This window comes from Paraburkholderia sp. J10-1 (assembly GCF_905220165.1).
Taxonomy (GTDB): Bacteria; Pseudomonadota; Gammaproteobacteria; order Burkholderiales; family Burkholderiaceae; genus Paraburkholderia.
The window spans coordinates 1-57,671 of the sequence record NZ_CAJMYW010000003.1 but is presented as its reverse complement, the minus strand read 5'-3'; the positions used below and the strand labels follow the sequence as shown (position 1 = coordinate 57,671).

Sequence of the window (57,671 nt, the reverse complement as noted above, 5' to 3'; positions counted from 1 at the left end):
GCCGATGCCGTCTTTTGCATGATGTCGCTCCGCGAAGTTGGGTAACGATGTTGAGGTGAGGGACGTGCAGGGCGCGCAATTTGCATACCGCCGCACGCCCCGCGTGGTTGGGTTCAGGGTTTGGCCGGCGGCGTTTCGCCCGCGTACCAGGCGGCGGCCGCGTCGATTTCCTCGGGCGTCATGTTGCGCGCGATGTTGCGCATCTGCTCGGAAATGTCGTTATGGCGCGTGCCGTTCGCGAACGCGAGCAGTTGCGCCTTCGTGTACGCCGCGGGCAGGCCGTCGAGCCACGGGCTGCCGACCTTGCTGTCCACGCCGCCATGGCAGGACGCGCAGGCGGGAATATTGCGCAGCGGCGCGCCGTGCGCCACGATGCCGGGCGCGCCGCCATGCAGGTGCGCGATCGGCTGCAGCGAGGCGTAATAGGCCGCGAGGTCGCGCATGTCCTCGTCGGACAGGTCGCGCGCCATGGGCGACATCACCGCGTTCTGACGCGCGCCCGTCTGGAAGTCGTGCAGTTCCTTGAAGACCACGATGGCGAACTGGCCCGCCAGATTCGGCGAATTGGCCATGCTGATGCCGCGCGGGCCATGGCACATCGTGCAGCGCAAGGCGAGCGTCGCGCCGCGGCCAATCGAGAGGGAAGTCGCGCCGTCTAGCATGTGCGGCGTGAGTTCGACCTGGCTCAGCTGGTAGCCCGGAGCGACCGCCGATTCGACCGGATGCCACGAGCGCGGCACGCCGGCCGCGCTGCAGATCGCCGTCCAGATGCCCTGAAAATACGGGTCGCTCTTGGCGGAAGGCAGCCAGATGAAGCCGATCAGCACGGAGACGACGAACACGACGATCGTCGCGCCCACACCCGTGCGAAACCACACATTGCGAAACGAGAACAGGCGTTCGTCGCTCATCGCTGCGCTCCAATCGGGATCGCGGGCACGGCCGTTTCGGGCGTCGCCAGCAGCTGCGCGATCGGGTAGCCGTAGTTGGTGATCGTCAGGGCGATCATCAGCACGATCCACAGCCCGAAGCTATTGAGCGCCACCGGCAGCGTGGCCGACTCGTGCACCGGCTTGGCGAAGCGATATTCCTCGGGCGCGGCCGCCTCGCTGCGGTGACCCTGGAGCAGCACGACGAAGAACAGCACCGCCGAAATCACGAGGATCAGACCGCCAATTGCAGAAAGCACCACGAGCGCGCCCTGGCCCGCGAGCGCCGGGTCGCTGTAATCGTAGTAGGCCATGCGCCGCGGCATGCCCATGAGGCCGACCAGGTGCCACGGGAAGGTCGTGACGATCATGCCGATGAACCACAGCCAGAGCTGCCAGCGCATGAGGCGCCAGTTGTTGAGGGCGCGACCGGTGATCTGCGGCCACAGGTCGTAGGCGATGGCGAAGTACATGATGACGATCGCGCCGCCATAGATCAGGTGAAAGTGGCCCGTGATCCACTGCGTGTTGTGCACCGCCTGGTCGAGCTGGTAGCTCATGTTGATGAGGCCGCCCGCGCCGCCGAAGCCGAGCATGACGAACGAGAACGCCACGGCCAGCATTTGCGGGTTCTCCCACGGCAGCTTCGCGATCCAGCCGAACGGCCCCGTGCCGCCGCGCAGCCGCCCGGCGATTTCAACGGAAGCGCAGATCGTGAACACGGTGAGGAGCGTGGGCACCGAAACGAGCGCCGTGAACACCGACTGCACGAACTTGAAGCCCGAGCCCACCTGCGGATCGGTGAACAGGTGGTGCAGGCCGATCGGCATGGCCACCACGAGGAACAGGATGAACGAGATGCGCGCCATCACGTCGCTGTAGAGCCGGCCGCCAATCGCGCGCGGAATGATCGTGTAGTACGCGATATAGGCGGGCATGAGCCAGAAGTAGACGATGGCGTGCAGCGTCCAGGAGAAGAACACGCGCGCGAGGCCCGCGTCGATCGTATTGCGCCATCCGAAGGCCACGGGCAGGATCTGGAACAGCACTTCGATCGCCGCGCCCACCGCGGTCCAGCCCCAGAGGTAGGCGCCCGCCGTGGTCGCGAACATGGCGAGCGGCAGGGGTTTGCCGCGATTCTCGCGCTTCCATTTCGCGGTGTTCACGCCCATCAGCGCGACCCAGACCCACGAGCCCACTACGACGAGCACGACACCGAGGTAATAGAACACGTTGCCGATCATCGGCGGATAGAACGTGTAGAGCACTGAGGCGAGGCCGAGCGCGACGGGCACCGAGGCGGTGACGGAGCCGAGCGCGAGCAGGATGAAGCCGAGCCAGGCCCACTTCACGCCCACGAGCGGGCGCTTGAGCGCGAGTTCGCTGACCGCGTAGCCAAAGCCCATGGCGATGAGCGTGGGAAACACGTAGCCCATCACGGTGCCGTGCTCCGTGACCGAGCGGTAGTAAAGCTCGGGGTCGTTCAGCCACGGGTGCATGGGGCTGCGCACAAACATCTGCCACGCGCCGAGCAGCAGCGCCACGCCGAACACAATGAACGCGAGCCAGAAGTGGGCGAGTACGAGTCGCTTGTTATTTAACACAGCTAAGTCTCCGCGCTGAATTGCCTGCCTGGTTCGCCATCTGCATGAAGGCATCCTTGTCGATGACCTTCACGTGGGCCCACATGCCCTGGTGGCCCGTGCCGCAATATTCGTGGCACGGCATGAGGTGGTCGGCGGGTTTGTCGAAGGTCGTGCGGAACGTGGAGATGTAGCCCGGCTCGACCATCGAGTTCAGGTTGGTGTCCGTGACGAGAAAGCCGTGCACGACATCGGCGCTCGTTGCGCGGAACGTAATGGGCGTGTTGGCCGGCACGACGATGCATTGCGGCGTGAACGAGTACTGCTGCGCAAGAATGCGCACGGTCACGGAGCCGTCGGTTTCGACTGCGCTGCCGAGATTCGATTCGACGAATTCGCCGGACACGTGCAGCGTTTCCGGATTGACGAGTTCCACGCGCGAGGGCGGCATCATGGCCCAGTGCAGGCCCGTGAAGACCACCACGGCCACGAGCAGGGAGACGAACGCCACCATGAGCGTCGCCCAGCGGCGCTCCACGCGCGCGGCGACTTCGGCACTGGCATGGTTATCGAGCGGATTCGACATGAGGCCGGCCTTTTCTTGTCTGTCTGGTCTATTGGATGACGCCGCGCGGCAGGAACACGACGAAGTAGAAGACGAACCAGATCGCAGCCACGATCGCCGTGGCGATGCCCGCTACCGCGAGCGCGCCGCCCGGGCCGCTGGCCACGATCTCGTCGACCTGTTCGTGTTGCGGGCGCTCGCCCGGTTGTTCGGGTACGGGAGTTTCGATCATCGCAGCCTCAGAAAAGCGGCGCGGAACGCAGCGCGTTCACTTCATGTTCGGAAACCGGCGTGCCGTGGTTGCCCCACGCCGTGCGGATATACGTGACCACGGCCGCCACTTCTTCGTCGGAGAGCGACTGTGCGAAGGGCGGCATGCCATAGGGCATGGGGTTCTTTTGCGTGCCCGGCGCATAGCCGCCGTTGAGCACCATGCGGATGGGGTTCACGGCCGAGTTCATCTGAATGGACTGGTTGTCGGCGAGCGGCGGGAAATGCGGCGGCTTGCCCTGGCCTTGCGCCGCGTGGCACACCGCGCACTGCGACTCGTAAATCTTCTTGCCGAGCGGCACGAGGCGCGCGGCTTCCTCCGTCACGAAGGTGCTCTTGGGCGACTTGTCGACCTCGTTGTTGTGGCCCGGCAGCGACTTCAGATACACGGCCACGGCGCGCACGTCTTCTTCCGTGAGGTACTGGAAGCTGTCGTAGACCACTTCGGCCATCGGTCCGTACACGGCGCCGCGTTTCGACACGCCCGCGTGCAGCAGATCGACGATGTCCTCGATGCTCCAGTCGCCGAGGCCCGCTTCCTTGTTCGACGTGAGCGAAGGCGCATACCAGTTCTGCACGGGAATCAGGCCGCCCTGGAACTCCTTCGAGGCCGAGTTGCCGCCGAGCGCGTTGATGGCCGTATGACACATCGTGCAGTGGCCGAGGCCTTGCACGAGATACGCGCCGCGATTCCATTCTGCGGACTGCGTCGGGTCGGGCTTGAACTCGCCCTGGCGGAAGAACAGCGTGCGCCAGCCGAGCAGCAGCGCGCGCTTGTTATACGGGAAGCGCAGATCGTGCGGGCGGTTCTCGACGTGCACGGGCGGCGTGGAGAGCAGGTACGCGAAAATGGCGTCCGAGTCCGCGCGCGTGACCTTCGTGTACGACGCGAACGGCATGGCCGGATAGAGCAGCGTGCCGTCGCGCGATTTGCCCTCGTGCAGCATGCGGTAGAACTCGTCGGCGGTCCAGGCGCCGATGCCGAACGTCTTGTCCGACGAGATGTTTGGCGTATAAAGCGTGCCGAACGGCGTTTCCATTGGACGGCCGCCGCCGAACATCTGCTGGGAAGGCACCGTGTGACACGCAATGCAGTCGCCGGCGCGCGCGAGATATTCGCCGCGTGCGATCTGCTCGGCGTTGCTCGCGATCGGCTTCGCATTGGCCGCGGCGGCTGCCGCTGCGGCGCTTGCCGCGTTGGCTGCGTTCGCGCTGGGCGCGGCCGTTTGCGCGTGCGCGAGCCCGGCGCCCATGCAGAGCGTGAGCGCCGCGCACGACAGGCGAAGCGAAGTGGGGAGAAGGGATCGAAGTCTGCGCACGTCGAGGCCCCGGCTAGTTATGGACGCTGCCGCACGCGAGCGGCAGCGGCGAGGCCGCCGCTGGCGTCGTATCGGCAGGCGCGGGTTGCGACGAGAGCCACGCCGCGATCGCGGTGATGTCGCGGTCGGCGAGACGGCTGGCGATGTCGTGCATGCAGTCCGGCGCGGCGGCTCGGCGCGTGCCGTAGCGGAACGCGCCGAGCTGCGCGCTGATGTAGTTTGGATGCAGGCCCACGAGCCCCGGAATGGCCGGCTGCATGCCGGTGAGCGAGGCGCCGTGGCAGAGCGCGCAGGCGGGCACGTTGCGCTTGCTGTCGCCGTTCATGACGAGCGACTTGCCGAGCGCGAGCGTGGCCGCATCGACCGTGGGTTTGGCTGGCGGCGGATAGGGCGGGTGCTCCTGCGCGAAGAACTCCGCGATCTGCTTGAGGTAGGCGTCGGGCAGATACGCCAGCAGATAGTTCATGGGCGGATAGCTGCGGCCGCCGTCGCGGAAGGCGACGAGCTGGTTGAACAGGTAGCCGGCCGGCTTGCCCGCGAGACGCGGGAAGTAGTCGTTGTCGGTGCCTTCGCCGTGCGCGCCGTGGCAGGCCGCGCAACCCATCACGCGGGCCTGCATCGTGTCAGGCGCGGGCTCGGCGGGCGGCGCCGCGAAGAGCGGCGCCCAAGGCAGCGCGAGCGCAAGGATGAGGAAGACGATGCGGTTTCTCAATGATTCCCTCGGTACGGAATGTGACTACACAAACGCGTTGCGATTCGATATCAGTTGAGGCGTCGTCCGTGGGGATTCTGGTTTTCTTTGACGGCCGGGCGCGCACCTTGTTGTGGAGATTATCGGAGAACGCCGACTTGTGCAGCCAGGATGCGCAAATAAATTCGCTCCGATCGCAGCGTAACGATATGTTTGCTAACACAACGACATGCGCGTCTCATTGCGAAAAGACGAGGCGTGAATTGCATCGGAATGCGAAATAAAATGAGGATCATTTCGTGGGCGAACCTGTGTGGTGTTCAGGCCGTCTCGCGCGCAGTCCATCGCGCAGTCATAGGATGTCCTCAGTCGCTTGTGCACAGGCTTTTCCTGTGGTTGTCCGACAACGTATAATGCAGCGATATACGCATATCGAGCCAAGGAGAGCCACATGGCGGAGTCGCTTGCCACGCCCATCGCCGCGCGTAGCCGCAATCTCGCCGAGCAGGTCGTCAACTTCATCAACGAACAGATCGCCACGCGCGCGCTGAAGCCCGGCGACAAGCTGCCCACCGAAAGCAACCTCATGACGCAACTGGGCGTGAGCCGCACGGTGGTGCGCGAGGCCATTTCGCGTTTGCAGGCCATGTCGGTGATCGAAACGCGTCACGGCATCGGCAGCTTCGTGCTGGAGCCGCGTCGCGAGCCGCTCGATCTCGACGTCGTGCCGGCCAGCACGCTGGACGATGTGCTGTCCGTGCTCGAGCTGCGCATCAGCCTCGAAACGGAGGCCGCGGGTCTTGCCGCGCAGCGTGCGAGCGAGCGCGACCTGGCCGGCATGCGCGCCGCGCTCGACGCACTCGACGTCGTGATCCGCTCGGGCGGCGACAGCTCGGGCGCCGACCTCGAATTTCACGTCTCGGTGGCGCGCGCCACGGGCAACCGCTATTTCGTCGATATCCTCACGCAAATGGGCGCGGCATTGATCCCGCGCCGTCGCGTCGATTCGGCGGGCATTGCGCATCGCGATCCGCAGGCTTACGCCGAACTCGTGAACCGCGAGCACGAAAGCATTTTCGACGCGATTGCCCGCCACGATCCCGAAGGCGCGCGTGCGGCCATGCGCATGCATCTGTCGAGCAGCCGCGAGCGGCTGCGCCGTGCGGCGGCGGAGTCGGGGGGAAAGGCGTAGGGCGCTTGAACTTCGAGCGCGCATGAAAAAACAGCGGCCAAGGCCGCTGTTTTCATTGACATCAACGAAAGAAGGCGATTAGCCGCGCACGAGTTCGCCGTTCTTGCGGCGCCAGAGGTCGAGCGGATTGGCGTCCGCGAGCGCCTGCGGCAGCAGCTCGGCGGGGAAGTCCTGATAACAGACCGGACGCAGGAAGCGCTCCATCGCGCTCGTGCCCACCGACGTCGCGCGGCTGTCGGACGTGGCCGGGAACGGGCCGCCGTGCACCATTGCGTGCGTGACCTCCACGCCGGTCGGAAAGCCGTTCACGAGCAGGCGGCCGGCCTTGCGCTCGAGAATCGGCACGAGGCGCATGGCGGCGGGCACGTCGCTGCGATCCATCTGGATCGTCGCGGTGAGCTGGCCCGCGAAGTGCTCGGCCACCGCGAGCAGTTCGGCTTCGTCCTTGCAGCGCACGAGCGTCGAGGCCGGGCCGAACACTTCGTCTTCGAGCGCGGGCTGCGCGAGGAAGGTTTGCGCATCGGTCACGAACAGGGCGGCGAACGCCTGGTTCGGGCCGCTCGCGGGCTGGCCTTGCGCGAGCGCGCTCACACCCTGGGTTTCGGCGAGACGCCGCGCGCCTTCTTCATACGCGGCATGGATACCCGACGTGAGCATGGTCTGCGCGGGCTTCACGCCCAGCGCCTGCGCGGCGGCCTGCGCGAACTGGTCGAGCGCCGGACCTTCGATGCCGATCGCCAGACCCGGATTCGTGCAGAACTGGCCCGCGCCGAGCACGAGCGAATCGACGAAGCCCTGCGCGATGGCCGCGCCGCGAGCCGCGAGCGCTTCGGGCAGCAGGAACACGGGATTGATGCTGCTCATTTCCGCATAGACGGGAATCGGCTCGGGGCGGTTCGCGGCGATGCGCATGAGCGCCGTGCCGCCCGCGCGCGAGCCGGTAAAGCCCACGGCCTTGATGGCCGGGTGCGCCACGAGCGCTTCGCCCACGGTGCGGCCCGCGCCGACGATGAGCGAGAACACGCCTTCTGGCAGCCCCATCTCCTGCACGGCTTGCTGGATCACGCGGCCGACCATCTCCGAAGTGCCGAGGTGCGCGCCGTGCGCTTTGACGACCACCGGGCAGCCCGCCGCGAGCGCCGCCGCCGTGTCGCCGCCCGCCACCGAGAACGCGAGCGGGAAGTTGCTCGCACCGAACACCGCGACCGGGCCGAGCGCGATTTTCTGCAGACGCAGGTCGGCGCGCGGCAGCGGCTTGCGCTCGGGCAGGGCGGCGTCGAGCGTGGGTGTGAGCCACAGGCCCTGGCGCACTTCCTGTGCGAACAGCTTCAGCTGACCAACGGTGCGGCCGCGCTCGCCTTCGAGGCGCGCCTTGGGCAGGCCGGTTTCCGCGTGGGCGCGTTCGGTGAGTGCGTCGCCCAGCGCGGCAATGCCGTCGGCGATGCGTTCGAGGAACGCCGCGCGCACGGCGAGGGGCAGCGTGCGGTAGGCGTCGAACGCTTCGGCGGCGAGCCGGCAGGCGGCGTCGACGTCGGCTGCCGTGCCGCTGCCGAAGGCCGGCGCGGGGATCGCTTCGCCCGTGGCGGGATTGAAAGCCGCGAGCGGCTTTTCCGAGCCGCGCACAGCGCGGCCTCCAATGAGCATGTCGCCAGTGATTTGCATGTCGTCTCCGAGTTTCGTTGCAGTGATGGTTACCATGAGTTAAGTCATCGTACAACTATCATACGCCAGATCACGGTCGCCGAACATCTGCGGCAGGCACTTTTGGGACGTGATGGGCGTAGAAAGTGCGTCAATATAAGCCTTATCGGTTATGATTCCCGTTCCATGGCAGGGTAAACACGACGTTGGTTCCCGGTGCAGGCACGCTTAGAATGTCATCAGACAACGTACCACGAAACATCCAATCCGCGCGCCACCGGCACGCCTGAAGGAGACAACCCGATGTCCGCCCCTGCCAACCGTTATGAGGACCTGCTGGAGTCGGCTAGCGCCAAGGTCCTGCGGCACGTGCTCCCGCTGTTCCTCATCATGTTCATCGCCAACTATATCGACCGTGTGAACGTCGGCTTCGCCGGCGCGCACATGAAGGCCGATATCGGTCTTTCGGCGGCGGCGTACGGGTTCGGCGCGGGGCTGTTCTTCGTGGGTTACGCGATCTTCGAGGTGCCGTCCAACATCCTCATGCAAAAGTATGGCGCACGCGCCTGGCTCACGCGCATCATGGGCACGTGGGGCGTCGTGGCGGCCGCCATGGCGTTCGTGCACAACGACACCTCGTTCTACGTGCTGCGTTTCCTGCTGGGCGTTGCCGAAGCAGGCTTCTTTCCCGGCGTGATCTATTACTTCGCGCAGTGGCTGCCGCAGAAAGAGCGCGGCAAGGCGGCGGCCGTGTTTCTCGCGGGCTCGGCGTTCGCCTCGGTGCTCTCGGGCCCGATCACGGGCGCGTTGCTTTCGGTGCGCGGCCTGGGTCTGGCGGGCTGGCAGTGGATGTTCCTGATCGAAGGCGGCTTTTCCATCGTGCTGTGCGGCGTGAGCTGGGTGTTTCTCAAGTCGCGCATTCGCGACGCGCACTGGCTCACGAGCGACGAGCAGGGCGCGCTTGAAACGTATCTGGCGCGCGAGCAGGCCGAGCGGGAAGCCGCAACGGGCGCACACGTGCCGGTGCTGCGTCTCTTGAAGGACCCGCAGATCGTGCTGTTCTGCTTCCTCTATTTCGCCATTCAGCTCACCATTTACGCGGCCACGTTCTGGCTGCCCACGATCATCCGCAAGATGGGCGGCTTGAGCGACTTCCAGGTGGGCCTCTACAACGCCATTCCGTGGATGATCGCTATCGTCGCGATGTACGGTTTCGCGCTGCTCTCGGCGAAGTACCGCTTCCAGCAGGCGTGGCTCGCCATCGCGCTCGTGATCGCGGCCTGCGGCCTGTTCGCTTCGACTTCGGCGGACCCGGTGTTCTCGTTCGTGGCGATCTGCTTCTCGGCTATCGGCTTCAAGGCGGCTTCGTCGCTGTTCTGGCCCATGCCGCAAGGCTATCTCGACACCCGCGTGGCCGCCGGCGTGATCGCGCTGATCAATTCGCTCGGCAACCTGGGCGGCTTCTTCGCGCCGGCCACCTTCGGCTATCTTCAGCAGCATACGGGCTCGATTACGGGCGGTCTCTACGGCCTGGGCGTGACGTCGCTCATTGCCGCCGCCGCCGCGTTCCTTGCCCGCAACAAGCCGTCGCGCCGCACGTTTGCGGACGATTCCGTGCACAGCGGCGCGCACTGAACCCGAGCGCAACCATTAATCGAGAAGGACACACACACCATGAACCAGCCGAACCCCGACCGCTTCTTCGTCTACGTCGCGAATTCGAAAGACGGCGACATTGGCGTGTTTCATCTCGACGCGCGTAATGGCGCGCTCACGCCGCAAGCGCGCGTGGCCGCGCAGGACAACGTGATGCCGATGGCGCTTTCGCCCGATCGCCGCCGCCTCTATGCGGCCACGCGCGGCGCGGACAAGCGCATCAACGACTATGCCATCGACGCGCAGACCGGCAGCATCACACCGCGTGTGCAGACGCCGATCGAATCGAGCCTCGCGTATCTGTGCGCCGAGCCGCAAGGGCGTTTCCTGCTCGGCGCTTCGTACGGCGAGCATCGCGTGAGCCTGTATGGCGCGAACGCGCTCGAGAACGGGCAGGGCGCGCCGCTCCAGGTGATCGGCGACATCGAGCACGCGCACGCGGTGATCGTTTCCGCCGATGGGCGCTTCGCGTACGCGTCGTCGCTCGGCAGCGACCGCGTGTTCGCCTTCGCGCTGGAAGACGAAGGGCGACTCGTCGAAATCGGCGCGGTCGATCTCGGTGCGGGCTTTGGTCCGCGGCACCTGCGCTTTTCGCCAGGCGGCGACGTGCTGTATGTGCTGAGCGAATTCCGCGCGACGGTGGCGGTATTCGCGCGCGACGCCGCTAGCGGCAAGCTCACGGCGCTGCACGTTTCGCCGCGCGCCGCCGCCCTCGCGCATCTGAACGACGGCTTCGCGCGCCCGAGCCCCACCGACCCCGTGCAGCCCGACCCGGCGGTGCTCGCGAAAAACGTCTGGGCCGCCGATATTCACGTCTCGCCCGACGGTCGTTTCGTGTACGTGTCCGAGCGCACGACGAGCCAGATTCTCACGCTGCGCGTGGCTCATGATGGCGCGCTCGAATACGTGGGCGCGACTGCGACCGAAACGCAGCCGCGCGGTTTTCGCATCGACCCCACGGGCCGCTTTCTCGTGGCGTGCGGAGAAAAATCGCAGCACGTCTCGGTCTATGCAGTCGATGCAGCCACCGGCGCACTCACACCCCTCTCGCGCGGCGAGGGCGGCAACGGTGCGAACTGGGTGGAGATCGTCGCCGCCAGCGCTTAACCGGTTCAACCCAAAGTTTCGATTGTCAGGGCGCAGCGCGCCGCACTTTTACAGGTAATCCGTTCATGTCTACACAAACCGTTCAACCGAACGCCACGCCCGTTGTGACCGAGCTGCGCGTCGTGCCCGTGGCGGGCCGCGACAGCATGCTGCTGAACCTCTCCGGCGCGCACGGTCCGTTCTTCACGCGCAACGTCGTGCTGCTGCGCGACAGCGCGGGCCATACCGGCATCGGCGAAGTGCCGGGCGGCGAGGCGATCCGCAAGACGCTCGAAGACGCGCGCGCGTTCGTGGTCGGCCAGTCCATCGGCAATATGCAATCGGTGCTCAACACCGTGCGCAAGCAGTTCGCCGACCGCGACTCGGGCGGCCGCGGCCTGCAGACCTTCGACCTGCGCACCACGATTCACGCCGTCACCGCGCTCGAAGCCGCGCTGCTCGACCTGCTCGGCCAGCATCTGAACGTGCCCGTTGCCGCGCTGCTCGGCGAAGGGCAGCAGCGCTCCGAAGTGGAGATGCTCGGCTACCTGTTCTTCATTGGCGATCGCAAAAAGACCGATCTCGAGTACGCAAGCGGCGCCGATGGCCGCGACGACTGGGACCGCCTGCGCACCGAAGAAGCGATGACGCCGGAAGCGGTCGTGCGCCTGGCAGAAGCCGCGAAGGCGCGTTACGGCTTCAACGACTTCAAGCTCAAGGGCGGCGTGCTGGCGGGCGACGCGGAAATGGAAGCGGTCACGGCGCTGGCCGAGCGCTTTCCCGAAGCGCGCGTGACGCTCGACCCGAACGGCGCGTGGTCGCTCGCGGAAGCGATCCGCCTGTGCCGCGACAAGCACGACGTGCTCGCCTACGCCGAAGACCCCTGCGGCGCGGAAAACGGCTATTCGGGCCGCGAAGTGATGGCCGAGTTCCGCCGCGCCACGGGCCTGCCCACGGCCACCAACATGATCGCGACCGACTGGCGCCAGATGGGCCACGCCATTCAACTGCAATCGGTGGACATTCCGCTTGCTGACCCGCACTTCTGGACCATGCAGGGCTCGGTGCGCGTAGCGCAGATGTGCAACGACTGGGGCCTCACGTGGGGCTCGCACTCGAACAACCACTTCGACATTTCGCTCGCCATGTTCACGCACGCGGCGGCTGCCGCGCCTGGCAAGATCACCGCGATCGACACGCACTGGATCTGGCAGGACGGCCAGCGCCTCACGCGCGAGCCGCTGCAGATCGTGGGCGGCAAGGTGCAGGTGCCGCAAAAGCCGGGCCTTGGCATCGAGATCGACATGGACGAGCTGGAAAAGGCGCACGCGCTCTACCAGGAGCACGGCCTCGGCGCGCGCGACGACGCGATCGCCATGCAATACCTCGTTCCCAACTGGAAATTCGACAACAAGCGCCCGTGTCTCGTGCGCTGAACGCCATCTTCGACTGAACACCTTTACTGACTTCGCAACAGGATCAACACCATGACCACGCCGCAAGAACTCAAGCAAATCGTCTCCGAAGGCCTGCTTTCGTTCCCCGTGACCGACTTCGACGCGCAAGGCAACTTCCGCGCGAACACCTACGCCGAGCGCCTCGAATGGCTGGCCCCCTATGGCGCGAGCGCGCTGTTCGCGGCGGGCGGCACGGGCGAATTCTTCTCGCTCACGAAGAGCGAATACTCGCAGGTCATCAAGACGGCCACCGAAACCTGCAAGGGCAAGGTGCCGATTCTCGCGGGCGCGGGCGGCGCGACGCGCGTGGCGATCGAATATGCGCAGGAAGCCGAGCGCAATGGCGCGCAGGGCATTCTACTGATGCCGCACTACCTCACGGAAGCCTCGCAGGAAGGTATCGCCGCGCACGCCGAGCAGGTCTGCAAGGCCGTGCCGAACATGGGCGTCATCATTTACAACCGCGCCAATTCGAAGCTGAACGCGGACATGCTCGAGCAACTCGCCGATCGCTGCCCGAACCTGATCGGCTTCAAGGACGGCGTGGGCGAAATCGAGGCGATGGTGACGATCCGCCGGCGTCTGGGCGACCGCTTCTCGTACCTGGGCGGCCTGCCCACGGCCGAGGTCTATGCAGCGGCGTACAAGGCGCTGGGCGTGCCCGTATATTCGTCGGCAGTGTTCAACTTCATTCCGAAGACGGCCATGCAGTTCTATCGCGCGATTGCCGCCGACGACCACGCGACGGTCGGCAAGCTCATCGACGAATTCTTCCTGCCGTACCTCGCGATCCGCAATCGCCGCGCGGGCTACGCGGTGAGCATCGTGAAGGCGGGCGCGAAGCTCGTGGGCCACGACGCCGGCCCCGTGCGCGCGCCGCTCACCGACCTCACGCAAGAGGAAGTGGCGCAGCTCGACGTGCTGATCAAGAAGCTCGGCGCGCAGTAACGCGCCCGGTGTTCACGCCATGCTCGCGCCAGCCGGCGCGTGGCATGGCTGGCTGCACGACACGCGACAGGGCCCTTGCGGCCCTGTTTGCGTATGAAGCGCGAATGCGGTTGGTCAGGCGTTGTCGGCCGTGTCGCCGAACAGGTCCAGATTGGCGCGCTCGCGCTTTTTGCCTTCATTGCCTTCGGTCTTGCGCGCGCGGCGCACGGCTTTTTCGCGGCGCGGCTTGCCGAACACCTCGTCGGGCGTGAAGCCGAATTCGGCGATTGCCGCGCGCACGGTAGCCAGCGCCTCGTGGGCCGCTTCGGCGCGCGCCGCTTCGATGCGCTCGTCAAGCTCGCGCTTCTGGGCGAGCAATTCGCGGTAGGTAGCCATCAATCATTCTTGTCGAGTGAAAACGAGCCGCTGATTTTACGCGCTGTGCGGGCTTCGCGTGGGTTTGACACATCAATATGCGGCATCACACATAGGCGGCGAGGAGGGCGGTCACGACGCCCGATAAGCCCATCAGCAAGGCCGCGAGCCAGAGCGATCCGCGCGCGGGCGCACGTACCGAAGCGGGCAGGCGCTTTTTACCGCTTACCATCGGGCCGATCAGATTGTGGCCTTTCACGAGCGCATAGACGGCAATCGCGCACACGTGCAGCACGACGGCCGCCGCGAGCAGATCCCAGCCCCACGCGTGCAGGTTGGCGATGGCGTTGGCGATTTTTGCCGGCACGATTTCGCTGAGCGGGCCTTCGTCGGCGATATCGTTGTTGTCGTAGAGTCCGGTGAGCGTTTCGATTAGCAGCAGTGCGAGCAGCAGCAGAACCATCCAGCCGCCCGCCGCGTTGTGGCCCACCTGCACGTCGGGCTCGCGCCGCAACACGTGGCGCAGATGTTCGATCGCCCTGCGCGGCGAGGCGACGAAGCGCGAGAAGCGCGCCGTCTCGCTGCCGAAGCACCCCCACAGAATGCGAAACAGCACGAGCGCGAGCAGCGTCTCGCCAAGGCGCACGTGCATCTGCATCCAGTTCATGCGCTGCGTGACGTAAGCGGCGGCCACGAGCACGACGCTCAGCCAGTGGAAGAGCCGCGTGGGCAGGTCCCAGACGCGCACGCGGCGGTCCGGGCGTTCAGCGTGCTCGGGGTGCTTGGGGTGCTCGGGGCGGTTGCGCGATGCGGAGGTCGGGGCGTTCATGATCCGTGGCTGGCGTTCTGGCGGGCGTGGCGCTCAAGGGCATCATAGGTCAGGAACGCTTGTGCGCCATGTGCAGCGCACGATACGCAACCGTGTTGCCCCCGCGACTACGTGGCGTCGCGCCGCGACTTCGGCCATACTTGCCGCTTGCCTTACATCCCTTGCAGGCCGATCCCGCAGATGGAAAAAAATCGACTCGAAGCATTCAGCGATGGCGTGCTCGCCATCATCATCACGATCATGGTGCTGGAACTCAAGGTGCCGCACGGCGACACGCTCGCCGCGCTCGCGCCGCTCTGGCCGGTTTATCTGAGCTATGTGCTGAGCTTCATCTACGTGGGCATCTACTGGAACAACCATCACCATATGCTGCAGGTGGCGCGCCGCGTGAACGGCTCCGTGCTCTGGGCCAACCTGCATCTGCTGTTCTGGCTTTCGCTGCTGCCGTTCACCACGGGCTGGATGGGCGAGAACGAATTCGGACGCTGGCCGACCGCGCTTTACGGCGTGAACCTGCTGCTCTGCGCGGTTGCCTATGTCGTGCTGCAATTCACGCTCGTGCGCTATCACGGCACGCAAAGCCCGCTTGCCATTGCATTGGGCAGTGACGTGAAGGGCAAGATTTCGCCAGTGATTTATCTGGCCGGGTTTGCGCTTGCAGCGCTCGACTATCCCCGCGTTGGCGCGATTTTCTATTTCATTGCGGCGTTGCTCTGGCTCGTGCCCGATCAACGCATGGAGCGGCTGGCTCTCGCCGCGAGCGAAAAGAAGGAAGAGTAAATGCCAAAGGGGCCGGCGCGCGAGCGGCCGGCCCCTTTGCGCATCACATCGTCATCAGCCTGCCAGGTGCTTGCGCTTGGCAAGTTCCTGCGCCTTGGCATAGTCGGCCTGGATCACGGGCAGGCCTTCCGTTGCTGCCTTCTTGAGGCCCGCGTCGCGGCCCGAGGCGATCTCCGCCTGGAACGCCGAGAGCGTTTTCTGCTGGCCGGCCAGCGCGACCTGCTCGATATACGTCTTGTCGAAATCCGCGCCGCGCAAATTGTTGATGCTGCTGATCACCGCCGCATCCGGGTCGTTGCGCGGCACGTCAACGCCGCGCGGGCTCGCCGCGCGCATCGAGTCGGAGAGCTTCGAATAGTCGGCCACGAGTTTTTCCGCGAAGGCCTTCACTTCGCGGTCGGTCGAGCGCGAGTCGGCAATGCGCGCGGCGTCGCGCTGCGTGGCGACGGTTTGCGTGCCGTCTGCGATGAAGGCCTTGTCGGCTTCGTGAAGCCGAACGGCCGCGCCCGAGGTGGAGGCAGAAGCCGCGGAAGGCGCGGGGGTCTGCGCATGAGCGCTCAGCGAAACGGCGCAAAGGCTGGCGGCCGAAGCCGCGATGAGCGAGGCAAGCGAGAGGCGAGTCATGTGAACTCCTTTCTGTATAGTTGGTATCGATTACGCGCGCAGTGCCGCGCCATTCCATGCGGCATGTGGTGCGGCTTTGTGCGCGACCGTTCTGGCGTGTCAGCCTTGCTGCTCAACGGTCTGAGGAATTCTATGAACTCGCTTGCCATTCAGGTGAAACGATTGCTTCGCTTGTGTAACGGTTGGTAAGAGAGCATGCGAGAGCCATAACGATCCGCGTATTCACATCGACGTCATGGGTTTATGCAAAACGGCGTTCTCCATTCGCGTCAACCGGCGCACAATGTCCCTCGCGCGTAATGTTGCCCCCACAGCGAAAAGTCCCACGATGTGGGCACGAACGCGGTTTGAGTCCCACGAGCGCGCGCAAAAAGCGCGTGCAAAAAAACGTAGGCCAACGAGGAGGAGACAGGATGGACGACAAACTGGTTGCACCCGCATCCACCAGCACACCGGCAGCCTCAACCACCGCCGCCGCGAACTTTCGCTGGCGCGTGCTGATCTGGCTGCTGTTCGGCGGCATCATCAACTACCTCGATCGCGCGAATCTCGCGATCGCCGCACCCGGCATGATTCACGACCTGGGCCTCACGCGCACGCAAATCGGCCTGCTGGGCACCGTGTTCGCCTGGACCTACGCGGTCATGCAATTGCCTGCGGGCTGGATCATCGACCGCTTCGGCGCGAAGCGCGCCTATGCAGTGGGCATGATCTGGTGGAGCGTGGCGACGTGGGCCACCGGCGTGGTCGGCTCGATCTCTGGCCTCATCGTCATGCGCGCGCTGCTTGCCGTGGGCGAGGCGCCGTGCTGGCCGACCTCCGCGAAGATCACGGCGGCATGGTTTCCCGCCAAGGAGCGCGGCTTTGCCACCGGCATTTGGGATTCGTCGTCGAAGTGGGGGCCTGCGCTCGCACCCGCCGTGCTGGTCGCGCTGATGATCGCCTTCGGCTGGCGCTCGCTTTTTCACGTGACGGGCGCTATCGGCATTGTCTTTGCGGTGCTGTTTCTGTTTCTCTATCGCAACCCCATGCAGAGCAAGCGGCTCACGCGCGAGGAGTTCGCCTACATCGAAGCGGGCGGCGGCGGCCACGAGCGTTCGCTCACGACCGCGCCCATTCGCTGGCGCGCGCTGTTCGCTTCGCGCAGCGTGTGGGGCATGATTTTCGGTTACTTCTGCGCAATCTGGCTGTGGAATATCTTTCTCGTGTTCCTGCCGCTCTATCTGCTCGATCGCTTTCATATTTCGTTCGCACAACTGGGCTTCTACGCGAGTATTCCGTGGTTCGGCGGTGCGGCCGGCGAGATCGTCGCGGGCTGGATTGCGAAGAAGCTCGTGGATCGCCATGTGGCAACGCCCATGGTCGCCAAGCGCTTGCTGATCGTGGTGGGCGCGATTGGCGCGGGCGTGTGCGCGGCGGCGTTGCCGCTCGCGGGCACGATCGGCGCGAGCGTTGCGCTGATGACGCTGGGGCTCGCGTTCATCGCCGCCACCATCGGCAACGCGTGGGCGCTCGCCGCCGACATCGCGCCGTCTTCGATGGTCGCTTCCGTGAGTTCGATCCAGAACTTCGGCGGCTATTTCGGCGGCGCGTTCTCGCCGGTCGTGGCGGGCTTTATCGTCGACCGCACGGGATCGTATTCGCTCGCGTTCATCATGGGCGGTGCGATTGCGGGGTGCGCAGCGCTGTTCTACTGGTTCATGGCGCGCAAAACGGTGGGTCAGCCGGCCGAAGCGGCTTGAGGAGGCCAACGTGAACGCCTACGAAAGCTTTCCCTGGCGCACGCTATACGACACCGGTATCCAGGCGAATCCTCAGCAGGACTATGCGAACGGTCTGGACATGTTCGCGGCGGCGCTCGCTCGCGCGCCGCACGAAAGCGCGCTGCTTTACTTCGACGGCAGGCTCGACTGGCAGGCGCTCGACGCGTGGAGCGACCGCATCGCCTGCGTACTGATTGACGAAGGCGTGCAGCGCGGCGATCGTGTGGCGCTTTACTTGCAGAACGTGCCGCAGTTCGTGATGGCCTTGCTCGGCATCTGGAAAGCGGGCGCCGTGATGGTGCCGGTCAATCCGATGAAACGTGCGCGCGAACTGAAACTGCTGCTCGACGATTCGCAAACGCGCGCGCTGATCTGCGATGCCGCGCTCGAAGGCGATGTCGTTCGCGAAGTGCTAGCGGGCATCGAAGCCGATGGCAACGCCGCGCCGCGTGTACTGAGCACGCGCGCGCGTGCGCTGCAAACACGCGACGATCCACGCGTGTTCGGTGCACACGGCGAAGAGAGCGGGGAGGCACGCGATCTTTTGCAGGCAGCCCAGTCCGTGCAGAAAGGGCGCAAGCCGCCGCCAGTCACGCTTGCGGCGAGCGACCCCGCCATGCTCGTCTATACCTCGGGCACGAGCGGCCGCCCGAAAGGCGCGATCTGCACGCACGGCAATTTCGCGTTCAACGCGCAGACCTACCGCGACTTCTGCGGCCTGCGCGAAGGCGGCCCGATACTGGGCGTCGCGCCGCTCTTTCACATTACCGGCCTGGTTGGCCATATCGGCGCGGCGTGGATTGCGCGCGCACCGCTCATTCTCACGCACCGCTTCGACCCGGCAGCCACGCTCGACGCCGTCGAGGAGCACCGCGCGGAGTTCACCATCGGCGCGATCACGGTGTTCATCGCGCTGCTGCATCACGCCGATGCAACCCGCGAGAACCTGGCCACGCTCACGAAGATCTATTCGGGCGGCGCTCCCATCGCGCCGAGCGTGGTGGAGGCGTTCCGCGCGAAGTTCGGCCACGTGATCCACGGCGCGTATGGGCTCACCGAAACGAACTCGCCCACGCACATGGTGCCGCTCGGAAAGATGGCGCCTGTCGATCCGCGCAGCGGCGCGCTCGCCATGGGCGTGCCGGTGCCGGGCGCCGAAGCGGCGATCGTCGGCGACGACGGACAGGTGCTCGCGGCCGGTGAAACGGGCGAGATCGTCTGCCGTGGACCGATGGTCGTGCCCGGGTACTGGAACAACGCGGCAGAGACGGCCCATGCGTTTCGCGGTGGCTGGTTCCATACCGGCGACGTCGGCTTCATGGACGAAGCGGGCTGGTTCTATCTCGTCGACCGCAAGAAGGACATGATCAACGCGGCCGGCTTCAAGGTCTGGCCACGCGAAGTGGAAGACGTGCTTTACGGCCATCCTGCGGTGCGCGAAGCGGCCGTGGTGGGCGTGCCCGACCCCTATCGCGGCGAAACCGTGAAGGCCGTGGTGAGCCTGCGTGCGGGCGCAGTGGCCGATGCGGCGGAGTTGATTGCGTTCTGCAAGGCGCGCATGGCGGCGTACAAGTATCCGCGCATCGTCGAGTTCCGCGACGAGTTGCCGAAGACGGCTACGGGGAAGATATTGCGGCGGGAACTAAGGTAACGGTTGCGCGAGCAACTTGATCAGGACGCGCCCCGAGACCGGCCCGGGGCGCATTTTGGCAAACTTATTGCACCTGACTGCGCAGCGCCTTGGCGGCAGCAACCATGTTGGTCAGCGCAGGAACGACCTCCGCCCACTGTCGCGTCTTCAACCCGCAGTCCGGATTGACCCACAGACGCCCAGCCGGAATACGCTCGGCGGCCTTCTGCATCAGTTGCACGATGTGCGCTTCGGTCGGGATATTCGGCGAGTGAATGTCGTACACACCCGGTCCGATTTCGTTCGGATACTTGAAGTTGTCGAACGCGTCGAGCAGTTCCCTATCCGAGCGCGACGTCTCGATCGTAATGACGTCCGCATCCATATCGGCGATCGACGCGATGATGTCGTTGAACTCCGAATAGCACATATGCGTGTGGATCTGCGTTTCGTCTTCCACGCCGTTCGCGGTGATGCGGAACGATTCCACGGCCCAGCGCAGATACTCGCCCCACTGTGCGCGTCGCAGCGGCAGGCCTTCGCGCAGCGCGGCTTCGTCGATCTGGATCACGCCCACGCCGGCCTTCTCCAGGTCGAGCACTTCTTCGCGAATGGCGAGCGCGAGCTGGTAGCACGAGACCGAACGCGGCTGGTCGTCACGCACGAAGGACCAGTTGAGAATCGTCACCGGACCCGTGAGCATGCCCTTCATGGGCTTGTTCGTGAGCGATTGCGCGTAGGTGATCCATTCCACGGTCATTGCCTTCGGGCGGCTGATGTCGCCGAACAGAATGGGCGGTTTCACGCAGCGCGAGCCGTACGACTGTACCCAGCCGAACTGGCTGAACGCGTAACCGTCTAGCTGCTCGCCGAAGTATTCGACCATGTCGTTGCGCTCGGCTTCGCCGTGCACGAGCACGTCGAGGCCCAGTTGCTCCTGCTCGCGCACGCTGCGTTCGATTTCGGCGCGCATGGCGGCCTCGTAGCCCACGTTGTCGAGCGCGCCGCTCTTGAACTGGCTGCGCGCCTGGCGGATCTCCGCCGTTTGCGGGAACGAGCCGATCGTCGTGGTCGGGAAGGCGGGCAGCTTCAGGCGTGCGGCCTGTTTCGCGGCGCGCTCGGCGTAAGCGTGCTGGCGATTGCCGAGTTGCGCGTCGATGCGCGCGATCGCGGCCTTCACCGCGGGGTTGTTCACGCGCGGCGACTGGCGGCGCGCTTGAACGGCGGCGGCGTTCGCGGCGAGTTCGGCGGCGACCTTGTCGCGGCCACCATTCAGCGCCGTGGCGAGCACCTTTACTTCGTCGAGCTTTTGCAGCGCGAAGGCGAGCCACGAACGGATTTCAGCATCGAGCTTTTCTTCGCTCGCGAGATCCACCGGCACGTGCAGCAGCGAGCACGAAGGCGCGATCCAGAGGCGCTCGCCCAATTGCTTCGCGAGCGGTTCGAGCCATTCGAGCGCTGCGTTCAGGTCGGTCTTCCAGATGTTGCGGCCGTTGATCGTGCCCACCGAAAGCACGCTCTGCGCAGGCAGCTTTTGCGCGGCCAGCGCGACTTCCGTGCGGGCGTTGATCGCGTCGATATGCAGGCCGTCGACGGGCAGTGAGCACGCGAGGTCTAGATTTTCCTGTAGTTCTCCGAAGTACGTGGCCAGCAACAGCTTGACGCTGCGCAGCTCGAACCCTTCATAGGCTGTCGCAAATGCCGCGCGCCATGCCGGATCGAGTTCGGTCACGAGTATCGGCTCGTCGATCTGCACCCACTCGACGTCCATCACGCGGAAGTAGTCGAGCAGCGCGCGATACACGGGCATGAGGCGTGGCAGCAGTGCAAGCTTGTCGGAGTCGTCCTTGGCCTTGCCGAGCCACAGGTAAGTGAGCGGCCCGATGATCACGGGCTTGGCCTTCACGCCCAGCTCGCGCGCTTCGCGCAGCTGTTCGGAAAGACGCGACGTGTCGAGGTTGAATTGCGTATCGGCCGTGAATTCGGGGACGATGTAGTGATAGTTCGTGTCGAACCACTTCGTCATTTCGCCGGCCGCAACGCCGCCGCAGCAAGCGGCATGGTCCTCGGCGCCATGGGCCGAGCGGCCGCGCGCCACGCGAAAGTAGTTGTCGAGCTTGTCGCCATGGAAGCCCTGCGCGCGCCCGGGCAGGTTGCCGAGCGTGAAGCTCATGTCGAGCACCTGGTCGTAGAACGCAAAGTCGCCGGCGGGCACGAAGTCGAGACCCTTCTGGTTTTCCCAATGCCGTGCGCGCAGTTGCACGCCAAGCGCCTTCAGTTCGTCGCGCGAAGATTCGCCCTTCCAGTAGCGTTCCAGACCGAATTTAAGCTCGCGTTTCGCGCCGATGCGCGGGAAGCCGAGATTGTGCGTGGTGACCATGTGCGTTGCCGTCCGAAATGAAGGTGCTGAAAACGATCCAGAGTGGCAGCGATCATAGAGGTATTCGACGATGAATAAAAATGGCATTATTTCATCCATCCATTAGTTTTATTCATTGGTTTTTTCCATGCTCGAACGTGTTCATCTTGTCATCGTCCGCGAAGTTGCCCGCCAGGGCTCGCTTACCGCAGCCGCGGAGTCGCTTTTTCTCACGCAGTCGGCCCTAAGCCACACGGTCAAGAAAATCGAGCAGCAGCTCGGCACCCCGATCTGGGACCGTGAGGGCCGCAGCCTGCGGCTGACGCAGGCCGGGCAGTACCTGCTGTCATTGGCCGAACGGCTTTTGCCCCAGTTCGAACTCGCGGAAGAACGCATGAAGCAGTACGCGGCGGGCGAGCGCGGCACGCTGCGCATCGGCATGGAATGCGCGCCGTGCTATCAGTGGCTGCTCAAGGTGGTGTCGCCGTATCTGGCACGCTGGCCCGATGTCGACGTGGACGTGAAGCAGCGTTTTCAGTTTGGCGGCATCGGCGCGTTGATCGGCTATGACATTGACGTGCTCGTCACGCCCGATCCGCTCATCCGGCCCGGACTGCGTTTCGATCCGGTATTCGACTACGAACAGGTGTTGGTGGTCGCCGAAGACCATCGGCTCGCGAACGTGCGCTATGTGAAGCCCGAGCAGCTGATCGACGAAACGCTCATCACGTATCCCGTGGATACCGACCGGCTCGATATCTACAACCAGTTTCTGCGGCCCGCGAGCATCACGCCGCGCCGTCACAAGACGATCGAAACGACCGACATCATGCTGCAGATGGTCGCGAGCCATCGCGGCGTGGCCGCGTTGCCGCGCTGGCTCGCGGAAGAGTACGCAGACCGCATGCCGCTTGCGATCGTGAAGCTCGGCAAGCAGGGCATTGCGAAGCAGATCTTTCTCGGCACGCGGGAGGGCGACGCCGTGGTCGATTACCTGAAATCCTTCGTCGAATTCGCGCGCGACCCTGTCTGGCAAACGCCCCGCGTGCAAGGCTGATGCCGCGCGGCGCATGTAAAGCCTTACGTTTTTAAAATGAAAGGAATGCAGCCTAAGTTCGTATATTGATCGTTCAATTAACTTAAAGCTGCTGTTCTGGGGGCTTCGCGGGAATCGCTTGTCGCTTCTGCGCAATTGCTCGTCGCAATTGCTACGTTAGCCGGCTTTTTGCCGGACAACTATGTGTCATGAGACTTCATGACCCAGCGACGCAGTTCGATTCCTCGAGGAGATGACGATGTGCCGATTCCCCCTGCTTAAGACAGGCGCGCTCGCGTGCGCCGCAGTCCTCAGCGCCAGCGCCTTCGCGGCCGATCCCGCCGCGTGCAAGGACGTGCGTTTCGCCGACGTGGGCTGGACCGATATCGCGGCGACCACGGGCGTTGCATCGACGATTCTCGGGGCGCTGGGCTATACGCCGACGAAAACGATCGCCTCCGTGCCGATCACATTCGCCGGGCTCAAGAGCAAGCAGATCGACGTATTCCTCGGCTACTGGTCGCCGACCATGGACCCGATCATCGAGCCCTTTACGAAAGCGGGCTCAATCAAGGTCCTCTCGACGCCGAATCTCACGGGCGCGAAATACACGCTCGCCGTGCCCGATTATGTCTACCAGGGCGGCCTGAAATCGTTCCAGGACATTGCGAAATTCGCGGACAAACTGCAAGGGCGCATTTACGGCATCGAACCCGGCAACGACGGCAACGCGCTGATCCAGAAGATGATCGGCGCAAACCAGTACGGCCTCGGCAAATTCAAGCTCGTCGAGTCGAGCGAGGCGGGCATGCTCGTGCAGGTGAACCGCGCCGTGCGCGAGAAGCAATGGATCGTGTTCCTCGGCTGGGAGCCGCATCCGATGAACGTGCAGATGAAGATCGACTATCTCTCGGGCGGCGACGACGTGTTCGGGCCCAATTACGGCGCGGCGCGCGTGCTGACCGCCGAACCGCCCGACTATGCGGCGCGCTGCCCGAACGTGGCGAAGTTCGTCTCCAATCTGCAGTTCACGACCGCCATCGAGAACCATTTGATGGTGCCGATCGCCAACAAGGAAGACCCCAACAAGGCCGCCGCCGACTGGCTGCGCGGCAACCCGCAGGTGCTCGACAACTGGCTCGCCGGCGTGACCACGCTGGACGGCAAGCCGGGCCTGCCTGCCGTGCGCGCCTCGCTGGGCGTGCATTGACGTGCCCTGGTCCGCGGTGAAAGCCGCGGACCACCCTGCGGTACATCCCTATTTGCGCGGCAATTTTGGTTGATTAGCGTTCAAAAGAGGAGGAGGCAGATGGAGCAAGCGGGAATTGGGACGCACGGCGCCGAGGAGAGCGCCGCACGAGGCGGTCATGGCCATGCGCTGCAGCGCGGCCTTACATGGAAAGATGCGTTCTGGGTGACGAGCGGCGTGCCCGCGGGCGTGCTGTTCACGATTGGCGGCGTATGCGCGACGATCGGCCAGCCAGCCTGGGCCATCTGGATCGCATCGATCACGATGGGCCTCGTGCAAAGCGCCACGTACGCCGAGATTTCAGGGCTCTTTCCGCATAAATCGGGCGGTGCTTCGGTGTACGGAGCAATCGGCTGGGTGCGCTACAGCAAGATGATCGCGCCGGTTTCCGTGTGGTGTAACTGGCTCGCGTGGTCGCCCATGCTCGCGCTGGGCTGCGGACTCGCCGCGAACTACGCGCTCGCCACGCTGTTTGCGCCCGATGCGGCCATCATGCAGTGGCACTGGACGCTCGCCAATCTGGACTTCATCAAGCCGGGTCTTACCCTGCGCATCAACGCCACGTTCCTGATCGCAGCGGCGTTCCTGCTCATCACCTTCCGGCTTCAGCATAGCGGTGCTTCAAAGGCCGCGAAAACGCAGAAGATTCTGGGTATTGCTTCGCTCACGCCACTTTTGATCGTCGGACTCGTGCCGTTCGTCACGGGCGACGTGCCGGCAAAACATCTGTTTCCGCTGCTGCCGCTCGGCCATGATGCGCATGGCAATCTCACGGCATCGGTTTTCGGCGCATGGAACGGGCAGGGCGTGGTCATGGCGCTGGGCGCGATGTTCATGGCGGGATGGGCATCGTACGGCTTCGAGACGGCGGTGTGCTATACGCGCGAGTTTCGCGACCCACGGCGCGATACGGCGAGGGCGATTTTCTGGTCGGGTGCGCTTTGCCTCGTCGTCATGACGCTCGTGCCGCTCGCGTTTCAGGGGTCGCTCGGCACCGCGATGATGCTCGATCCCCGCATCGGCGACGGCACGGGCGTGGGCACGGCAATGGCCGCGATGGTGGGCGGCGGCGCCTGGGTGGGCAACGCCGTGGTGGTCATGCTCATGCTGTCCATTTTGCTGATCGTGATGACGTCGATGATGGGCTCATCGCGCACGCTCTATCAGGCTTCGGTGGATGGCTGGCTGCCGCGCTATCTCTCGCGGGTGAACGAGCACGGCGCGCCGACGGCGGCGATGTGGACCGATCTCGGCTTCAATCTCGTCCTGCTCGCGATGTCGGACTATATGACGGTCCTGTCGATCTCGAACGTCTGCTACATGTTGTTCGTTTTCCTGAATTTGCAGTCGGGATGGATTCACCGCATGGACCGTGGCGCGTGGGCGCGTCCGTTTCGTTGCCCGACGTGGCTGCTCGCGCTCGGTGCGCTGTGCGGGTATGCGAACCTCGTGTTCGTCGGTGCTGGCGCCAATCTGCAAGGAGAGGGGACGCTGCGCGATGGCCTCATTGCGATGCTGCTGATCGTGCCGGTGTTTGCATTCCGGCATTACTGGCAGGATCGCGGGCGGTTTCCGGCGGGCAGTGCGCTCGATATGGAAGTAAGCGTGCCGGCGCGCAGCCGGTGGTTGAATCTCGCGCCTTATGGCGCGCTCGTTGCGGCGGCGCTGACGATTGCGGTTTCGCATTGGCTGGCCGCTTCGGTCTGAGCTGGCTTCAGTAGTTGGCGTCAGTAATTGGCTTCAGTGTTGGCGGCATCATGCGGGCAAGTTGCCCGTGTGGTGCCGCTTTTTTGTTGCCTTGCGCGCACACGGGCTGAAGGCAAAAAAAAAGGCGGCGCGCAGATCCCCGCGCGCCGCCTCTGGCCGATAAGCGGTTCTTAAAGCGTCACTGCGCGTACTTTCTCCGTACGCGCCGCGCCATTCCCGGCGGAAGCACCCGCACCCCGAGCCGGCGCCCCGTTCGCCACGAAATACGGCGCATGCGAACGCGCCAGCGCATCACGCCCGCGAATCCGGTCCGCAATCTTCTCCGCGATCATGATCGTCGGTGCGTTGAGGTTGCCGGTGGTAATGCGCGGCATGATCGAAGCATCCACGACGCGCAGCCCGTCAACGCCATGCACGCGGCCTTCGCCGTCCACCACAGCCATATCGTCGTAACCCATCGCACACGAACACGACGGGTGATAGGCGGTTTCCGCGCGGTTGCGCACGAAAGCATCGATCTCTGCATCGGTCTTGAGCGCCGCGCCGGGGTTCAGCTCACGCCCGCGAAAACGGTCGAGCGCAGGCTGCGCAATGATTTCGCGGGTGATGCGGATCGCGTCGCGGAATTCGCGCCAGTCGAGCGCTTCGGCCATGTAGTTGAAGAGAATCGACGGATGCTGGCGCGGATCGCGCGAGCGCAGCTTCACGCGCCCGCGGCTCGGCGAGCGCATCGAGCCCACGTGCGCCTGGAAGCCGTGCATCTTGATCGCATTGCTGCCGTTGTAGTTGATCGCAACCGGCAGAAAATGATACTGAAGGTTCGGCCACGGATCGTCGTCGCGTGTGCGGATAAAGCCGCCCGCCTCGAAATGATTGCTCGCGCCAATACCGGTGCCGCGCAGCATCCATTCAATGCCGATGGCCGGTTGATTGCGCATGAGCAGCGCAGGATAGAGCGAGACTGGCTCCTTGCACTCGTACTGCATGTACATTTCCAGGTGGTCCTGAAGATTCTGACCCACGCCCGGCAGATCGAGCACAACGGGGATGTCGAGTTCGCGCAGCCATGCGCCAGGACCGACGCCCGAACGCTGCAGAATTTGCGGCGAGGCGATCGCGCCCGCGCACAGCAGCACTTCGCGGCGCGCATAGCGCGTCACGCGCGCGGGCCCATCGAGAAAGACAACGCCGCTCGCCCGCTTGCCGCTGAACAGAATGCGGTCCGTCACGGCATGCGTGACGATGTCGATGTTCGGCCGATGCTTTGCCTGATCCAGATAGCCGCGCGCGGTGCTCGCGCGCCGGCCTTTGGCGGTCACGGTGCGATCCATCGGCCCGAAGCCTTCCTGGCGGTAGCCGTTGAGGTCGTCGGTGCGGGCGTAGCCTGCCTGCACGCCGGCTTCGATCATCGCTTCGAAGAGCGGATTCACGCCCGGCTTGCTCGTCGTCACGTGAACGGGACCTTCGCCGCCGTGATAATCGTTCGCGCCGACGTCGCGCGTTTCGGCCTTGCGGAAATAGGGCAGGCAGTCCAGATAGCTCCAGTTTTCCAGGCCTTTGCGCTCGGCCCAGCCGTCGTAGTCGAGCGCATTGCCGCGTATGTAGCACATGCCGTTGATGAGCGACGAGCCGCCCAGCCCCTTGCCGCGCCCGCATTCCATGCGCCGGTTGTTCATGTGCGGCTCGGGGTCGGTTTCGTAGGCCCAGTTGTAGCGGCGCCCTTGCAACGGGTACGCGAGCGCCGCGGGCATCTGCGTGCGGAAATCGAAGCGGTAATCGGGGCCGCCCGCTTCCAGCAGCAGCACCGTCGCGTCGCGGTCTTCGGTGAGGCGCGCGGCGAGCACATTGCCCGCCGACCCTGCGCCAATGATGATGTAGTCGTACTCTTGCGCTGCCATGCAGGACTCCCTCAGAAAACGGGCTGATACGGTCCCAGTTCCACCTGGACGGATTTGATGCGCGTGTAGTGTTCGAGCGTCGTGATGCCGTTTTCGCGGCCCACGCCCGATTGCTTGTAGCCACCCACGGGCATTTCGGCGGGCGACTCGCCCCACGTGTTGATCCAGCAAATGCCGGCTTCGAGCCGATGAATCACGCGGTGCGCGCGCGAAAGGCTTTCCGTCACGACGCCGGCGGCCAGGCCGTACAGCGATTCGTTGGCGCGCGCGATGACTTCGGCTTCGTTGGCGAAGGCGAGAATGCTCATCACCGGGCCGAAAATTTCTTCCTGCACGATGCGCATGTCGTCGCGGCAGCCGGAGAACACGGTGGGCTGCACGTATTGACCGCGCGCGAACTCGCCCTGGGTGAGGCGCGCACCGCCCGCGATCAGCCGCGCGCCTTCGCGCTTGCCGCTCTCGATATAGCCGAGCACCTTGTCGAGTTGCGCGGCGCTCGCGAGCGGCCCGAAGTTGGTGGCGGGATCGGCGGGATGGCCCACACGGATGCGCTGCACGCGTTCGAGCACACGTGCTTCGAACGCGGCAATCACGGATTGGTGAACGAACACGCGCGTGGCGTTGGTGCACACCTGGCCGGCGCTGAAAAAGTTGGCGGTCACGGCGATATCGGCGGCGCGATCGAGGTCGGCGTCTTCAAAGACGATGAGCGGCGACTTGCCGCCCAGTTCCATCGTGACTTCCTTGAGCGTGGAGCCGCCTGCGGCCGCCATGACCTTCTTGCCCGTTTCGACGCCGCCCGTGAAGGAAATCTTTTCGATGCCGGGGTGCATGCTCAGCATGGCGCCCACGCGGCCGTCGCCATGCACCACGTTGAACACGCCCGGCGGCACGCCCGCCTCGATATAAATCTCGGCGAGTTTCGAAGCCGAAAGCGGGGTGATCTCGCTCGGCTTGAAGATCATCGCGTTGCCGGCCGCAAGCGCAGGCGCCGACTTCCAGCAGGCGATCTGCAGCGGGTAGTTCCACGCGCCAATGCCGGCCGTGACGCCCAGCGGCTCGCGCCGCGTGTAGACGAACGAGGTCTCGCGCAGCGGAATCTGCTGGCCTTCCAGCGCGGGTGCGAGACCCGCGTAGTACTCGATCACATCCGCGCCGGTGACGATATCCACACTGCGCGTTTCGGCGATGGGCTTGCCCGTGTCGCTCGTTTCGAGCGCCGCGAGTTCGTCGTTGCGCTCGCGCAGCAGCTCGACCGCGCGCCGCAGCACGCGCGAGCGCTGCATCGCGGTCATCGCCGCCCAGACGCGTTGGCCGGCGCGCGCCGATTGCACCGCACGGTCGATGTCGGCGGCGCTCGCGTGCTGCACGGTGGCGAGCCTCGTGCAGGTGGCGGGATCGTAGGTGTCGAAGGTCTCGCCGCTGGTGGCGTCGGTGTAGGCGCCGTCGATAAAGAGGCGCTGCAGGGCGTAGAGGGACATCGATTGGCTCCGGACCGGGTTATTTGGCCGACTTGCCTGAGCGCGGCTTTGTGCGCGCTTCGAGCAGCAGGTCGATGTAGTCGTTGGCCACGCGCAGCGCGGCCTTCGTGTCGAACGGTTCGCCCGTGAGCGCGCCGCGCAGCCACAGGCCGTCGATCAGCGCGGCGAGCCCGCTCGCGGCGCGCCGGGCCGCGGCGCCTGGCAGCACCTTCTCGAACTCCGCGCAGAGGTTCGAATGCAGCCGCCGCGTGTTGACGCGCTGCAGCCGGCGCAGCGCGGGCTGATGCATGCTCTCGGCCCAGAACGCGAGCCACGTCTTCATGACGGGCGAGTTCACCTGCGAAACGTCGAAGTTGGCCGCAACGATGGCGCGCAGGCGCGCGCGCGGCTCGTCTTTCGCGGCAAGGCGTCTGCGCACCGTGGCTTCCCAAAGGTCGTGCAGCACGTGGCGCATGGTGGCTTCGAGCAGGCCGTCCTTGCCGCCGAAATAGTGACTGACGATGCCGGTGGAAATTTTCGCGTGCTGCGCGACGGTGGCGAGCGTGGTGCCCGAGAGACCCGACTGGTCGATCGATTGCAAGGTGGCGTCGATGAGTTGCGCGCGACGCACGTCGCGCATTCCGATCTTGGGCATGGGGATTCCGGGCAATGCGGGAAGGTTTCCACTCTAGGTATTTTTTATTGAATGTTCAATCAATAAAAACGTAGAAATGACGGGATCGGCGGATTTTACAAAGTCCGCGTCGGATTACCGATGATCGCCACCGCGCAATGCCTCGCGAGGCCCGCCACACAACGGTTTGCGCCTGTTTTTCAGGCCTTTTTTCGCTGCGGGCGTGTCGCGTTAGCGCCAGCGCGTGTCGTGTCTGCGCAAGTCGGGTGAGATTTGGACTTGTACGTTTTGATCCACCGCGCAAGACGCCACGCGCTTTCTGTGCGGCCCGACAACCTGTATCGCCAGACAAGAGAGACCCGACATCATGAGAAAACCGAATGCGGTGGCACTGAGCGGCATCGCGATGGCATTGAGCGCTGTTTCGACCGCAAGCCATGCCCAAAGCAGCGTCACCCTGTACGGGATCATCGACGCAGGCGTGACGTACGTGAGCAATGCGGGCGGTTCGCATCAAGTGAAATTCGACGACGGCATTGCTCAGGCGAACCGCTGGGGCCTCAAGGGCACCGAGGATCTCGGCGGCGGGTTGAAGGCCGTGTTCCAGCTCGAGAGCGGTTTTCACCTTGGCAACGGGCAGATCGCCAACGGCGGCTCGCTTTTCGGCCGTCTCGCTTATGTCGGACTCCAGAACGATTGGGGCACGCTCACGTTCGGCAATCAGGCCGACATGACGCAGGAGTTCGTGTATCTCTACAACGTCACGGCGTGGGCGAGCGGCTACGCGATCAACCAGGGCGACTTCGACCGCATGAACGGCGACCATCTGCCGAACGCCGTGAAGTTCATGTCGAACACGTTCGGCGGATTCCAGTTCGGCGGCATGTACTCGTTCAGCAACACGCCCGGCGACTTTCACACCGGCAGCGCCTGGAGCGCGGGCGCACAGTACCAGAACGGCCCGTTCGCAATGGGCGCGGCCTACACCCAGCTCAACAACCCGTCGGGCATTTACGCGTTCGACCCGTACAACATGATCGGCGTGCGCACGTTCTTCGGCAGGCCGACCGTCAGCGTCGATCCGGCCACGGGCGCGGTCAGCTCGCTCTATAGCGAGACGCCGTTCCCCGTCGACAAGCAGGCGACCTTCGGCACCGGCGCGAGCTACGCGATCGGCGACGTCACGTTGATGGCCGCTTTCACGTACACGCAGATCAAGGCGTTCGGCGAGAGCGAGCACATGCAGGTGGGCGAAGGCGGCGCGAACTGGCAGGTCACGCCCGCGTTCAGCGTGGCGGGCGGCTACCAGTACACGCACTTCGACGGCCACCACTGGAACCAGATTTCGGCGGGCCTGCACTACCTGCTTTCGAAGACCACCGACGTTTATCTCTCGGGCGACTGGCTCAAGGCCTCGCAGGGTGTGGACGCGGTGATCGGCTACAGCTTCACGCCTTCTTCGACCACCACGCAGGCCGATGTGCGCGTGGGCTTGCGGCATTCGTTCTGACCGCGCAGACGGATGTTTTTTCGCCGCAAGACCTCGGGAAAACCCGCGGTGCAACCCTGGCGCAACGCGCGCCCGAGTTGCCCGAAGCCCCGTCTGGCGGGGCCGTCCAACGGCGATGGCGTTTTTGTTCTATCGGCTGCCACGGCCTCTTTGGTCTACTTGCACTCAAGCTCATCCATGCGCTCAGCGCGAAGGGAAGTCAGATGAACGTCAGCGTTTTCGACCTGTTCAAGATCGGAATCGGTCCGTCCAGCTCGCACACGGTCGGCCCCATGGTCGCTGCGTGCCGCTTCGCGTCCCATATCGAGGACGCCAATCTGCTCGCCTTTGTGCGCCGCGTCAAAGTCGAGCTGTACGGCTCGCTGGGCGCGACGGGCAAGGGCCACGGCACCGACAAGGCCGTGCTGCTCGGCCTCGAAGGCAACTTGCCCGACTCGGTCGATCCCGACCAGATCGAGCCGCGTCTGGCCGCCATTCGCCGCGAGAAGACGCTCGTGCTGCTCGGCAAGCAGACCATTCGCTTCGACGAAAAGGAGTGCATCGGCTTCTTTCGCAAGACGATGGGCGGCGCAAACACGCTGCACTCGAACGGCATGCGCTTTCAGGCCTTCGACGAAAACGGGCAGTTGCTCGTTGAAAAGGAGTACTACTCGGTGGGCGGCGGCTTCGTCGTGAATCGCGACGGCGACCGCGTCAACGGCGTGCGCAGCGGACGCGACGTGCCCTATCCGTTCCGCACGGGCGATGATCTGCTGCGCGTATGCAAGGAAAGCGGGCGTTCGATCGCCGAAGTCACGTTGGCCAACGAGTGTGCCGCGCGCTCGCCGGAAGACGTGCGCGAAGGGCTGCTCGCGATCTGGCGCGCGATGGCCGCCTGCGTGGAGCGCGGCTGCAAGATGCACGGCGAGCTGCCGGGCCCGATGCAGGTGAAGCGCCGCGCCGCCGATCTCTCGGTGCATCTGCGTTCGCGCTCGGAAGAATCGTTGCGCGATCCGCTTTCCATGCTCGACTGGGTCAACCTCTACGCGATGGCCGTGAACGAGGAGAACGCGGCGGGCGGCCGTGTCGTCACCGCGCCCACGAACGGCGCGGCGGGCGTGATTCCCGCGGTGCTGCACTACTACGTGAAGTTCGTTGCGGGCGCAAACGAAGACGGTATCGCCAACTTCCTGCTCACGGCTGCCGCCATCGGCATCATCTACAAGGAAACGGCGTCGATTTCAGGCGCGGAAGTGGGCTGCCAGGGCGAAGTGGGCGTGGCGTGCTCGATGGCGGCAGCGGCGCTTGCTGCCGTGATGGGCGGCACGCCTGCCCAGGTGGAGAACGCCGCCGAAATCGGCATGGAGCACAACCTCGGCATGACCTGCGACCCGGTGGGCGGCCTCGTGCAGATTCCGTGCATCGAGCGCAACGCGATGGGCGCGATCAAGGCGATCAACGCCGCGCGCATGGCGCTCAAGGGCAACGGCGAGCACTACGTCACGCTCGACAACGTCATCAAGACGATGCGCGAGACGGGCGCCGACATGAAGACGAAATACAAGGAGACGTCGCGCGGTGGTCTCGCCGTGAACGTCATCGAGTGCTAACGCAAGCTAATGGTAACGCGCAACAAGGGGTCTGCGAGATGAGCCGCTATTCGATATTCAGTCTGTTCCGCAACGGGTTGTCGTATCACGAGAACTGGGAGCGGCAGTGGAGAAGCCCGGAGCCGAAAAAGGAGTACGACGTCGTGATCGTCGGTGGCGGCGGGCATGGTCTCGCAACGGCCTATTACCTCGCGAAAGAGCACGGCGTGAAAAACGTCGCGATTCTGGAGAAGGGATGGATCGGCGGCGGCAATACGGCGCGCAACACGACCATCGTGCGCTCGAATTATCTGTGGGACGAGTCGGCGGCGCTGTATGAAAAGGCGATGAAGCTCTGGGAAGGGCTCTCGCAGGACCTCAACTACAACGTGATGTTCAGCCAGCGCGGCGTGATGAATCTCGCGCACACACTGCAGGACGTGCGCGACACCGAGCGGCGCGTGAACGCGAACCGCCTGAACGGCGTGGACGCCGAGTTCCTCACGCCCGAGCAGATCAAGGAAATCGAGCCGACCATCAACCTCAATAGCCGTTACCCCGTGCTGGGCGCCTCGATCCAGCGCCGCGCGGGCGTGGCGCGCCACGACGCCGTGGCATGGGGCTTCGCGCGCGGCGCGGACCAGCACGGCGTGGACATCATTCAGAACTGCCAGGTGACGGGCATTCGCCGCGACGGTGCGCGCGTGACGGGCGTGGATACGTCGAAGGGATTCATCAAGGCGAAAAAGGTCGCCGTGGTGGCGGCCGGCAACACCACGACGCTCGCGGACATGGCAGGCGTGCGTCTGCCGCTCGAAAGCCACCCGCTGCAGGCGCTGGTTTCGGAGCCGATCAAGCCGGTGGTCAACACCGTCATCATGTCGAACGCGGTGCACGCCTATATCAGCCAGTCCGACAAGGGCGATCTCGTGATCGGCGCGGGCGTGGACCAGTACACGGGCTTTGGCCAGCGCGGCAGCTTCCACATTATCGAGGGCACGTTGCAGGCCATCGTCGAAATGTTCCCGGTGTTTTCGCGCGTGCGCATGAACCGGCAGTGGGGCGGCATTGTCGATGTCTCGCCGGACGCCTGCCCGATCATCAGCAAGACCGACGTGAAGGGTCTCTATTTCAACTGCGGCTGGGGCACCGGCGGCTTCAAGGCGACGCCGGGCTCGGGCTGGGTGTTCGCGCACACCATTGCGAAGGACGAACCGCATCCGCTGAACGCGCCGTTCTCGCTGGACCGCTTTTATAGCGGCCATCTGATCGACGAGCACGGCGCAGCCGCCGTTGCGCACTAAAGGAGACCACACCATGTTGCTGATCGAATGTCCGTGGTGCGGTCCCCGCGCCGAAATCGAGTTCACCTGCGGCGGCGAGGCCGACATCGCGCGCCCGCTCGACACCGACCAGCTCACCGACGAGCAATGGGGCGACTACCTCTTCATGCGTCACAACCCGCGCGGTGTGCATAAAGAGCAGTGGCTGCACGCGCAGGGCTGCCGCCGCTGGTTCAAGGCGACGCGCGACACCGTCACCTACGAGATCCAGAGTTACGAGACCTTCGGCGCGCCGAGTGTGAACAATGCGGTAGCAAATGAGGCGCAAGGCAACAAGCAAGGGAGCACGCAGCGATGAGCCAGAAGAACCGTCTGGGCGCCGGTGGGCGCGTCAACCGCGCGATTCCGCTGAACTTCACGTTCAACGGCCGCACGTATCAAGGCTTCCAGGGCGACACGCTCGCCTCCGCGCTGCTCGCCAACGACGTGCATTTCGTCGCGCGCAGCTTCAAGTACCATCGCCCGCGCGGCATCATGACGGCGGACGTGGCCGAGCCCAACGCCATCGTGCAACTCGAGCGCGGCGCGCATACGGTGCCCAATGCTCGCGCGACCGAAGTCGAGCTTTACCAGGGGCTCATTGCGACGAGCGTGAACGCCGAGCCCAGCCTCGAAAACGATCGCATGGCGATCAACCAGAAGTTCTCGCGCTTTTTGCCGGCGGGCTTCTACTACAAGACCTTCATGTGGCCGCGTAAATGGTGGCCGAAATACGAAGAAAAGATTCGCGACGCCGCGGGTCTCGGCAAAGCGCCCGAAGTGCGCGACGCCGACCGCTACGACAAATGCTTCGCGCATTGCGACGTGCTCGTGATCGGCGGCGGCCCTGCGGGTCTCGCCGCCGCGCATACGGCGGGCGCGAGCGGCGCACGCGTGATTCTCGTGGACGACCAGCGCGAACTGGGCGGCAGCCTGCTGTCGTGCAAGGCCGATATCGACGGACGTCCCGCATTTCACTGGGTCGAGAAGATCGAAGCCGAACTCAGGCAAATGCCCGACGTGAAGATCCTTTCGCGCAGCACGGCTTTCGGCTACCAGGATCACAATCTCGTGACCGTCACGCAGCGTTTGACGGAGCATCTGCCGGTTTCCACGCGCCAGGGTACGCGCGAACTGCTGTGGAAGATCCGCGCGAAACGCGTGATTCTCGCAACGGGTGCGCACGAGCGTCCCATCGTGTTCGGCAACAACGATCTGCCTGGCATCATGATGGCGTCGGCGGTATCGACGTATATCCATCGCTATGGTGTGCTGCCGGGCCGCAATGCCGTCGTGTTCACGAACAACGACGCGGGCTACCGCTGCGCGCTCGACCTGAAGGCATGCGGTGCCACCGTCACCGTGGTCGATTCGCGCTCGCAGGGCAACGGCGCATTGCAGGCCGCCGCGCGCCGCCAGGGCGTAAAGGTAATGTACAACGCGGCCATTCATTGCGCGCATGGCAAGCAGCGCGTGAGTTCGGTCGATGTGGTCGGCTACGCGAACGGCCAGGCCGGCGCGCAGCAGGGCACGCTCGCATGCGATCTCGTTGCGGTGTCGGGCGGTTTCAGCCCCGTGCTGCACCTGTTCGCGCAGTCGGGCGGCAAGGCGCACTGGAGCGACGCGAAGGCGTGCTTCATGCCGGGCAAGCGCGTGCAGGAGGAAGTGAGCGTTGGCGCGGCGGTGGGCGAATTCGGCCTGGCCCGCGCGCTCACGCAGGGTGTGGATGGCGGCATCGACGCGGTGAAGTCGCTCGGCTTCCCGGTCAAGCGGCCCGCCGTGCCGAAAGCCGCCGAGGTTGCGGAAACGCCGCTTGAGGCGCTGTGGCTCGTCGGCAGCCGCAAGGACGCGGCGCGCGGGCCCAAGCAGTTTGTCGACTTCCAGAACGACGTTTCGGCCGCGGACATTCTGCTCGCCGCACGCGAAGGCTTCGAGTCGGTCGAACACGTGAAGCGCTATACGGCCATGGGTTTCGGCACCGACCAGGGCAAGCTCGGCAATATCAACGGCATGGCGATTCTCGCCAGTGCGCTCGGCAAGACGATTCCCGAAACGGGCACGACGACGTTCCGCCCAAATTACACGCCCGTCACGTTCGGCACGTTTGCGGGGCGCGAACTCGGCGACATGCTCGACCCGATCCGCAAGACCTGCATTCACGAATGGCACGTGCAGCATGGCGCGGAATTCGAGGACGTGGGCAACTGGAAGCGTCCGTGGTACTACCCGAAGAGCGGCGAGAATCTGCACGCAGCCGTGAAGCGCGAGTGCCTTGCGGTGCGCAACAGCGTGGGCATTCTTGATGCCTCTACGCTCGGCAAGATCGACATTCAAGGCCCCGACGCCGCGAAGCTGCTCAACTGGGTGTACACGAACCCGTGGCTCAAGCTCGAAGTGGGCAAGTGCCGCTACGGCCTGATGCTCGACGAAAACGGCATGGTGTTCGACGACGGCGTGACGGTGCGCCTCGGCCAGCAGCACTACATGATGACCACCACGACGGGCGGCGCCGCGCGCGTGCTCACGTGGCTCGAACGCTGGCTGCAGACCGAATGGCCGGATATGAAGGTGCGTCTGGCTTCCGTCACCGACCACTGGGCGACGTTCGCCGTGGTCGGCCCGAAGAGCCGCAAGGTGCTGCAGAAGGTGTGCAAGGACATCGACTTCGACAACGCCGCATTTCCGTTCATGTCGTATCGCAACGGCACGGTCGCGGGCGTGAAGTCGCGCGTCATGCGCATCAGCTTCTCGGGCGAACTGGCCTATGAGGTGAACGTGCCGGCCAATGCGGGCCGCGCCGTGTGGGAGGCGCTGATGGAAGCGGGCGCCGAGTTCGACATCACGCCTTACGGCACGGAAACGATGCACGTGTTGCGTGCGGAGAAGGGCTACATCATCGTGGGCCAGGATACGGACGGGTCGGTTACGCCATTCGACCTTGGCATGGGCGGCCTGGTCTCGCAGACGAAGGACTTCCTCGGCCGCCGCTCGCTCAAGCGTTCGGACACCGCCAAGGAAAACCGCAAGCAGTTCGTCGGATTGCTAACGGACGACGCACAATACGTGTTGCCCGAAGGCGGCCAGATCATCGCTCCCGACGCGCAGGCGCGGCCCGATGGCACGACGCCGATGATCGGCCACGTCACGTCGAGCTACTACAGCCCGATCCTCCAGCGTTCGATTGCGCTCGCGGTCGTGAAGGGCGGCTTGAACAAGATGGGCGAGCGCGTGGTGATTCCCATGGCCGATGGCCGGCGCGTCAGCGCGCAGATCGCAAGCCCGATTTTCTACGACACGGAAGGAGTGCGTCAGCATGTTGAATGAAACGAAGGACCCCCTGCCGGTCGCGGAGCGCATCGTTGGCGTGCGCCTCGAGTCGCCGCTCGTCGGCGCAGCGGATCTGATCAAAGCGCAGGAAGGGCGCGCCTCGAAGGCGTTTGCCATGCGCGAGCTGCCGTTTCGCGACCTCGTGAACGTGCGCGGCGAATTGAGCGACCCGGCGTTCGTCGCGGCGTTCGCCAGCGTAGTGGGCTGCGAGCCGCCCGCCGCGCCGAACACCGTCGCACGCAGCGATCAATACGACGTGCTCTGGCTCGGGCCCGATGAGTGGCTCGTGCGCTCGCTCGCACCGGTGCAAACCGGCATGCTCGAAGCGAAGCTCGCCGCCGTGCTTGGCGATGCTTATGCGGCGGCCGTGGACGTCGGCAGCGGCAGCACCGTAGTCGAGATCGAAGGCACGCGGGCGCGCGACGTGCTCTCGCGCGGCTGTCCGCTCGATCTGCATGCGCGCCTGTTCAAGCCGGGGCAATGCGCGCAAAGCGTGTATTTCAAGGCGTCGATCGTGCTGATACCCACCGGGGACGACCGCTTCGAAATCGTCGTGCGCCGCAGTTTCGCCGATTACTTCTGCCGCATGATGGTCGACGCCGCGGCGTCGGTCGCGCCATGAAGATCGTCGATGCGGCGTTCGAGCCGGCGCTGGGTGCGATCGGGGCGCTCAGCCCGCACGACGAGCCACGCGGGCGCGGCTGGAGCGTGTTCGTCGAAGCGTTGAGCGTGCCGGCGCGCATCGGCATTTATCCGCACGAGCACGGCGCGCCGCAGCCGCTCGTGATCGACGCGCAGCTCGGCTATCGCTGCATGCCGCGCGAAAAGAGCGCAGCGGGTGAAGCGGGCGACTGGATCGACTACGACGGCTATTGCACACGTCTCGCGGATTTTCTCGGGCACAAGCCGCACACACGGCTGCTCGAAACGCTGGTGGCGGACATTGCGGCGTTTTCGTTTCGCGAATGGCCCGCGCTGGAAACGCTCAGGCTCGCGGTGCACAAGCCGAAGATCCGGCCGGGCACGCGGCGTGTGGGCGTGGCCCTCGACTGGACGCGCGCCGACTATCGACTATGGATTCGGGCCGATGGTGGCGGGCAGAACGCGTAGCCCGATGTCGGTGCAAAGCAAAGGCGCGTCGTTTTTTGCACATCGCCGTATGCGGCGGGCAGGCTAACCTCGAAGCATCGTTACCTCACGCGAAAGCCCGCGCGAGGCAGCGCTATCTAGTGAGCAGCGTTGGAAGCTGCATCAAACAGGAGACAGCGAGATGAGCGGTAATCGAGGCGTCGTGTATCAAGGTCCGGGCAAGGTCGAGGTGCAGAACATCGCGTATCCGAAGATGGTCGATCCGAGCGGACGCTCGATCGGCCATGGCGTCATTCTGAAGGTGGTCAGCACGAACATTTGTGGCTCGGACCAGCATATGGTGCGCGGACGTACGACGGCGCCCGTCGGCCTCGTGCTGGGCCACGAAATCACGGGCGAAGTGGTGGAAGTGGGCAACGACGTCGAAACGCTGAAGATCGGCGACCTCGTTTCTGTGCCGTTCAATGTGGCCTGCGGGCGTTGCGCGATGTGCCGCGAGCAGCACACGGGCGTGTGCCTGAACGTGAATCCCTCGCGCGCGGGCGGCGCTTATGGCTATGTCGACATGGGCGGCTGGATCGGCGGCCAGGCCGAATACGTGCTCGTGCCGTATGCCGATTTCAACTTGCTGAAGTTCCCGGACCGCGATCAGGCCATGTCGAAGATTCGCGATCTCACGTGCCTCTCGGATATTTTGCCCACGGGCTATCACGGCGCGGTGACGGCGGGCGTGAAACCGGGTTCGACTGTTTATATCGCGGGTGCGGGGCCGGTGGGGATGGCGGCGGCGGCTTCGGCGCGCCTGCTCGGTGCGGCCTGCACGATCGTCGGTGACATCAATGCGGAGCGTCTTGCCCATGCGAAGGCGATGGGCTTCGAAGTGGTCGATCTTTCAAAAGACGCGACGCTCGGCGAGCAGATCGAACAGATTCTTGGCAAACCGGAAATCGATTGTGCGGTGGATTGTGTGGGCTTTGAAGCGCACGGGCATGGCGCTTCCGGTCATGCGGAAGAGGCACCGGCTACGGTGCTCAATTCGCTGATGGAAATTACGCGGCCGGCGGGGATGATCGGGATTCCGGGGCTTTACGTGACAGACGATCCGGGTGCGCGTGATGTGGCTGCACAGCATGGGAGTTTGAGCATCCGCTTTGGGCTTGGCTGGGCCAAGTCGCATACGTTCCATACTGGGCAAACGCCCGTGCTTAAATACAACCGCAATCTCATGCAGGCGATTTTGTTTGACCGGTTGCCGATTGCCAAGATCGTTAATGTGTCGGTTATTTCGCTTGATGAGGCGCCTGAAGGCTATAAGAAGTTTGATGGTGGTGCGCCGCGGAAGTTTGTGATTGATCCGCATGGGTTGTTGGCGGCGTAGGTTTTTTTGTCGCCGGTTCCTGGGGCTTTGGCGTTTCCTTGTGTTCGTGGTGGTATGCGAGCGTTGCCCCTGTGCGGGGCGGCACCTACTTTTCTTTGCAGCGGCAAAGAAAAGTAGGCAAAAGAAAGCCGCTCACACCGCCAGCGCCAGCCACAGTTCACATCGCACCACCCCACTTGAATGGCTCCGGAGCGTCTGTCATCTCGCACCACCGAACTCAGTGACAAGGCGCTCATCCTTCCGGCGGCGCTACGCGCCCCGAAGGGCATAACCTAAAACCATTGGTGCGCTTGCATTCCGCCAAGAAGGACAACGCCCCCTGGGTTTCCCTTGCAGACCCGGCCGCTGCGCGCGTAGCGAGCAGCGGGAACGGATGAGCGCTTTGTCACTAACGGGAATGGCGCGGGGTGACAGACGCTCCGGAGCCATTAACCTTTCGTGGCGCGATGTGAACTGTGGCAGGCATTAGCGGTTTGAGCGGCTTTCTTTGCCTACTTTCTTTGCCGCTGCAAAGAAAGTAGGTGCCGCCCCGCACAGGGGCAACGCTGGCAAACCGCCGCGAAAACAAGTTTCAAACATGCACAGTGGCAGGCGCAACAAGAGCCGCAGCAGGCGTATCCACGCCAGAAAGCGGCGCGATCCGCTTCCGCCTTTCGCCGGTAGGCGCATTCCCAAACGCATCCCGATAGCTCTTGCTGAAGTGACAGGCCGACTGAAACCCGCAGGCCATCGTAATCTGCATAATCGACATATCGGTCTGCAGCAGCAGTTCGCGTGCACGGCGCAAGCGCAGCGTCAGATAGTAATGCGTCGGGGTCATGCCAAGATGCTCATGAAAGAGCCTCTGCAATTGCCGCTGCGACATATTCGCAAGACGAGCAAGCTCCTCCCGCGAGAGCGGCTCCTCGATATTGTTCTCCATAAGCGAGATGACTTCGAAGAGCGACTTGTTCGCCGAACCGAGCCGGGCAACTAGCGGCATGCGCTGCTGAGCCGAGGTATCGCGCACATGCTCCACAACGAACTGCTCGGCAATCTGCGTCACGCGTGCAGTCCCCACACGCGCCGTGATGAGGTGCAGCATCATATCGAGCGGCGCAACGCCACCCGTGCAGGTCACGCGGTCGCGATCAATAACGAAGAGCTCCTTGAGAAACCGCGTGGACGGAAACTCTTCCTTCAGCGCCGACATGTTCTCCCAGTGAATCGCACACGCATACCCTGCCAGCAGCCCGGACTTCGCGAGCGCATAGGTCCCCGTGCAAAGGCTGCCCAGCGCAACCCCCATGCGCGCAAAGCGGCGCAACGCAGCGAGATGCGCCGCCGTGGTGGCGCGCTGCACGTCGATGCCGCCGCAAACGAACACGATATCGGGCTGCCCCACACATTCGGCAGGGCCGGTGTCGATGGAAAGCCCATTGCTCGACGTGACCGGACCGCCCTCCGGGCTGATGATCGACCACCTGTAAAGCGGCTGGCCGCTCAGGTAATTAGCCATACGAAGGACTTCGATAGCGTTCGTAAACGCGATCATCGTGAAGTCGGGCAGCGGCATGAACGCGAAGTGCGCGAACGACGCTGTGCGATCCGGCAGCATGGGGGACGATTCCTTGTGATCGGTAGCCTTGTGCCCAGTGGGGGCCCGGTCAGGCCCGGGGGGCCGGCTACGCTACCGCAATTTTCGAATTTGGCGGGTCCAGTTTGCCATGCGGCAAAACCCTGAGTCATCTGGACAAAAATGCCAAACGCGGAAAAGAACGAGGGTGCGGGATTGGTGCACTGCGATGCACGATAAATAATTCGGATTGGGAAACATGGGGCACCGTGCACCTTGAGCGGGCGGGTGCAGCCACGGTCACTTGTGAAAAATGGACGCGGATGGCGGAAAAGGAAAAGAACGCGTCTGAATTTCGACGTTGAGCGCCATTTCGAACGACAAGAATAGAACCGTCGGTCCCCAACCGGTTAAACCGCCGTAAAGCCAGCCGTGACGGGGCCTCCAGCATTGCAGGACGTCCTTCATTCATTGTCACGGAAGCTCTATGTCGAACACTCAACCTTTCTTTTCGCAAACGCTGGCGCAGCGCGATTCGGCGGTTCGCGGCAGCATCCTGAAAGAACTCGAGCGGCAGCAGTCGCAGGTCGAAATGATCGCGTCGGAAAACATCGTGTCGCGCGCCGTGCTCGAGGCGCAAGGCTCGGTGCTGACCAACAAGTACGCGGAAGGCTATCCGGGCAAGCGTTACTACGGCGGTTGCGAATTCGCCGACGAGGTGGAAGCGCTTGCCATCAGCCGCATCAAGCAGCTATTCAATGCCGGTTTCGCCAACGTGCAACCGCACTCGGGCGCGCAGGCCAACGGTTCGGTCATGCTCGCGCTCGCCAAACCGGGCGACACGGTGCTCGGCATGTCGCTCGACGCGGGCGGCCACCTCACGCACGGCGCCAAACCGGCGCTTTCCGGCAAGTGGTTCAACGCCGTGCAGTACGGCGTGAATCGCGAAACCATGCTGATTGACTACGACCAGGTCGAAGCGCTCGCGCAGCAGCACAAGCCGAACCTCATCATCGCGGGCTTTTCCGCTTATCCGCGCGCGCTCGACTTCGCACGTTTTCGTGCGATCGCCGACTCGGTCGGCGCCAAACTCATGGTAGACATGGCGCATATCGCGGGCATCATCGCGGCGGGGCGGCATCAGAATCCGGTCGAGCATGCGCATGTCGTCACGTCGACGACTCACAAGACGCTGCGCGGCCCGCGCGGCGGCTTCGTGCTGACCAACGACGAGGAGACCGCGAAAAAGATCAACTCGGCCGTATTCCCCGGCCTGCAAGGCGGCCCGCTCATGCATGTGATCGCGGGCAAGGCCGTGGCGTTCGGCGAAGCGCTCGATGCGAGCTTCAAGACCTATATCGACAGTGTGCTCGCCAATGCGAAGGCGCTGGGCGAGGTACTGAAAGCAGGCGGTGTGGACCTCGTGACGGGCGGCACGGACAACCACCTGCTGCTCGTCGACCTGCGGCCCAAGGGCCTCAAGGGTAATCAGGTCGAGCAGGCGCTGGAGCGCGCCGGCATCACCTGTAACAAGAACGGCATTCCGTTCGATGCCGAAAAGCCCACGGTCACCTCGGGCATTCGCCTCGGCACGCCCGCAGGCACCACGCGCGGCTTTGGCGTGAACGAATTCCGCGAGATCGGCCGCCTGATTCTCGAAGTGTTCGACTCACTGCGCACGCATCCCGAAGGCGACGCGGCCACCGAGCAGCGCGTGCGCCGCGAGATCTTCGCGCTGTGCGAACGCTTCCCGATCTACGCGCAAGCCTGATTCATCACACCACCGCCTTTCAATTTTATTCGCGAGTTCCGGAGCGGCTAATGAGCACTCTGCACGACAACAGCATCATCATCGACGGTCTGAACATTTCGAAGTTCGAGCGCTCGGTGTTCGAAGACATGCGCAAGGGCGGCGTTACCGCCGTCAACTGCACGGTTTCTGTATGGGAAGACTTCCAGAAGACCGTCGACAACATCGCGCAAATGAAGCAGCAAATTCGCGAGTACAGCGAGATCCTCACGCTCGTGCGCACGACCGACGACATTGTGCGTGCGAAGAAAGAGAACAAGACCGGCATTATCTTCGGCTTCCAGAACTCGTATGCGTTCGAGGACAACCTTGGCTATATCGAGGTGTTCAAGGAACTCGGCGTGAATGTGGTGCAGCTTTGCTACAACACGCAGAACCTCGTGGGCACCGGCTGCTATGAGCCGGACGGCGGCCTCTCCGGTTACGGGCGCGAAGTGATCCAGGAAATGAACCGCGTGGGCATCCTGGTCGATCTTTCGCACGTGGGCGGAAAGACTTCGTCGGACGCGATTGCCTGCTCGAAGAAGCCGGTCACGTATTCGCACTGCTGTCCGTCGGGTCTCAAGGAGCATCCGCGCAACAAGACCGATGAGCAATTGAAGGAAATCGCCGATGCGAACGGTTTCGTCGGCGTGACCATGTTCGCGCCGTTCCTCAAGAAAGGCCCGGATTCGACCGTCGAGGATTACATCGAAGCGATCGAATACGTGGTCGATCTGATCGGCGAAGACCGCGTAGGCATTGGCACCGACTTCACGCAGGGCTACAGCACCGAGTTCTTCGACTGGATCACGCACGACAAGGGCCGTTATCGCCGCCTCACGAATTTCGGCAAGGTGGTGAATCCGGAAGGCATCCGCACGATCGGTGAATTTCCCAATCTCACCGCCGCCATGCAAAAAGCAGGCTGGAGCGAAACGCGCATCAAGAAGGTGATGGGCGAGAACTGGATGCGTGTGTTCGGCGAAGTCTGGGGCGGTTGACCGCCAGGCCAGACCGGTTGATACGGAAAGGCCATCGCAACAAATTAGAAACCCTAAATAAATTCGCTCACTGAGTCACTGGAGCCCCACGAAATGCAACCGCAACTGCCGATCGATGTCGATCCCGCCACCGGCGTCTGGACCACGGACGCGCTGCCGATGCTGTATGTGCCGCGCCACTTCTTCACCAACAATCACACCGCCGTGGAAGAGGCGCTGGGCCGCGACGCGTACGCCGAGATTCTCTACAAGGCCGGCTACAAGTCGGCGTACCACTGGTGCGCGAAGGAAGCCGAGAAGCACGGCATCACCGGCATGGCCGTGTTCGAGCATTACCTGAAGCGTCTTTCGCAGCGCGGCTGGGGCCTTTTCACGATCCGCGAGGCGGACCCGGCCACGGCGCGCGCGAAGATCGAATTGCGCCATTCGTCGTTCGTGCTCGCGCAGCCGGGCAAGGAAGGCAAGCTCTGCTACATGTTCGCGGGCTGGTTCGCAGGCGCGATGGACTGGGTGAACGACACCACGGAAGGCGGCAAGAACGCGCCGCGCGCGCACTCGAAGGAAGTGCAGTGCGCCGCCGAAGGCCACGCGCACTGCGTATTCGAAGTCTCGCCGATCGCCGCCTGAACGGCCGGCGCCCCGTAATACAGGACTCACCGAAAGACACGAACACCAGAGGTCGTCTGCGATGCGCTACCCCAATTTGTTCAAACCCTTGACGCTCAATCAGCTCACGCTGCGTAACCGCATCGTCAGCACGGCCCATGCGGAGGTCTACGCGGAGCCGGGCGGCTTGCCGGGCGAGCGCTATATCCGCTACTACGAGGAGAAGGCCAAGGGTGGCGTGGGCCTCGCCGTGTGCGGTGGCTCGAGCCCGGTGTCGATCGACAGTCCCCAGGGCTGGTGGAAATCGGTGAACCTCGCCACGGACAAGATCATCGATCCGCTCGCGCGTCTGGCCGAAGCCATGCACCGCCACGGCGCGAAGATCATGATCCAGGCCACGCATATGGGCCGCCGTTCCGCCTTTCACGGCGAACACTGGCCGCATCTGATGTCGCCTTCGGGTGTGCGCGAACCGGTGCACCGCGGCAACGCGAAGATCATCGAGGTGGAGGAAATCCGCCGCATCATCGGCGACTTCGCGGCGGCAGCGAAGCGCGTGAAAGACGCGGGCATGGACGGCATCGAAATCTCTGCCGCGCACCAGCATCTGATCGATCAATTCTGGAGCCCGCGCACGAACTTTCGCACCGACGAATGGGGCGGCTCGCTCGAAAACCGTCTGCGCTTTGGCGTGGAAGTGCTCAAGGCCGTGCGTGAGGCGGTGGGCAAGGACTTTTGCGTCGGCCTGCGTATGTGTGGCGACGAATTCCATGAAGACGGCCTTGATCACGAGCAGTTGAAGGACATCGCGCAGGCGATGTCGGAAACGGGCCTCATCGACTATCTCGGCGTTATCGGCTCCGGTGCCGACACGCATAACACGCTCGCGAACTGCATGCCGCCCATGGCGCTGCCGCCCGAGCCGTTCGTGCATCTCGCGGCTGGCATCAAGTCGGTGGTCAAGCTGCCCGTGATGCACGCGCAGAGCATTCGCGACGCGGGCCAGGCCGAGCGTTTGCTCGCGAGCGGCATGGTCGATCTCGTCGGCATGACGCGCGCGCAGATCGCCGACCCGCACATGGTCATCAAGATTCGCGACGGCCGCGAAGACGAAATCAAGCAGTGCGTGGGCGCGAACTATTGCATCGACCGCCAGTACAACGGGCTCGACGTGCTGTGCGTGCAGAACGCCGCAACGTCGCGCGAAGCGACCATGCCCCATGTCATCGAAAAGTCGCGTGGCCCGAAGCGTAAGGTCGTGGTGGTCGGCGCGGGCCCGGCGGGGCTGGAAGCGGCGCGCGTGGCGCGACTGCGCGGCCATGACGTGGTGCTGTTCGAAAAGAACGACGCCGTGGGCGGCCAGATCCTGCTCGCAGCGAAAGCGCCGCAGCGCGAGCAGATGGCGGGCATCGTGCGCTGGTTCGACATGGAGACGAAGCGCCTGGGCGTGGATCGCCGCCTTGGCGTCGCGGCCGACGAGAAAACGATTCTCGCGGAAAAGCCCGACATCATCGTGCTCGCAACCGGTGGGTCGAGCTTCACGCAGCAGGTTCCGGCCTGGGGCGTGGAAGAGGGGCTGGCCGTGAGCGCGTGGGACATCCTGAGCGGCAAGGTCGAGCCGAAGCAGAACGTGCTCGTGTACGACGGCGTGAGCACGCATGCGGGCGCGGGCGTGGCCGACTTCATTTCGAGCCGTGGCTCGAAGGTCGAAATCGTCACGCCCGACGTCAAGGTCGCCGACGACGTGGGCGGCACCACGTTCCCGATCTTCTATCGCCGCCTCTACGCACAGGGCGTGATTCACACGCCGAATTACTGGCTCGACCGCGTGTACGAAGAAGACGGCAAGAAGATCGCCGTGCTGCGCAACGAGTACACGGAGGAGCAGGAAGAGCGCGCCGTCGATCAGGTAGTGATCGAAAACGGCAGCACGCCGAACGACGAGTTGTACTGGAAGCTCAAGCCCGAATCGGTCAATCGCGGTCAGGTGGACGTGCACAAGCTCTTCGCGGCCGAGGCGCAGCCATGTCTTTCCGAGGACCTCGGTAATGGCCGTTTCCTGCTCTTCCGCGTGGGCGACTGCATTTCCTTGCACAACATCCACGGCGCGATTTACGACGCGCTGCGGCTTGCCAAGGACTTCTGAACCATGAATCCGACCTGGCTCATTACCGCGCTGTTGTGGATGTCGATGGCGGGGCTCGCGTTCGCGGTCGCGAAGCGCGCCGCCTTCTGGCGGGTGGGGCGCGCCGCCGCGCCCAGTTCTGTGGGCTTCGCGAAGCTGTTCAGCATACCGAAACGTTATTTCGTCGATTTGCACCACGTGGTGGCGCGTGACCCGTATATTGCGAAGACGCACGTCGCGACGGCCGGTGGTGCGATCGCGGCGCTTGCGCTCGTGTTCGTCAACTACGGGCTCGCGATCTATTCGCCGTGGCTCGACAAGCTCATCTTTCTCGCGGCGCTCGCCATGCTGATCGGTGCGGTGTTCGTCTGGCGTCGCCGTCACGCGAAAGATGTCCCAGCGCGTCTATCGCGTGGGCCGTGGAATACGCTGCCGTGGCTGCTCGGTTCGTTCGCGCTGGGCGTGGCGCTCTTTACGTTGGTGCCTGCGGGCGCCATGTCGGGCGGCTTCGCGGTGCTTTGCGCCGTGCTGATCGGCGTTGGCGCGTTCGCGATGACGTTTGGCGCAGCGAAGGGCGGCCCGATGAAGCACGCGATTGCCGGCCTGTTGCATCTGGCGTTCCATCCGCGCCAGGAGCGCTTTTCGGCAACGCGCGAGGGTTGGACCGGCAACGGCACGGCCACGCCGCCCACGGCGCTGAAGCTCCCCGACATCGAAGAGAAGCAGGAATACGGCGTGGCGAAGCCCGTTGAGTTTCGCTGGAACCAGCTGTTGAGCTTCGATGCCTGCGTGCAGTGCGGCAAATGCGAGGCCGCGTGCCCCGCATTCGCTTCGGGCCAGCCGCTCAATCCCAAGAAGCTGATTCAGGACCTCGTGGTCGGCATGGCGGGCGGCACCGACGCGGCCTATGCGGGCAGCCCCACGCCCGGCATCCAGGTTGGCCAGCATAGCGGTGCGCCGAACGGCCCGATCGTTTCCGGCCTGATCGAAGCGCAAACGCTTTGGTCGTGCACCACCTGCCGCGCCTGCGTGCAGGAGTGCCCCATGCTGATCGAGCACGTCGATGCGATCGTCGACATGCGCCGCAACCAGACGCTCGTGCTTGGCGAAGTGCCGGGCAAGGGCCCCGAAGTGCTCGCCAATCTGCGCGAAACGGGCACGGCCGGCGGCTACGACAAGGCGGCGCGCTACGACTGGGCGGTGGACCTCAATGCACCCGTGGCGCAACCGGGCAAGCGTGTGGACATTCTCGTGGTGGCGGGCGAGGGCGCGTTCGACATGCGCTATCAGCGCACGCTGCGCGCGCTCGTGAAGGTGCTCAACAAGGCGGGCGTGAACTACGCGGTGCTCGGCGGGTGCGAAACCGACACAGGCGACGTGGCGCGCCGCCTGGGCGACGAAGCGACGTTCCAGCGCATGGCCAGGCAGATGATGACGACGCTCGCTACGCTGAACTTCGCGCGCATCGTGACCGCCGATCCGCATGTCATGCACAGCCTGCGCAACGAGTACCGCGCGCTGGGCGGGCGTTACGAGGTGCTGCATCACACGACCTACCTCGCGGAGCTTGCCGCGACCGGACGCATCGCGCCCAAGGCCGTGCAGGCGCTCGCTGAAAAGCGCACGACGTATCACGATCCTTGCTATCTGGGCCGCTACAACGGCGAAACCGAAGCGCCGCGCAAGCTGCTCAAGACCATCGGCATCAAGGTCGTGGAGATGGAGCGCAGCGGCATGCGCGCACGTTGCTGCGGCGGCGGTGGCGGCGCGCCGCTCACCGATATCCCCGGCAAGCAGCGCATTCCCGATATCCGCATTGCCGACGCGCGCGCAGTGAACGCCGACGTCGTCGCCGTGGCCTGCCCGCAATGCACGGCCATGCTCGAAGGCGTGGTGGGCCCGCGCCCGGACGTGCTCGACGTGGCCGAACTCGTGGCCGCCTCGCTGGAGTGAGTCGATGAATACCCTCAAACGAATCGATCCGCGCCGCCCCTTCGTCGTCACGGCGGCTGGCCTCAAGCGCATTACGCTGGGCGAGACCGGCAGCGCGGATGCAAGCGCGGCGCAATGGCTCACGCAACACGGTCACACCGGTGCGACGAAGCCTCGTCGTGTGATTAGCAACCCGAACCAGTTTTTGCTCGTAGTCGCGCATGCCGAACGCGGCGCGCTCGACGACCACGCGTGCCAGGCCATTGCCGCCGCCGCGCTGCTCGCCGACGCGCAAACCGAAGTGGCGCTGCTCGTGTTCGGCGAACTGAAAGACGACGCCGGGGCGCTCGGCGTGGACAAGCTGATCGAACTGCCCGGATTCGAGCGCCGCACGTTCGCGCCGGAAAGCGAGTTGCGCGCGCTGCAGGCCTGCGCGGCGGCGCTCGCCCCGAAGCATGTATTCGTGCCCGACAACGCCTATGGCGACGGCGATCTCGGGCGGCGCTACGCGGCCAGCGCCGGGGCGAGCGCGGCGGCGCACGTAGTCGAGATCGACGCGAAGCATGTCGGCGTGTACGAGCAGGCAAAGCGCGCGTGGGCCGCGCGCGCGCTGCCCGATGTGATCCTGCTCGCGCCGAACGCCGTCGATTCGAAGCTGCCGTTCGTTGGTGCGGGTGAGCGCCTTGCGGGCGATTTCATCCGGCCTGCCAACGACCTCGCGTCGCCGTATAAGGATCTCGGCCTTGAATCCATCGACGCCGCCCAGGTCGCGCTCGAAGAAGCCGATTTCATCGTCTCGGCGGGCAACGGCGTGACCGACATCGCGGCGTTTGGCCGGCTCGCGGGCGCATTCGGCGCCGCCATTGGCGCGAGCCGCGTGGCCGTGGACAACGGTCACTTCACGCGCGACAAGCAGGTGGGCGCAACGGGCAAGACGGTCGAGGCGAGCGTGTATATCGCGTTCGGCATTTCCGGGGCCGTGCAGCACTTGCAGGGCATCAAGGACTGCCGCCATGTGATCGCCGTGAATCTCGACGGCAGCGCGCCAATCGCGAAGCGCGCCAATCTGACCGTGGTCGGCGACGCGCAAGGCACCATCGCCGCGCTGATCGAGCAGGTGCAGGCCGCACGCGCCACGCGGGGCGGGGCAAGCGCCATACATGACGACACGCATTGCGCAGGAGTTGCCGCATGAACGCACGCCATGATCCTCAACGCAGAATCGAGCGCATCGCGGTGCTCGTTTCAGTGGGGCGCCACCCGGTAAGCGGTGCACCGCGCTATAGCCGCAACGACGCGCTCGCGCTCGACCTTGCGCGCACGCTCGCCGAGCGGCATCGCGCGCGTCTGTCCGTGCTGCATGCAGGCGACGCCGCCGATCCGGCGCTCGCCGAATACCTTGCGCTAGGCGCGCAGGAAGTGGAGGTGCTGGCCTGCACGCCGTCTGACGACGCGGCGCGCCTTATCGCCGAACGCGTGCGCGGTTACGACCTCGTCTTGACCGGCACGCGCGCCGAAGGGGCGCACGACAGCGGCATGCTGCCGTACCGCGTGGCGGCCGCGCTAGGCGTGCCGATGGTGGGGAGCGCCGTGGACATCGACGTCAATGTGGCCGCGCGCACCGCCGTCGTGCGTCAGTTCCTGCCCAAAGGGCTGCGCCGGCGCGTGCAAACGGCGCTGCCCGCCGTGATCGCCGTGCATCCGCTCGCCAACGCCCAGCCGCGCTATGCCTACGCGCACTTGCGTGCGGGCGCGGTGCGGCCCGAGCCCGTCACGCGCGCGAGCGTGGCCGAATCCACCGAATCCGCCGCATGGACGGTTGGCCCCATCGAGCGCAAGCCGGTGCGTCTCGCCGCGGCGGAGAAACGCTCGGGCCACGCGCGCATGCTTTCGGCGACCACGACCGAGAGCCGGGGCGGCAACGTCGTAATTGAGGGGAGTTCGGTCGAAAAAGCACAAGTGATCCTCGCTTATTTGCGCGAGCATCAACTCATCGACTACTGATTTTGCTGGCGTGTCGGCAACGAACTGGGATGAAAAATCCGGAGCACACATGAAAGTAACGGCAGAGATTCGCGCACTGATCGAGCGGCGTCAGGCGGGTTACAGCCTGGAAGCGCCTTTCTACCTGAGCGAGGAGATTTTCGCGCTCGATATGGAGACGATTTTCCGGCAGCACTGGATCGAGGTCGCAACCGAAGCGGAAATTCCCGAACCGGGCGATTACGTGACCATCGAACTGGCGGGCGACTCGATCCTGATCGTGCGCGACGACGACATGCAGGTGCGCGCGTTCCACAACGTCTGCCGCCATCGCGGTGCGCGCCTGTGCAATGAAGAAAAGGGCTCGGTGGGCAATATCGTCTGCCCGTACCACAGCTGGACCTACAACCTCACCGGCGCGCTGATGTTCGCCGAGCACATGGGCGAGCAGTTCGACCGCTGCAAGCACAGCCTCAAGACCGTGCACGTGGAAAATCTCGCGGGCCTGATCTTCGTGTGCCTCGCCGAAGAACCGCCCACCGACTTCGCGGACATGCGCGCCGAAATGGAGCCGTATTTGCTGCCGCACGATCTGGCGGGCTGCAAGGTCGCCGCGCAGGTCGACATCATCGAGAAGGGCAACTGGAAGCTCGTGATGGAAAACAACCGCGAGTGCTATCACTGCGTGGCGAACCATCCCGAGCTGACCATTTCGCTCTACGAATACGGCTTTGGCTACGCACGGACGGAAGCCAATGCGGAAGGCATGGATGCGTTCGAGCGCACCTGCAACGAGCGCGCGAAGCAGTGGGAAGCAATGGACCTGCCATCGGTCGAAATCGAAAAACTGCTGGACGTCACCGGTTTTCGCACGCAACGCCTGCCGCTCGACCGCTGCGGCGAGTCGCAAACGCTCGACGCGAAGGTCGCCTCGAAGAAGCTGCTTGGCGAATTCCGCACAGCGGATCTAGGCGGTCTCTCGTTCTGGACGCAGCCGAATTCGTGGCATCACTTCATGAGCGATCACATCGTGTCGTTTTCGGTCATTCCGCTTTCCGCGGGCGAGACGCTCGTGCGCACGCGCTGGCTCGTTCACAAGGACGCGCGCGAAGGCATCGACTACGACGTGGACAATCTCACCGCCGTGTGGAACGCGACCAACAACCAGGACCGCACGCTCGTGGAGTATTCGCAGCGCGGCGCGGCGAGCAGTGCGTATGAGCCGGGCCCGTATTCGCCGTACACGGAAGGGCTCGTCGAAAAGTTCTCGGCCTGGTATATCGGCCGCCTCGCCAGGCAGATCGGCGCATAACGCACGCGCGTAAAAGTAAAGAGAGCGGAGTTTGACATGATGCGAGACGCGGCCCAATTCAATCCACTCGATCTCAGCGACAGCCGGGTGACGCGCCCGGCGTTCTGGGGCGCGTTGCCCGAACGGTGGACGAGCGAGGTCGAAGAAACCCTCGAGTGCTGCCACGTATGGCAGGAAACGCACGACGTGAAGAGTTTTTTCCTGCGCTCGCCGCAGGGCCGCACGTTCTCGTTCGAGCCGGGGCAATTCCTCACACTCGAACTCGAGATCGACGGGGAGGCCATCAACCGGTGCTATACGATTTCGTCGTCGCCCGCGCGGCCTCATACGATTTCCATCACGGTCAAGCGGGTGCCCGGCGGCAAGGTGTCGAACTGGCTGCACGACAATCTGCGCCCCGGCGTTTCGCTGCGCGTGCTCGGGCCGGCCGGCGAATTCACGTGCGCGCGTCACCCTGCGCCGAAGTATCTGTTTCTATCCGCCGGGTCGGGCGTCACGCCGCTCATGTCGATGAGCCGCGCACATCACGATCTCGCCGAGGACCGCGACATCGTTTTCGTGCATAGCGCGCGCACGCCCGACGACATCATCTTCGCGCGCGAGCTGGAACTGATCGCTGCGAGCCGCGCCAATTTCCGCACGTCGTTCGTCTGCGAGAGGGTGGGCGCACGCACCGATTGGCCGGGCGTGACCGGCTTTCTTTCGCTGCCGCTGTTGAAGCTCATCGCGCCGGACTTCATGGAGCGCGAAATCTTTACCTGCGGGCCCGCACCCTACATGAAAGCCGTGCGCGATCTGCTCGACGAAGCCGGTTTCGCGCGCGAACGCTACCACGAAGAGAGTTTTTCATTTGAAACGCTTACGGCGCCAGAAGATGCGCCGGTGGAGCAGCCTCCGGCGCAATCAGAATCGTCCGTCGAAACCGCGAGTTTCACGATTACGTTTGCGAAGAGCCGCCGCGAGATTCAATGCAGTGCACAACAGACCGTGCTCGATGCCGCGCGTCAAGCGGGCGTGCGGTTGGCCTCTTCGTGCAGCCAGGGCATGTGTGGAACCTGCAAGGTCAAGCTCGTTTCCGGGCAGGTGGAGATGAAGCATAGCGGCGGCATACGCCAGCGCGAGATCGATCAAGGCATGGCGCTGCTGTGCTGCTCGAAGCCGCTGTCCGACCTTGTCGTCGACAAATAGCGCGCGCGTCGCGCAACGACAAGAACACGTCGTAAATCGACGTTAGCGGCAGATTGTGGCGGGCGAATCTGCATAGGACGGGGCGCGTGCCCATATCACAGGAGATCGACCATGAAGCTGGCTGGAAAACTCTTTTGGACCGGTGTGTTATCGGCGATGGTGAGCTTGAGCGCCCCGGCATTTGCCGACGGCAAGCCGACCTTGAAGATCGGTTATGTCGAAGGCTGGGACGACAGCGTGGCGACGTCGAACGTGGCCGCGCGCATCATCGAGAAGCGCTATGGCTACCCGGTGCAACTCGTGCCCGTGGCCGCGGGCATCATGTGGCAGGGCGTGGCGCGCGGCGACCTCGACGCGACGCTTTCCGCCTGGCTGCCGGTCACCCAGGGCGCGTACTGGGCGCAGTTCAAGGACAAGGTGGTCGACCTCGGCACGAACTTCCCAGGCGCGAAGATCGGCCTCGTGGTGCCTGACTACGTGAGCGCGAAGAGCATCGCCGATCTGAACGCGGACAAGTCGGCGTTCGGCGGGCGCATCGTCGGCATCGACGCGGGCGCGGGCGTGATGCGCAAAACCGACGAGGCCGTCAAGCAATACGACCTCAGCTACAGCGTGATGCCGAGTTCGGGCAGCGCGATGACGGCCGAGCTGGCGCGCGATGTGGGCTCGAAAAAGCCCGTGATCGTCACGGGCTGGACCCCGCACTGGATGTTCGCCAAGTACAAGCTGCGCTTCCTCGACGATCCGAAGAACGTGTACGGCGCAGCCGAGCACGTGGACAACGTGGCCAACCCGGAGCTTGAGAAGAAGGCGCCGCAGGTGGTGGCGTTCCTGAAGAACTTCCAGTGGAAGCCGGGCGAGATCGACAGCGTGATGCTCGCGATCCAGAACGGCGAGAAGCCCGACGCCGCCGCCGACACGTGGATCGCCGCGCACGGCGACCGCGTGAATGCCTGGGCAGCCACGCAGTAATCATCAGCAGAAAAACGGCAGGGGGCCCGCTGTGGCCCCGCCAGACCCGTGTCCGTTACGGGGTGCGCGCCGCGGTTGTGCACGCGCAGCACGTGATTTTCCTGAAGCGGCGCCGTGTCGCTTTTGCGTAAGCGTCTGTCGCAATTCGCCATCCCGGCCGGGCTTTTTCTGGCAACCATGTAGACATACCGTGCGGGCCGGCGCCTGCCGTTCGAGGAGATGGAGTCGATGAAATCCCCCAAGATCGTGGTCGATGGATTATGCAAGGTGTTCGGGCCCAACCCGAAGCTTGCACGTGAGCTGCTCGCCAAGGGCGCAACGAAAGACGAACTGTTCGCCAAGACCGGCTACGTGCTCGGTGTGAACAATGCCTCGTTCGAGGTGCATGAAGGCGAGATTTTCGTGCTGATGGGGCTTTCCGGCTCGGGCAAGTCCACGCTGATCCGGCTCATCAACCGGCTCGTGGAGCCCACTGCCGGCAAGGTCATCATCGACGGGCGCGATATCGCCGCCGTGCGGCGCTCGGAGCTGGTCTCGCTGCGCCGCACCGACATGAGCATGGTGTTTCAGTCGTTCGCGCTCATGCCGCAGCGCAGCGTGCTGGCGAACGCCGCGTTCGGCCTCGAAGTGGCGGGCGTGGGCCGCAAGGAACGCGAGCGGCGCGCGCTGAGCGTGCTTGAGCAAGTCGGTCTCGCGGCATTTGCGCAGAAGCTGCCCGCCGAGCTTTCGGGCGGCATGCAGCAGCGTGTGGGTCTCGCCCGCGCGCTTGCGGTGAATCCCTCGCTGATGATCATGGACGAAGCGTTTTCCGCACTCGATCCACTCAAGCGCAAGGAAATGCAGAACGTGCTGCTGCAACTGCAAAAGGAGCAGCGCCGCACGATCATGTTCGTCTCGCACGATCTTGAAGAGGCGCTGCGCATTGGCAGCCGCATCGCGATCATGGAAGGCGGTCGTATCGTGCAGATCGGCACGCCGCAGGAAATCATCAGTAATCCTGCCGATGACTACGTGCGCGCGTTCTTCGACGGCGTGGACACGAGCCGCTATCTCACGGCAGGCGATCTCATGCAGCGCGAAGCGGTGCCGCTCATTCGCTCGCTCGACGCGAAAAGCGTGGCTTCGTCGCTCAACGGCAGCGCCGAATACGCGTTCGTGCTGGACGGGCAGCGGCGCATCAGCGGTTTCGTCACGCGCGATGCGATTGGCGCCGCGCAGCCGTCGCTCAAGAAAGTCGAATGCATCACGCTGGGCACGCCGCTGGAGCAGGTCGTGACGCGCGTGTGTGCGAACACGACGGCGCTGCCCGTGGTCGACGACGAGGGCCGTTACTGCGGCTCCATCGATCAGGCTGCCGTTCTGAAGGTCATTACGCGTAATCGAGGTGCTCATGTCTGAGATCATTCCCATCGGCCAGTGGGTCGATCAGTCGGTTCACTATCTGCTCGACCACGACGCCAACAGCTTCGATGCCGTCGGCAAGGCCATCGAGGGCTTCGCCGCACTTGTCGAGCACGGCTTGCAGGCTATCCCCATGTGGGCGCTGATGGCGTTCTTCATCGCCATCGGCCTGTGGCGCGTGGGCTGGCGCTTCGCGATCTTCGCGACCTGTTCGCTATTGCTGATCTATGCGACCGGCTTCTGGGATCAGACCGTCGTGACACTCGGCCTCACGCTTTCGTCAACGGTGATCAGCCTCGTGATCGGCATTCCGCTCGGCATCTGGACGGCCAAGAGCAAGGTCGTGCAGACCATCGTGCGGCCCATCCTCGACCTGATGCAGACGATGCCGGCCTTCGTCTATCTGATTCCTGCCGCGATGCTGTTTGGCCTTGGCCGCGTGCCAGGCATTCTCTCCACCGTGATCTTCGCGATGCCGCCCGCCGTGCGCCTCACGAGCCTCGGCATCAAGCACGTGAACCGCGAGATCGTGGAAGCCGGGCAGGCGTTCGGTTGCACGCCGTGGCAGTTGCTGTACAAGGTGCAGTTTCCGAATGCGCTGCCTTCGATCATGCAGGGCGTGAACCAGACCATCATGATGGCGCTTTCCATGGTCATCATCGCTTCGATGGTCGGGGCGGGAGGTCTTGGCAACGATGTGCTCGCGAGTATTCAGCGGCTGGATATTGGCCTCGGTTTCGAAAGCGGACTTTCAGTCGTGCTGCTCGCGATTATTCTCGACCGCATTACCGAAAGCTTTGGCCGCGCACCGGGCGCCGTGAAAGCACCGTTGTTCTCCGGGCTCAAGCATCTAATGCGCGTGCGGCCCGCAGTCGTCGAGGCGTAATGGTTTGAACTAATACGATCAACCGCCGTTCCCGAGGAGCGCAATGTGACGACCGACATCGCCGTGCCCGAGCCCGAAACGCGCACGGCATCGTCCATCAGGCATTTCGGTTTCCTGACGTTGCAGAACTTTTCGATGATCGCGTTTTCGAGCGCGGTCGAGGTTCTGCGCATGGCGAACTACGTGGGGCGCGCGGACCATTACCGCTGGTCGATCTACTCGCTCGACGGCGCACCGGCCCGCGCCAGCAACGGCATCACGGTGCGCCCCGCGCAGGCGCTCGACCCGGCGTGCCTGCCCGACGTGCTGATCGTGTGCGGCGGCATACGCATTCGCGAGATCATGAGCGACAGCGTGCGCGCCACGCTCGCCATGGTGGCGCAGCAGGGCGTGCCGCTTGGCGGCATCTGCACCGGTGCATACGCGCTGATGGCGAGCGGGCTGCTGGACGGTTATCGCTGCGCCGTGCATTGGGAAGATCTTACGGTGCTGCACCAGGAGTTTCCGCGCGTATGCTTTGCCGACGAGCTGTTTGTTGTCGATCGCGACCGCCTTACCTGCACGGGCGGCACCGCGCCGCTCGACCTGATGCTTGAACTCGTTGGCGCGCGCCTTGGGCAAAGCCTTGCTGCCAAGGTGTCCGAACAGTTCATCCTCGAACGCATTCGCAGCTCCACTGATCTGCAGCCCATACCCGTGGACGCGCGCGTGGGCTTTTCGCGGGCCGAACTTGTGGAGGTCGTGCGGCTGATGGAAGCGAATATCAAGGAGCCGCTTTCGCTGGAGGAGCTGGCGCGGCTCGTGCGGCTCTCGCAGCGGCATTTGCAGCGGATGTTCAAGGCGTATTTGAACGTATCGCCGACGCATTACTACCTCACGTTGCGGTTGAAACGTGCGCGTGAGTTGTTGCGCACCACCGATACGTCGATTTCGCGTGTGACCGCGATTTGTGGGTTCAATTCGCCTTGCCATTTTAGTAAGGCGTATCGGGTGCAGTTTGGGCATGCGCCGAGTCATGAGCGGCGTGGGGAGTAGGGGGGGCTTGCGGCTGCTGACGGTTGGAA

48 protein-coding genes (1 of these 48 running past the window's edge) are annotated in these 57,671 nt (G+C 64.3%); 32 read left to right on the top strand and 16 right to left on the bottom strand.

Features of this window, described 5'->3' with window-relative positions:
• The 7 genes from U5A65_RS12860 to U5A65_RS12830 all read right to left on the bottom strand — a co-directional run.
• A protein-coding gene (locus tag U5A65_RS12860) for an OsmC family protein (RefSeq protein WP_321915428.1) crosses the window boundary here: on the bottom strand, positions 1–20 show its beginning. The gene continues 409 nt to the left of window position 1, outside the view; the window shows 20 of its 429 coding nt (coding positions 1–20); the start codon lies at positions 18–20; the stop codon falls past the left edge of the window.
• Between the two features lie 93 nt (positions 21–113).
• A complete protein-coding gene (locus U5A65_RS12855) occupies positions 114–911 on the bottom strand; it encodes a c-type cytochrome (RefSeq protein ID WP_321946479.1) in 798 nt (265 codons plus the stop codon).
• Positions 908–2,533 (bottom strand): cbb3-type cytochrome c oxidase subunit I, encoded by a 1,626-nt coding sequence (locus tag U5A65_RS12850; protein ID WP_321915426.1) that lies wholly within the window; start codon positions 2,531–2,533, stop codon positions 908–910. The genes U5A65_RS12855 and U5A65_RS12850 overlap by 4 nt, the downstream gene beginning before the upstream one ends.
• Positions 2,523–3,098: a cytochrome C oxidase subunit II gene (locus U5A65_RS12845; protein WP_233885424.1), complete on the bottom strand. Its 576-nt coding sequence runs from the start codon at positions 3,096–3,098 to the stop codon at positions 2,523–2,525. Before U5A65_RS12845 ends, U5A65_RS12850 begins: the two co-directional genes overlap by 11 nt.
• A gap of 28 nt (positions 3,099–3,126) precedes the next feature.
• Complete coding sequence (locus U5A65_RS12840) at positions 3,127–3,309, bottom strand: hypothetical protein (protein WP_158759912.1); 183 nt, start codon at positions 3,307–3,309, stop codon at positions 3,127–3,129.
• A gap of 7 nt (positions 3,310–3,316) precedes the next feature.
• On the bottom strand, positions 3,317–4,600 hold the full coding sequence (locus tag U5A65_RS12835) for a c-type cytochrome (protein WP_321946731.1): 1,284 nt from the start codon (positions 4,598–4,600) through the stop codon (positions 3,317–3,319).
• A 79-nt stretch (positions 4,601–4,679) separates the two neighbouring features.
• Positions 4,680–5,285: a c-type cytochrome gene (locus tag U5A65_RS12830; RefSeq protein WP_321915491.1), complete on the bottom strand. Its 606-nt coding sequence runs from the start codon at positions 5,283–5,285 to the stop codon at positions 4,680–4,682.
• A gap of 523 nt (positions 5,286–5,808) precedes the next feature.
• Between U5A65_RS12830 and U5A65_RS12825 the strand changes: the two genes are divergently transcribed.
• Positions 5,809–6,549, top strand: coding sequence for a FadR/GntR family transcriptional regulator (locus U5A65_RS12825; RefSeq protein ID WP_321937178.1), 741 nt, complete (start codon positions 5,809–5,811; stop codon positions 6,547–6,549).
• 78 nt (positions 6,550–6,627) lie between these two features.
• Here the strand turns inward: U5A65_RS12825 and U5A65_RS12820 are convergent, their stop codons facing one another.
• A complete protein-coding gene (locus U5A65_RS12820; protein WP_321915423.1) occupies positions 6,628–8,211 on the bottom strand; it encodes an aldehyde dehydrogenase (NADP(+)) in 1,584 nt (527 codons plus the stop codon).
• A gap of 282 nt (positions 8,212–8,493) precedes the next feature.
• On the opposite strand from U5A65_RS12820, the gene U5A65_RS12815 reads away from it, so the two are divergent.
• The 4 genes from U5A65_RS12815 to kdgD all read left to right on the top strand — a co-directional run bounded on the left by U5A65_RS12815 (position 8,494) and on the right by kdgD (position 13,337).
• The gene (locus U5A65_RS12815) at positions 8,494–9,825 is read left to right on the top strand and encodes an MFS transporter (protein WP_321915422.1); all 1,332 of its coding nucleotides are present in this window, start codon (positions 8,494–8,496) and stop codon (positions 9,823–9,825) included.
• 39 nt (positions 9,826–9,864) lie between these two features.
• Positions 9,865–10,953 carry a lactonase family protein gene (locus tag U5A65_RS12810; RefSeq protein ID WP_321946478.1) on the top strand — a complete coding sequence of 363 codons (1,089 nt, stop codon included), beginning with the start codon at positions 9,865–9,867 and terminating at the stop codon, positions 10,951–10,953.
• Between the two features lie 65 nt (positions 10,954–11,018).
• The gene (gene gudD, locus U5A65_RS12805; protein ID WP_321946477.1) at positions 11,019–12,368 is read left to right on the top strand and encodes a glucarate dehydratase; all 1,350 of its coding nucleotides are present in this window, start codon (positions 11,019–11,021) and stop codon (positions 12,366–12,368) included.
• Between the two features lie 51 nt (positions 12,369–12,419).
• Positions 12,420–13,337 (top strand): 5-dehydro-4-deoxyglucarate dehydratase, encoded by a 918-nt coding sequence (gene kdgD / locus U5A65_RS12800; protein ID WP_321915419.1) that lies wholly within the window; start codon positions 12,420–12,422, stop codon positions 13,335–13,337.
• Positions 13,338–13,451: 114 nt separating this feature from the next.
• Here the strand turns inward: kdgD and U5A65_RS12795 are convergent, their stop codons facing one another.
• Positions 13,452–13,712 (bottom strand): H-NS family nucleoid-associated regulatory protein, encoded by a 261-nt coding sequence (locus U5A65_RS12795; RefSeq protein ID WP_321946476.1) that lies wholly within the window; start codon positions 13,710–13,712, stop codon positions 13,452–13,454.
• Between the two features lie 85 nt (positions 13,713–13,797).
• Entirely contained in the window at positions 13,798–14,520 is a 723-nt protein-coding gene (locus tag U5A65_RS12790) for a cytochrome b/b6 domain-containing protein (RefSeq protein WP_321946475.1), read from the bottom strand.
• A 180-nt stretch (positions 14,521–14,700) separates the two neighbouring features.
• Here U5A65_RS12790 and U5A65_RS12785 point away from each other — a divergent pair, with 180 nt between their 5' ends.
• On the top strand, positions 14,701–15,300 hold the full coding sequence (locus tag U5A65_RS12785) for a TMEM175 family protein (RefSeq protein WP_321915416.1): 600 nt from the start codon (positions 14,701–14,703) through the stop codon (positions 15,298–15,300).
• Positions 15,301–15,354: 54 nt separating this feature from the next.
• On the opposite strand, the gene U5A65_RS12780 is transcribed toward U5A65_RS12785, so the two are convergent.
• On the bottom strand, positions 15,355–15,924 hold the full coding sequence (locus tag U5A65_RS12780; protein WP_321915415.1) for a DUF4142 domain-containing protein: 570 nt from the start codon (positions 15,922–15,924) through the stop codon (positions 15,355–15,357).
• Between the two features lie 413 nt (positions 15,925–16,337).
• Here U5A65_RS12780 and U5A65_RS12775 point away from each other — a divergent pair, with 413 nt between their 5' ends.
• Together U5A65_RS12775 and U5A65_RS12770 are read left to right on the top strand one after the other, a co-directional pair.
• The gene (locus U5A65_RS12775) at positions 16,338–17,666 is read left to right on the top strand and encodes an MFS transporter (RefSeq protein WP_321946474.1); all 1,329 of its coding nucleotides are present in this window, start codon (positions 16,338–16,340) and stop codon (positions 17,664–17,666) included.
• A gap of 10 nt (positions 17,667–17,676) precedes the next feature.
• Positions 17,677–19,338: a class I adenylate-forming enzyme family protein gene (locus U5A65_RS12770; protein WP_321946473.1), complete on the top strand. Its 1,662-nt coding sequence runs from the start codon at positions 17,677–17,679 to the stop codon at positions 19,336–19,338.
• A gap of 64 nt (positions 19,339–19,402) precedes the next feature.
• On the opposite strand, the gene metE is transcribed toward U5A65_RS12770, so the two are convergent.
• Positions 19,403–21,697 (bottom strand): 5-methyltetrahydropteroyltriglutamate--homocysteine S-methyltransferase, encoded by a 2,295-nt coding sequence (gene metE / locus U5A65_RS12765; protein WP_321946472.1) that lies wholly within the window; start codon positions 21,695–21,697, stop codon positions 19,403–19,405.
• 127 nt (positions 21,698–21,824) lie between these two features.
• Here metE and U5A65_RS12760 point away from each other — a divergent pair, with 127 nt between their 5' ends.
• From U5A65_RS12760 to U5A65_RS12750, 3 genes are all read left to right on the top strand, one after another.
• Positions 21,825–22,733, top strand: coding sequence for a LysR family transcriptional regulator (locus tag U5A65_RS12760; protein WP_321915411.1), 909 nt, complete (start codon positions 21,825–21,827; stop codon positions 22,731–22,733).
• Positions 22,734–22,971: 238 nt separating this feature from the next.
• Complete coding sequence (locus U5A65_RS12755) at positions 22,972–23,922, top strand: choline ABC transporter substrate-binding protein (RefSeq protein WP_321915410.1); 951 nt, start codon at positions 22,972–22,974, stop codon at positions 23,920–23,922.
• Positions 23,923–24,021: 99 nt separating this feature from the next.
• Positions 24,022–25,668 carry an APC family permease gene (locus U5A65_RS12750; RefSeq protein ID WP_415764750.1) on the top strand — a complete coding sequence of 549 codons (1,647 nt, stop codon included), beginning with the start codon at positions 24,022–24,024 and terminating at the stop codon, positions 25,666–25,668.
• Positions 25,669–25,838: 170 nt separating this feature from the next.
• On the opposite strand, the gene betA is transcribed toward U5A65_RS12750, so the two are convergent.
• Genes betA through betI form a run of 3 tightly spaced genes read right to left on the bottom strand, consistent with a single transcriptional unit; the run spans position 25,839 to position 29,681 of the window.
• The gene (gene betA / locus U5A65_RS12745; RefSeq protein ID WP_321946471.1) at positions 25,839–27,566 is read right to left on the bottom strand and encodes a choline dehydrogenase; all 1,728 of its coding nucleotides are present in this window, start codon (positions 27,564–27,566) and stop codon (positions 25,839–25,841) included.
• Positions 27,567–27,577: 11 nt separating this feature from the next.
• Positions 27,578–29,047 carry a betaine-aldehyde dehydrogenase gene (betB, locus tag U5A65_RS12740; RefSeq protein ID WP_321946470.1) on the bottom strand — a complete coding sequence of 490 codons (1,470 nt, stop codon included), beginning with the start codon at positions 29,045–29,047 and terminating at the stop codon, positions 27,578–27,580.
• Positions 29,048–29,066: 19 nt separating this feature from the next.
• On the bottom strand, positions 29,067–29,681 hold the full coding sequence (gene betI, locus U5A65_RS12735) for a transcriptional regulator BetI (RefSeq protein ID WP_321946469.1): 615 nt from the start codon (positions 29,679–29,681) through the stop codon (positions 29,067–29,069).
• A 346-nt stretch (positions 29,682–30,027) separates the two neighbouring features.
• Here betI and U5A65_RS12730 point away from each other — a divergent pair, with 346 nt between their 5' ends.
• The 8 genes from U5A65_RS12730 to fdhA all read left to right on the top strand — a co-directional run bounded on the left by U5A65_RS12730 (position 30,028) and on the right by fdhA (position 39,854).
• Positions 30,028–31,170: a porin gene (locus U5A65_RS12730; protein WP_321915406.1), complete on the top strand. Its 1,143-nt coding sequence runs from the start codon at positions 30,028–30,030 to the stop codon at positions 31,168–31,170.
• 203 nt (positions 31,171–31,373) lie between these two features.
• Positions 31,374–32,759 carry an L-serine ammonia-lyase gene (locus tag U5A65_RS12725; protein WP_321946468.1) on the top strand — a complete coding sequence of 462 codons (1,386 nt, stop codon included), beginning with the start codon at positions 31,374–31,376 and terminating at the stop codon, positions 32,757–32,759.
• Between the two features lie 38 nt (positions 32,760–32,797).
• A complete protein-coding gene (locus tag U5A65_RS12720; RefSeq protein WP_321915404.1) occupies positions 32,798–34,042 on the top strand; it encodes a sarcosine oxidase subunit beta family protein in 1,245 nt (414 codons plus the stop codon).
• Positions 34,043–34,055: 13 nt separating this feature from the next.
• Positions 34,056–34,379, top strand: a complete 324-nt coding sequence (locus U5A65_RS12715) for a sarcosine oxidase subunit delta (protein WP_321915403.1) — start codon at positions 34,056–34,058, stop codon at positions 34,377–34,379.
• A complete protein-coding gene (locus U5A65_RS12710; protein WP_321946467.1) occupies positions 34,376–37,384 on the top strand; it encodes a sarcosine oxidase subunit alpha family protein in 3,009 nt (1,002 codons plus the stop codon). Before U5A65_RS12715 ends, U5A65_RS12710 begins: the two co-directional genes overlap by 4 nt.
• Positions 37,374–38,009 carry a sarcosine oxidase subunit gamma gene (locus U5A65_RS12705; RefSeq protein ID WP_321915401.1) on the top strand — a complete coding sequence of 212 codons (636 nt, stop codon included), beginning with the start codon at positions 37,374–37,376 and terminating at the stop codon, positions 38,007–38,009. Before U5A65_RS12710 ends, U5A65_RS12705 begins: the two co-directional genes overlap by 11 nt.
• Positions 38,006–38,497, top strand: a complete 492-nt coding sequence (locus U5A65_RS12700; RefSeq protein ID WP_321915400.1) for a dihydroneopterin aldolase — start codon at positions 38,006–38,008, stop codon at positions 38,495–38,497. The genes U5A65_RS12705 and U5A65_RS12700 overlap by 4 nt, the downstream gene beginning before the upstream one ends.
• A gap of 160 nt (positions 38,498–38,657) precedes the next feature.
• Entirely contained in the window at positions 38,658–39,854 is a 1,197-nt protein-coding gene (fdhA, locus tag U5A65_RS12695) for a formaldehyde dehydrogenase, glutathione-independent (RefSeq protein ID WP_321946466.1), read from the top strand.
• 571 nt (positions 39,855–40,425) lie between these two features.
• Here fdhA and U5A65_RS12690 read toward each other — a convergent pair.
• Entirely contained in the window at positions 40,426–41,451 is a 1,026-nt protein-coding gene (locus U5A65_RS12690) for a GlxA family transcriptional regulator (protein WP_415764745.1), read from the bottom strand.
• Between the two features lie 445 nt (positions 41,452–41,896).
• Here U5A65_RS12690 and U5A65_RS12685 point away from each other — a divergent pair, with 445 nt between their 5' ends.
• The 13 genes from U5A65_RS12685 to U5A65_RS12625 all read left to right on the top strand — a co-directional run bounded on the left by U5A65_RS12685 (position 41,897) and on the right by U5A65_RS12625 (position 57,642).
• On the top strand, positions 41,897–43,180 hold the full coding sequence (locus U5A65_RS12685) for a serine hydroxymethyltransferase (RefSeq protein ID WP_321946465.1): 1,284 nt from the start codon (positions 41,897–41,899) through the stop codon (positions 43,178–43,180).
• 50 nt (positions 43,181–43,230) lie between these two features.
• Positions 43,231–44,202, top strand: a complete 972-nt coding sequence (locus tag U5A65_RS12680; RefSeq protein WP_321946464.1) for a dipeptidase — start codon at positions 43,231–43,233, stop codon at positions 44,200–44,202.
• 93 nt (positions 44,203–44,295) lie between these two features.
• Positions 44,296–44,829, top strand: coding sequence for a DUF5943 domain-containing protein (locus tag U5A65_RS12675; protein WP_321946463.1), 534 nt, complete (start codon positions 44,296–44,298; stop codon positions 44,827–44,829).
• Between the two features lie 61 nt (positions 44,830–44,890).
• Positions 44,891–46,954 (top strand): NADH:flavin oxidoreductase, encoded by a 2,064-nt coding sequence (locus U5A65_RS12670; RefSeq protein WP_321937212.1) that lies wholly within the window; start codon positions 44,891–44,893, stop codon positions 46,952–46,954.
• Between the two features lie 3 nt (positions 46,955–46,957).
• On the top strand, positions 46,958–48,886 hold the full coding sequence (locus tag U5A65_RS12665) for a (Fe-S)-binding protein (protein WP_321915396.1): 1,929 nt from the start codon (positions 46,958–46,960) through the stop codon (positions 48,884–48,886).
• Positions 48,887–48,890: 4 nt separating this feature from the next.
• On the top strand, positions 48,891–50,060 hold the full coding sequence (locus U5A65_RS12660) for an electron transfer flavoprotein subunit alpha/FixB family protein (RefSeq protein WP_321946462.1): 1,170 nt from the start codon (positions 48,891–48,893) through the stop codon (positions 50,058–50,060).
• Positions 50,057–50,869: an electron transfer flavoprotein subunit beta/FixA family protein gene (locus tag U5A65_RS12655; RefSeq protein WP_321946461.1), complete on the top strand. Its 813-nt coding sequence runs from the start codon at positions 50,057–50,059 to the stop codon at positions 50,867–50,869. Before U5A65_RS12660 ends, U5A65_RS12655 begins: the two co-directional genes overlap by 4 nt.
• A gap of 49 nt (positions 50,870–50,918) precedes the next feature.
• Positions 50,919–52,160 carry an aromatic ring-hydroxylating dioxygenase subunit alpha gene (locus U5A65_RS12650; protein WP_321915393.1) on the top strand — a complete coding sequence of 414 codons (1,242 nt, stop codon included), beginning with the start codon at positions 50,919–50,921 and terminating at the stop codon, positions 52,158–52,160.
• A 36-nt stretch (positions 52,161–52,196) separates the two neighbouring features.
• Positions 52,197–53,348 carry a hybrid-cluster NAD(P)-dependent oxidoreductase gene (locus tag U5A65_RS12645; protein WP_321946460.1) on the top strand — a complete coding sequence of 384 codons (1,152 nt, stop codon included), beginning with the start codon at positions 52,197–52,199 and terminating at the stop codon, positions 53,346–53,348.
• 111 nt (positions 53,349–53,459) lie between these two features.
• On the top strand, positions 53,460–54,320 hold the full coding sequence (locus tag U5A65_RS12640; RefSeq protein WP_321915391.1) for a glycine betaine ABC transporter substrate-binding protein: 861 nt from the start codon (positions 53,460–53,462) through the stop codon (positions 54,318–54,320).
• A gap of 228 nt (positions 54,321–54,548) precedes the next feature.
• Positions 54,549–55,718 (top strand): quaternary amine ABC transporter ATP-binding protein, encoded by a 1,170-nt coding sequence (locus U5A65_RS12635; protein WP_415764740.1) that lies wholly within the window; start codon positions 54,549–54,551, stop codon positions 55,716–55,718.
• Positions 55,711–56,607, top strand: coding sequence for a choline ABC transporter permease subunit (gene choW, locus U5A65_RS12630; protein ID WP_321915390.1), 897 nt, complete (start codon positions 55,711–55,713; stop codon positions 56,605–56,607). The genes U5A65_RS12635 and choW overlap by 8 nt, the downstream gene beginning before the upstream one ends.
• Positions 56,608–56,652: 45 nt before the next feature.
• Positions 56,653–57,642, top strand: coding sequence for a GlxA family transcriptional regulator (locus tag U5A65_RS12625; RefSeq protein WP_321946459.1), 990 nt, complete (start codon positions 56,653–56,655; stop codon positions 57,640–57,642).
• Positions 57,643–57,671 lie beyond the last annotated feature (29 nt).

Excerpts from the sequence above, each read along its gene's own strand:
- U5A65_RS12700 (WP_321915400.1), top strand. The coding sequence starts at position 38,006 with ATGAAGATCGTCGATGCGGCGTTCGAGCCGGCGCTGGGTGCGATCGGG.
- choW (WP_321915390.1), top strand. The coding sequence starts at position 55,711 with ATGTCTGAGATCATTCCCATCGGCCAGTGGGTCGATCAGTCGGTTCAC.
- U5A65_RS12795 (WP_321946476.1), bottom strand. The coding sequence starts at position 13,712 with ATGGCTACCTACCGCGAATTGCTCGCCCAGAAGCGCGAGCTTGACGAG.
- kdgD (WP_321915419.1), top strand. The coding sequence starts at position 12,420 with ATGACCACGCCGCAAGAACTCAAGCAAATCGTCTCCGAAGGCCTGCTT.
- U5A65_RS12750 (WP_415764750.1), top strand. The coding sequence starts at position 24,022 with ATGGAGCAAGCGGGAATTGGGACGCACGGCGCCGAGGAGAGCGCCGCA.
- U5A65_RS12790 (WP_321946475.1), bottom strand. The coding sequence starts at position 14,520 with ATGAACGCCCCGACCTCCGCATCGCGCAACCGCCCCGAGCACCCCAAG.
- fdhA (WP_321946466.1), top strand. The coding sequence starts at position 38,658 with ATGAGCGGTAATCGAGGCGTCGTGTATCAAGGTCCGGGCAAGGTCGAG.
- U5A65_RS12845 (WP_233885424.1), bottom strand. The coding sequence starts at position 3,098 with ATGTCGAATCCGCTCGATAACCATGCCAGTGCCGAAGTCGCCGCGCGC.
- U5A65_RS12705 (WP_321915401.1), top strand. The coding sequence starts at position 37,374 with ATGTTGAATGAAACGAAGGACCCCCTGCCGGTCGCGGAGCGCATCGTT.
- gudD (WP_321946477.1), top strand. The coding sequence starts at position 11,019 with ATGTCTACACAAACCGTTCAACCGAACGCCACGCCCGTTGTGACCGAG.
- U5A65_RS12820 (WP_321915423.1), bottom strand. The coding sequence starts at position 8,211 with ATGCAAATCACTGGCGACATGCTCATTGGAGGCCGCGCTGTGCGCGGC.
- U5A65_RS12715 (WP_321915403.1), top strand. The coding sequence starts at position 34,056 with ATGTTGCTGATCGAATGTCCGTGGTGCGGTCCCCGCGCCGAAATCGAG.
- U5A65_RS12710 (WP_321946467.1), top strand. The coding sequence starts at position 34,376 with ATGAGCCAGAAGAACCGTCTGGGCGCCGGTGGGCGCGTCAACCGCGCG.
- betB (WP_321946470.1), bottom strand. The coding sequence starts at position 29,047 with ATGTCCCTCTACGCCCTGCAGCGCCTCTTTATCGACGGCGCCTACACC.
- U5A65_RS12815 (WP_321915422.1), top strand. The coding sequence starts at position 8,494 with ATGTCCGCCCCTGCCAACCGTTATGAGGACCTGCTGGAGTCGGCTAGC.
- U5A65_RS12730 (WP_321915406.1), top strand. The coding sequence starts at position 30,028 with ATGAGAAAACCGAATGCGGTGGCACTGAGCGGCATCGCGATGGCATTG.
- U5A65_RS12825 (WP_321937178.1), top strand. The coding sequence starts at position 5,809 with ATGGCGGAGTCGCTTGCCACGCCCATCGCCGCGCGTAGCCGCAATCTC.
- U5A65_RS12725 (WP_321946468.1), top strand. The coding sequence starts at position 31,374 with ATGAACGTCAGCGTTTTCGACCTGTTCAAGATCGGAATCGGTCCGTCC.
- U5A65_RS12755 (WP_321915410.1), top strand. The coding sequence starts at position 22,972 with ATGTGCCGATTCCCCCTGCTTAAGACAGGCGCGCTCGCGTGCGCCGCA.
- U5A65_RS12835 (WP_321946731.1), bottom strand. The coding sequence starts at position 4,600 with ATGGGCGCCGGGCTCGCGCACGCGCAAACGGCCGCGCCCAGCGCGAAC.
- U5A65_RS12645 (WP_321946460.1), top strand. The coding sequence starts at position 52,197 with ATGATGCGAGACGCGGCCCAATTCAATCCACTCGATCTCAGCGACAGC.
- U5A65_RS12810 (WP_321946478.1), top strand. The coding sequence starts at position 9,865 with ATGAACCAGCCGAACCCCGACCGCTTCTTCGTCTACGTCGCGAATTCG.
- U5A65_RS12830 (WP_321915491.1), bottom strand. The coding sequence starts at position 5,285 with ATGCAGGCCCGCGTGATGGGTTGCGCGGCCTGCCACGGCGCGCACGGC.
- U5A65_RS12670 (WP_321937212.1), top strand. The coding sequence starts at position 44,891 with ATGCGCTACCCCAATTTGTTCAAACCCTTGACGCTCAATCAGCTCACG.
- U5A65_RS12665 (WP_321915396.1), top strand. The coding sequence starts at position 46,958 with ATGAATCCGACCTGGCTCATTACCGCGCTGTTGTGGATGTCGATGGCG.
- U5A65_RS12655 (WP_321946461.1), top strand. The coding sequence starts at position 50,057 with ATGAACGCACGCCATGATCCTCAACGCAGAATCGAGCGCATCGCGGTG.
- U5A65_RS12720 (WP_321915404.1), top strand. The coding sequence starts at position 32,798 with ATGAGCCGCTATTCGATATTCAGTCTGTTCCGCAACGGGTTGTCGTAT.
- U5A65_RS12775 (WP_321946474.1), top strand. The coding sequence starts at position 16,338 with ATGGACGACAAACTGGTTGCACCCGCATCCACCAGCACACCGGCAGCC.
- U5A65_RS12760 (WP_321915411.1), top strand. The coding sequence starts at position 21,825 with ATGCTCGAACGTGTTCATCTTGTCATCGTCCGCGAAGTTGCCCGCCAG.
- U5A65_RS12640 (WP_321915391.1), top strand. The coding sequence starts at position 53,460 with ATGAAGCTGGCTGGAAAACTCTTTTGGACCGGTGTGTTATCGGCGATG.
- U5A65_RS12690 (WP_415764745.1), bottom strand. The coding sequence starts at position 41,451 with ATGCTGCCGGATCGCACAGCGTCGTTCGCGCACTTCGCGTTCATGCCG.
- metE (WP_321946472.1), bottom strand. The coding sequence starts at position 21,697 with ATGGTCACCACGCACAATCTCGGCTTCCCGCGCATCGGCGCGAAACGC.
- U5A65_RS12660 (WP_321946462.1), top strand. The coding sequence starts at position 48,891 with ATGAATACCCTCAAACGAATCGATCCGCGCCGCCCCTTCGTCGTCACG.
- U5A65_RS12650 (WP_321915393.1), top strand. The coding sequence starts at position 50,919 with ATGAAAGTAACGGCAGAGATTCGCGCACTGATCGAGCGGCGTCAGGCG.
- U5A65_RS12840 (WP_158759912.1), bottom strand. The coding sequence starts at position 3,309 with ATGATCGAAACTCCCGTACCCGAACAACCGGGCGAGCGCCCGCAACAC.
- U5A65_RS12780 (WP_321915415.1), bottom strand. The coding sequence starts at position 15,924 with ATGACTCGCCTCTCGCTTGCCTCGCTCATCGCGGCTTCGGCCGCCAGC.
- U5A65_RS12675 (WP_321946463.1), top strand. The coding sequence starts at position 44,296 with ATGCAACCGCAACTGCCGATCGATGTCGATCCCGCCACCGGCGTCTGG.
- U5A65_RS12855 (WP_321946479.1), bottom strand. The coding sequence starts at position 911 with ATGAGCGACGAACGCCTGTTCTCGTTTCGCAATGTGTGGTTTCGCACG.
- U5A65_RS12680 (WP_321946464.1), top strand. The coding sequence starts at position 43,231 with ATGAGCACTCTGCACGACAACAGCATCATCATCGACGGTCTGAACATT.
- U5A65_RS12635 (WP_415764740.1), top strand. The coding sequence starts at position 54,549 with ATGAAATCCCCCAAGATCGTGGTCGATGGATTATGCAAGGTGTTCGGG.
- U5A65_RS12785 (WP_321915416.1), top strand. The coding sequence starts at position 14,701 with ATGGAAAAAAATCGACTCGAAGCATTCAGCGATGGCGTGCTCGCCATC.
- U5A65_RS12685 (WP_321946465.1), top strand. The coding sequence starts at position 41,897 with ATGTCGAACACTCAACCTTTCTTTTCGCAAACGCTGGCGCAGCGCGAT.
- betI (WP_321946469.1), bottom strand. The coding sequence starts at position 29,681 with ATGCCCAAGATCGGAATGCGCGACGTGCGTCGCGCGCAACTCATCGAC.
- betA (WP_321946471.1), bottom strand. The coding sequence starts at position 27,566 with ATGGCAGCGCAAGAGTACGACTACATCATCATTGGCGCAGGGTCGGCG.